Here is a 57,671-nt window from a genome sequence, read left to right as displayed (position 1 = left end):
CCGCGTCCCGTGCCCCGGCCCAGGTGGCCGGACGGCCGGTGGCGGCGCTGTCGGCGTGGCCGGGGTGGTCGTACTGCACGACGTTCACGCCGCGCGTCCGCAGCCTGCGGGCGAGGATCGACCACAGGTAGCGCGGCTCGCTCATCGACAGGGCGAGCCCGGTCAGGAGTACGACAGTGGGGGCCGTGTCGTCATGGTGGTGACGCACCACGCACACCGGGTCCGTGTCCGACGGGGTGCGGGACGTCAGGAAGTACTGGCTCAGGCGTGGCTGTCGCATGTCCACCTCTCCTTCTTCTCGTCCGCCCCCCGGGCCGTCTCCTGGGGCGTCTCCCGCTCGTGCTCCCGGGCGACCTCCCGTACGGACTTCTCGAACTCGGCCACGGACAGGCCGCCCAGCGTCAGGCCGAGCAGCGACTCGGCCGCTACCTCTGGGTGTTTGCGCGCGAACTCCGCGGCCGATCCGGCCAGTGCCCTGCGGTAGAACCCGTCGGGTCTGCCGTGTGCGAAGTGGTCGTTGCGGGCGGCGGCGCAGTGCCGGAACTCGGCGCCCGCCGCGACGAGCCGGTAGCCGAGCTCCAGGTGTTCCAGGCCCCACTCGGTGAAGTCCTCGTCGAATCCGCCTACTTGGTCGAACAGGACGCGGGCGAGGGAGACGTTGCCGGACAGGAAGCTGAGCCAGCGCACTGGTGAGGCGGTGTGCCCGGACGCGTCGTACACGCCGCAGACCTTCTTCACGAACGCGGGGGTACGTGAGCGCCGGCGCAGCGACCGCCCGTCGGTGGCGAGCAACTCCTTGACCTCGGCAAGGCGTTCGTCGAAGGCGCTGAGGTACAGCTCCTTGACGTCCCCGACCACCACGCGCCGGGCCGCGGAGCCGTCGGCGTAAGCGCGGGCGTGGGCCCGTACGTAGCCGGGCACCGGCGCGCGGTCTCCGTCGCAGAAGACCACCACCGCTCCTTGGGCGGCCGCGACCCCGGTGTTCCGCGCGGCGGCCCGGCCCCTTGCGGGCGTGTGCACCGCGCGCAGGGGCAGTGACGGCGGGGCGGTGTCCAGTACGCCGGGGGTGGTGTCGCGCGACCCGTCGTCCACGACGACGAGTTCCCAGGAGCCCGGCGGTGCGTCCTGGCGGGCGAACGCGTGCAGCGTCGCCTCCAGGCGTGCCGCCTGGTCGCGGGTGGGCACGACCACGCTGATGTCCGGCACGGCAGGCATCACGCCCTCCGATCGGGGGTCGGGGTTCAGGGGTGCGGGTTCGGGGGGGGGCGGGTTCAGCGGGTTCGGTTCAGGGGGTCGGGCTCAGATGACGACGAGGTCCTTGCCCAGCCAGTAGTTGCGGCCGGTCAAGTCCGCCTCGGCGAAGCGCCGTTCGACGTCCAGGTAGCCGTCGACGAGCTGCTTCGCCGTCATGAGCTTGGGTTCGAAGGTCACGGCCAGGGGGTCGTCGATGCCCTGGGGGCGCTTTTCGAGAAGCCGTCCCTCCCGGCCCAGGTGCTCGTACAGGGGTGTGCCGGGGATGGGGTAGAGGACGCTCAGGAACAGCCGGGAGACCTTGGTGCGCAGGGCGAACTCGTAGGTCTCCTCAAAGACGTCCGGGTCGTCCCAGTCGAAGCCGAAGATGACGTTGACCTGCGTCTCCACTCCGGCTTCGTGCAGTTGGAGCAGCAGGTCCTCGGCCTCGGGGATGGTGAAGAAGGTCTTCTCGGTGAACTCGCGGTTCTTCTCCCGCACGCTCTCCACGCCGAAGGAGACCACCCGCATCCCGCCATCGAGCGCCGACGTGACGACGTCGGGGTGGCGGGAGAGGTTGAAGTCGGTCTGGCAGCCCCATTCGATGCCTTCTCCCGCCATGCGTCCCAGGAGTTCCTTGGAGCGCTTGGGGAAGACGAGGAAGTCGTCGTCGCGGAAGACCACACGGGGGATGTGGAACCGGTCGCGGTAGGCGATGAGTTCGTCGTACACGTCGCCGACGGGGCGGTAGCGCCACTTGCTGTAGAGGAACTCGCTGCAGAAGGTGCACCTGCGCGGGCAGCCCCGCGCGGTGAACGACGGCAGGACGTACGGCTCCTCGATCTTGCTGAAGTCGACGAGGTCGAAGCGGGGCAGGGGGTGGCCGTTCATGGGGACCGGCAGTTCGGTCTGGTAGATCTCCTTGAGTTCGCCGCGGGCCAGGTCGTCCAGGAGGTGCTGCCACAGGACGTCGGCCTCGCCGACCACGACGGAGTCGCTGAAGCGGCTGATCACCGGCACCAGGCTGTGGTCGTCCTCGATGGTGGCGGGGCCGCCGACGACGACGCGGGGCCCCAATCGGCGGATCATGCGGGCGAGTTCCAGGGTTCGTTTGAGCTGGATGGTCTGGGTGGTGATGCCGACGACGTCGTAGGAAGCGAGGTCGTACTCGCGTTCCAGGTCCTCGCAGACTTCGTACGCGAGGTCGACCTCCCAGTCGGACGGGATCATGGCGGCCAGGTAGGGCAGCGTGAGGGAGATCAGCTGCGAGGGCCGCATCTCGCGTTTGTCCAGGCCCTCCGGGGTGTAGACGGCGGGTTCGACCAGCAATATGCGCACGTGGCTCCTCGGGTCCGTGGGGGCGATCGGGCTCCTGCGGGCAGGTGCACGTCCCGTCAGGGAGCGGGGGGTTGTTCGCGGCGTTCGTGGTGTTCACGGTGTTCGTGGTGTTCGCGCCCGTCTCGAAAGCGGGTGTAGCGCTCGGGTGTGCCGATGTCGGTGAAGGGGCGGTCGACCAGGTGGGCGGCGAGCGCCCGGCGCCGGATGAGCGCGCGGAACAGCACGCCGAGGTCCACCGGGTCCTCGTGCTGCGCCAGGTGGCGCAGGGCATCGCGGCGCAGCACGCACACGCCGGTGTCGGTCGTGAGAGTGCTGCCGTCGGGGTCGGTGGCGTTCTGGGCGTGTGCGTTCTTGTCGTATGCGCTCACCCGGCCGTCCTGAACACGGGTGTTGGGGTGTACGCCGGTGTCGGCGGAGGTGACGACCATGGCGGCCTCGTCCCGGCGGCCCGGCCAGCGGGCCGCGTCGGCGTACGGGATGTCGAGCAGGGTGTCGCCGAGGACCAGCAGGAACGTCTCGTTCAGGTACGGCGCGGCGGCCCGCAGCGCGCCGCCCGTGCCGCGCGGGACGGTGTCGATGTGGGAGGTCGCCTCGATGGGCTCGGGCAGCCGGTGGAGGTGTTCGAGGACTGGATCCGCGAGATGCCCCAGGCAGAAGTGGAAACGGCTCAGTCCGGCGTCGAGGAGCGGCGCGAGGAGCAGGTCCAGGAAGGGGCGACCGGCGACGGGGAGCAGGATCTTGGGCAGGTGGGTGCCCAGTTCGCCGAGGCGGCTGCCCAACCCGCCCGCGAGGACGACCACTTGGAGGCCGGAGGGGGTCGGGCGGGGCTGCTCACCAAGGCGCCGGTCGAGGTGCCGGCCGGGTGCGCCACTCATCGCGGCTCCCCTTGGGCCAGCGGCACCGAGGCCGCACCATGAGCCGGGGCGGGCAGCAGTCCCCGGCGGTGGGCGCGGAGCAGGGCGAGCGCGGTGGGAGCGTCCTGGAGTTCGCCGCCGGTGGCGAGTTCCAGCGCCTCCTCGACAGGGAGCGGGCCGGGGAGGATGACCTCGCCGTGGTCGAGGCGCGGCTGTCCGGGAGCGACGGAGGGCGCGAGGAACAGGTGGACCTCTTCGTTGGAGGAGCCGCTGGAGGGCCAGACGCTGCCCAGCGGATGCAGCACCTCGGCGCGGGCTCCGGTCTCCTCGGCCAGTTCACGCACGGCCGTCTCACGCGGGGTCTCACCCGGCTCGCACCGTCCGGCCGGCGCCTCCAGGCACCACCGGCGCACCGCGATCCGCCAGGACCGGATGAGCAGCAGCGTGCCGTCGGCGGTCACTGGAAGCACCAGGGCACAGCCCGGGTGGTCCACGTAGTACCAGTCGCGCCCGGGGCCGCCGGGCTCCGGCACGTGTGCCTCGCGGACGGTGAGCCAGGGGGTGTGGAAGGCGGTGAGCGAGGAACCGTGCCGCTGCGCGGAGGGCTCCGTCCCGGGTGGGTATTGGGCTGCCGTCACCGTGTACTCACCTCCGCCAGACACTCGCACAGGCTCTGCACGACGTGGGTCAGGCGCTTCTCGTCCAGGCCGGGATAGATCGGCAGGCACAGCTGTCCGGCGCAGGCCCGTTCGGTCCCGGGCAGCCGCACGCCCTGGTGGCGCTCGGCCAGTACCGGCTGATGGTGCAGCGGGGTCGCGTACACCTCGCCCGCCGCCTGTACGGAGCACTCCCGCAGGGCGGCCTTGAGGGCATCGCGGTCGGTGCCGGGCGGGAGCAGCAGCATCGCTTTGTAGCCGCTGTAGGGGTGCTCGGGCAGCAGGAAGTCACCGACCGGGAGGTCACGCAGGGCGTCGGCGTAGTCGGCGGCGACCGCGCGGCGCGCCGTCAACACATCTGGGAGCCGGGCGAGTTGGGCGCGCCCCAGGATGGCGGCGAGCTCCGGTAGCCGGGCGTTCCAGCCGGGGCGGGTGTGCCTGCTCACCCAGGCTTCGGGCTTGCCGAGGTTGCGTAACAGCCGTATCTCTTCGGCGAGTTGGGGGTCCGCGGTGATCACCATGCCGCCTTCGCCGGTGGTCATGACCTTGGTGGCGAAGAACGAGAAGGCCCCCGCGACGCCGAACGTGCCCGCGTGCCGCCCGTCGCGCTCGCTGCCGTGGGCGTGTGCGCAGTCTTCGACGAAGGCGATGCCGCGCTGCTCGCACCAGGCCGCGATGGCCGCGGTCTCGGGGCTGATCAGACCGCCGGTGTGGACGATCGTCACAGCGGCGGTGCGTTCGGTGCACACCGCGCGGACGTGTTCGAGGGTGGGCGCCATGGTCGTCGGGTCGGTGTCGGCGAGGCGGACGGTGGCGCCCGCCCGTTCGGCCGCGACGTACGTGGCGTAGTTGGTGCCGCCCGGCACGACGACTTCACGGCCGCCCACGTCCACGGCGCGGAAGATCAGCTCGAGGGCGGTGGTGCCGCTGGCGGCGGCGACGGCGTGCGGGGCCCGGGTGAAGGCCGCGAACTCCTCCTCGAACGCCTCGACGTTGACGCCCTGGGAGAACCTCCCGGCGCGCAGCAGCCGGTCGACCTCGTCGAGGACCTGGCGACGCTCGGCGTCGGACACCTCGATCTCGACGGCCGGAACGAATGGCATGCCAACCCTCTCTCATTCATCGGGTTCAGCTTCATCGGGTTCAGCGCACGATGAGCATGAATCATGAATACCGGCTCCCGAGGCCGCGGCAGCGATGACCGGGGCACATTCGGGGCGGTCATTCAACAACGTAGCAGTGTTTTCCGTTCACACAACACCCTATTTCGAAGTCCTTCACATCCGGCCCACTTGACGGCCGCTCGCACGCTGGCTTATCAATGCAAGGCGAACCAAGCCCAGTGAATACTGAGCCGAGCTCATTCACTTCGGAGGTGAAGTTCCATGGCACTCATCGACCTCGCCAAGCAGACGACTGGCCTCCTGGCCCGGACCTACGACTCCCTTTCCCGCCCTCTGCACCCTTCCGTCGCCGAGTTGATCGGCCGGAATCTGCCCTCGCTCGACGGCCCCTGGCTGGAACCGTTCAACGGTCAGCACGCCCGGCAGCGCATGTTCCGCTCCCTGGTCAGCGCGGTGCGGCCAGCATCCCTCTTCGAGTCGGGCAGCTACCGGGGAGCCTCGACACGCTTTCTGTGGCATGTCTCGGGAAAGCCCGTCTACACAGCGGAGAAGAATCCCAACTTCGCCCGCTACGTGGCCCGAGAATTTCGCCACGTACCCGAAGTCAAAGTCCTCAACCACGATTCACGGGACGCCTTGCGGATCTTGCACACGGGCGCACACATTCCCTCCTCGAAACCTTTCCTGTGCTATTTGGACGCGCACTGGGACGCCGATCTTCCCCTGCGCGACGAGGTGGCCTTCATTCTTCAGAAATGGCCGCTGTCCGTCATCGTCATCGACGACTTCAAAGTCCCGGACGACAGCGGCTACGGATTCGACGCGTACGGCCCAACCGAACTGTCCGTCGACTATCTCGGGCAGAGCGCTCTGGCCGAGAGCCACATTCTGTGGCCGAGCTGCCCCGCACGGGAGGAGACCGGATACCGGCGCGGCTGCGTCGTGCTCGCCTCGCCCCAACTCGCGGATGCCGTCGGGGAACTGCCCGAGCTGCGCCGGATCCCCGGCCTGACGGTCACGGGCTGACCTCGGCCCCGGCCCTGGCCTCGGCAGGCGCCGCCGCCCCCACCGGAGCCGGGGCCTGGGCGCGGGCCGCGCGCAGTCGCTCGTACACCGCCAGGTACCCGTCCACCATCGACTCGGCGCCGAACTCCCGCCGTGCCGCCTCCTGGGCCCGGCGCGCTTCCTTGGCCGCGGCCGCCGGATCGTCGAGCAGCCCGCAGACCGCACGGGCCAGCGCCTCGGGGTCGCGCGGAGGTACGGGAACCGTTCCCGGGCAGCACTCCAGGACCTCCGACAAGCCCGACACGGAGGCCGCCACCAAGGGGCGGCCCGCGGCGATCGCCTCGATGGCGGAGAGGCCGAGGCCCTCGGCGTGGCTCGGCTGCACCACCACGTCCGCGGCGCCGTAGAGGGCGCGCATCGAGCCGAACGGCCGGTCGGACGAGCGCAGGAGCACGTGCTCGCCCAGCCCGAGCGCCTCGACGTCGTCCTCCAACTGCCGTTTGTACGCGGCCGACGCGGAGTTGAGGGAGCCCACGAGGGCGGCTCTGGCCGTGGGGTGGCGTGCCACGATCCGGGCCATCGCCCGCACGAGTTCACGCTGCCCCTTGCGTTCCTTGTACCGGCCCACGAGCAGCACCAGGGGATCCTTCGGCGCGACCCCGAGCCAGCCGCGGGCGTGCCGGACTTCACCGCTCGCCCGCGCCGCCGTACAGGTCGGTCTCGATGCCATAGCGCGCGATGTGCACCCGGTCCGGGTCCGCGCCGTAGCCGATGGCCTGTTCCCGGTAGGCGCGGCTGCCGGTCACCCATCCGCGTCGTGCGGCAGCCCTCCGAAGACGAGCCGGGATCGGGAGCGCCGAACGGGTCGGTGTCGGGGGTGGTCTCGTTCATCCGTCACGACCAGGGGCAGCCGAGGGTGTCCCGCATCATCGCCCCCCAGTACGGCGCCCACTTGGCAAAACGTCTGCAGGATGTCGATCCGGCCGGGGTCGATGAGGCGTTCGGCATCCCCGAGCAGCCCGAAGACCCGCTCCTCCACGGCACCCGGTCGGGCTCGGACCAGCGCGCGGCGTCGGTGCGCACCCGGTGCACCCGCACGCCGAGCAGGTCTCGAACTCCTCGGTGCCCGGGTAGCGCTCGGTGAGCACGTCGACCTGGTGGCCGCGCCGTACCAGCCCGGCCGCCAGGGTGTAGATCTGTGTCTCCGACCCGCCGTGGACGGGCGGGAAGGTGGGGGTGAGAAACCAGAGGTGCACGGCGCTCCCTTTCGTCGGCGGGCCGTGTCGGTCGTTCTGCCAGTCCTGTCAGCCTGCCTGTCCTGTCGGCCCTGCCTGTCCTGTCGGCCCTGTCTGCCCTGTCCGTCCTGTCGGCCGGTCCGCCAGAGCTGGGCGAGGTATCGGTCACCGACGTACGTCAGTTCCTCCACGGCCGTGCGCTCGGCGACCGCCGCCAGGTCCTGGTAGGCGGCGAGCGGCCGGATCACGGTCGAGGTGGTGGGGCTGGAGACGTCACGGCGCTCGGCGGCGGGGTTGTGACCGTCCACGACGAGCAGGCGGCCGCCGTCCGGCGCCACCGATCCGGCCCATCTCACGCAGGCGGCCCCCAACTCCGCGTCGTCCGTGAGGTGTTGGAGGGTGAAGACGGCGAGGACGGTGTCGAAGGAGCCGTCCTCGAAGGGCAGTCGGTCGATGCCGGAGCACACCGCGCGGGCCGGTTTCCCCTCCAGCGCGTGGGTCGCCCCTGCGCACCATCTCCGGCGACCGGTCGACGCCCACCGTCCAGCGGGCCCGTCCGCTCAGCCAGGTGGTGAGCCCGCCCGACTCCGCAGCCGAGATCGGCCACCCGGTCCTCGTCCAGGCCGGGAAGGAGCCGCGCGATCAGCGCCTTCTGCTCCTGGTCGACCTGGGCGCACTGCTCAAGGGTCCATCCGGCCGGAGAGTACCGCGTAGAGGCCGGGGCGCCCGGCCCGCTCGTCCCAGCTGTCCGTCCCGGCACGGGCCGTGCCGCCGCTCACCGCGCACCGCCCACGACCGGCGGGGCCGCGCTCACCGCGGCCGCTCCCCCGACGGCACGGGCGCCCGTCCGGGCGCCGAGCTGTTCGGTGATCATGTGGTTGACGGCGAGGTGCAGATCCTCGACGACCCCGTAGTGGTCGGCGGGCACCATGATCACCTTGTCCGCGAGGGACCGCGCCGTACCGCCGTCGAAGCCGAGGAGCGCGACGGTCTCCACCCGGTGGGCGCGGGCGGTGGTCAACGCCTGCACGATATTGGGCGAGTTGCCGCTCGCGCTGATCACGACGAGGACGTCACCGGCTCTCGCCTGGGTGGCGAGCTGGGCGGCGAACACCGCTTCGTAGGAGACGTCGTTGGCCCAGGCTGTCAGCACCGACGTATCGAGCAGCGGGACGACCCGCACCCCCGCCGCCAGTCCTGGGGTCGCCGTCTTCGCCAGATCGCACGCCATGTGTGAGGCCGTGGCGGCGCTGCCGCCGTTCCCGGCCACGAAGACGGTGGCGCCGCGGGTCCAGGCCGCCGCGATCCGGTCGACGGCAGCGGTCACCTGGCCGGTCTCGATGCCGCGTACGGCGTCGACCAACATGCGGAGGTAGCTGTCGGGTTCCACTGAGTGCTCCGTTCTGCTGGGTCGCCCGGGCCGTCCGGCGGGTCGGGCGGTAGTCAGCTGGTACGGGAGTCGCGCAGATAGTCGGCGAGGTCCTGGACCTTGGCGTACGAGGAAAGCAGCAGCCGGTCCTCGTCGAGCCGCACGCCGAACTTCTCCTCGAAGGAGACGAGGGCCTCGATGAAGGCCAGCGAGTCCACTCCGAGGTCCTCGGTCAGCGACTGCTGCGCCGTGATCTCCTCCGCCGGGCGTGGCGGAATGCTCAGCACGGCCAGCTGGCGCACGACCCAGTCGTCCACTTCGTCCACGGGTGTCACCGCACTGCCTCCTCGACATCGGGCGCGCCCCGACCGGGCGCAGCTGGCTCCCCGGGAACGTTCCGGCTGCGGGCGAGCAGCGCGGACCGGTCGATCTTGCCGGTCCGGGTACGCGGGAGATCCGCCACCGTCGCGATGCGGCGCGGAAGCTTGTGGGCGCTCAGGCGCTCTCGGCAGAAGCCGGTCAGCTCCTGGAGGAGGGCGGCTTGTCCGGCGGGGGCCGCGATCTGTTCACCCGGGCCCGCGCCCGGTCCGTCGGCGGCCAGGCGTACCCAGGCCACCAGCGTCTCCCCCGCGCGGTCGTCCGCGCGCACCCCGCACACGGCCTCGGCCACCGCCGGGTGCGCCGTCAGGCATGCCTCCACCTCTTCGAGGGAGACGTTCATCCCGCTCACGATGGCGACGTTGCGCAGCCTGCCGCGCAGATAGAGGAAGCCGTCCTCGTCGAGGCGGCCGAGATCGCCGGTGAGCAGCCAGCCGTCGCGCAGCACCCGCGCGCTCTCCTCGGGACGGCCGTGGTACCCCGTCATCACGCCGGGCCCGCGTACCACGATCTCCCCGGTCGCGCCGGGCGGCAGCGGGCGGAAGTCCCGGTCGCGGATGGCCACTTCGACGCCGGGCAGCGGGCGTCCGACGGATCCCGGGTGGTCCTGGCGGTCGCGGCGCCGCATGGTGGTGACCCGAGGTCCGGCCTCGGTCTGTCCGTACGTCTCGACCAACTCCACATCGGGCAGGCGCTGTTCGATGCCGGCCAGGATCTCGGGCGGGGTGGGGGCGCCGCCGTAGACGATGTGCCGAAGCGAGGAGAGGTCGTACGCGCGGTGCCAGTCGCCGAGGGTGAGCAGCCGCAGCATGGAGGGCACGAGCAGCGTCGAGGTAACCCGGTGCTCCTGGACGAGGCGCCCGAACCGGCTGGGCAGGAAGTCGCCGTCGAGGAGCACGACATGCCCGCCGCTGTCCAACTGCCCGACGATCTGCACGGTGTTGCAGTAGCCGAAGTTCAGCGGCACGGCGGCAAGCGTGGTCTCCCCCTCGCCCGTCGTGGCGTCCGCCGTCGCATCCGTCGCATCCGTCGCGTCCGTCGCGCCGTCTAGCGAGGCGCGGTGCGCGCGGGCGCTGGCGAGCAGGGCGCTATGGGTCAGCACGACGCGCTTGGGCAGGCCGTACGAGCCGGAAGTGGCGAGCAGCACGGCGGGTTCCGCCGGGTTCGCGCCACGGCCGGGAGCCGGACCGGCACCCTCCGCCGCCCCGCAGACCGACCGCAGGGACGTCAGATCACCGTCGGCCCGGGCGCGTACGGGAACGTGCACGACCGTGGCCGACGCGCCGCCCCCGCGGTCGCTCGCGGCGGAGACACGATGCGGGCGCGCGCCCCGCAAATCCGGATCTTGCAGCAGCAACACCGGTGCGCAGGAGGCGAGTTCGGTGTCGGTCTCCGCCGCGCTCAGGTCATGGGCGAGGGGCACCACGGTGGCACCGAGGGAGAGAACGGCGAGATAGGTCACCATGTATTCGGCGCTGCGGGGTAGCTGAAGGGCCACCCGGTCACCGGGGTTCACCAGAGGCGCCAGGGCGCGGCTGATGTCGTCCGTCTCGTCCTGGAGTTGCTGGTACGTCAGGCCCAACAGGCCATCGGTGAGCGCGGGTGACAGGGGGCGCGCGAGGGCGGAACGCGCGAACGCCGAGGGAATCGTCAGAGGTGGGGTGTCAACGGCGAGTGAGGTCGACTCACCAGTGGCCACAGGTGGATCACCTTCCCTACACGATCAGGTCGTACACTACAGCGGACAACCACACCAAGAAGCTTACGCTGAAACGATCGCAGCCTGTCAACAGTGGCGAACACGAAGCGACTTGGAGCGCTAGACTGCGTCCGCTGCAGCGGACGGGGGACGTCGCCCCGCTTGCGGAGTGACGCGTTCAGCCACGGAGGCACACATGACGGGCAACCAGGGCAGGCGGCCATCGAACCGTCAGCTGGCGGGCAAGATCAGCGCACGGCTGACCCACCTCATCTGCACGCTCTACCCGGACGAACGCGCCAGACCCGGCTACGCGCGCCTGGCCAAGGAGATCAGGGAGACCACCGGCGGCGCGCTCTCGGGCACCTACCTGTGGGAGCTGGCCACCGGCAAGAAGCACAACGTCACGGTCGAGCAACTGGGCGTTCTGGCCGACTTCTTCGGCGTCCCCCCCGAGTACTTCTTCAACGAGGAGGTCGCTGGGCGGGTCAACGCCCAGCTCCAACTCGCCACCGCACTGCGGGACGCACGGGTCCGCTCCCTGGCGCTGCGCGCCGAAGGGCTCTCCGGCGAAACCCTCGACGCGCTGCTGACCATGGTCGACCAGGCACGCAAGCTGCACCGCCTCCCGGCCGTCGAGGAAGCGAGACCCGAGGACGGATCAGCGGACGCCGCGGCCGACCCCCGGTCGTGACGCGATGACGAGGACGAAGGCGACGACGAGGACCCAGAAGAGGAGGACGAGAACTCGGCATCACTGGCCAGCACGACCCGCCGCCCCCCAAAGGACGAGTGACCTTGCTGTTCCCTTACCGAGCGCTGCGACAGCGGTGCGAATCAGTCCTTGAGGAGCTCGCGCTGCCCCGATCCGCCTCGGCACACGAACTGTGCCGATACGTCGCGCGGCGGCGCGGCCGCCCCATCCATCTCTATCCGCTGCCCGCCCAAGGCCGCACCGACGGCACCTGCGGCGCGTGGATCGCCACCGACACCGACGACCACGTCTTCTTCGAACCGGGCACCACCCGCCCCCACCAAGACCACATCATCCTGCACGAGATCGGCCACATACTCCTCGGCCACCACCGCCCCCTGACCGACGACACCGAGCCGGTGCGCGATGTTCTCCCAGACCTCGACCCCCGCCTGATCCGGCGGCTGTTGCGCCGCGCCTCGCACAGCACGCGCCAGGAACAGGAGGCCGAGATGGTCGCGAGCCTGATCCTCAGCGGAGTGCTGCGCCCGACGTACCTCAACGCCCACGGCACGGCGAAGACGGTGGAAAGGGCGCTGGGGCTCCATGCTGCTTCCGGCGACTGACCTCGCGGCCCTTGGCACCGACGCGCAGGTCGCGGGCACGGTATGCATGTGGACGGCCGTGCTCCTTCGCCTGCCGCACGCTCTGGGCTCACGCCAGCAGCGCGAACTGTGGCTGGCCTGCTTGGCTGCGGCAGCCGCCACGACGCTCGACCTGGACGGCGTCGGCGACTTCGTCGACCGGAACTCCGGCAGCGCGCACAGCGTGGACCTGGTCCGCAACGTATGCGGCCTCATCTCGGCGTTCGCGCTGCTTGAACTGGTCCACTCGCTCGCGGCGGGCTCCCGGAGCCGGACGCTGCTCCGCTGGTTACGGGTCACCGCGTGCTGCGTCGTGGTGGGCGCCGTCGCCCTGGACACGCTGCACAGCCCCCACGGACGGCACCTCATCCTCGAAGGCCCCTCCCCCACACCCTCCCCGCCGTACTGGCTGCTGATCATCGGCACACACCTGATCGCCAACACCCTGTGCCTCGCGGTGTGCGTACGCCGCGGGCGGCGCAGCGGCAACCGCTCCTTGACGGCCGCCCTGCTCCTGCTCGGATCCGGCACCGCCATGGCGGGCGTGTTCTGGCTCGGCGCGCTGTCCCAACTCCTCGGCTCCGCCTGGTCGGTGCCCATACAACCCTTCGCCCTGGCGCTGCACGGTCTGCTCGTCGCGGCGGCCCTGACCGTCCCCACCACCCGCGCCGCCCGCCGCGCGCTCACCGACCTCGGACACCTGTGGCGGATCTGGCCGCTCTGGCGCGACCTGGTGGAGGTGTGTCCGCAGGTGCTGCTCGCACCCCGGCGCAGCCGCCTCATGGAGGCCCTGTGGCCACAGGGCCCGCGCCGCCTCCTGCTGTACCGCAAGCTCATGGAGATCCGTGACGCCATCCTCGTGCTCGACCAGTACGCCACCCCCGAACTGCACTCCCGCGCCCGGGCGTTCGCGGACACCGTGAGCGACGGCGTCCCGGCACACCCGTACGACGGTGACACGCGCGCGGCGGCGCCACCGGCCGAGGAACACTCGGCCGCCGTACTCGCCGCCGTCCTCAAAGGCGCCCGCGCGGCCCACCTGACCGGCGGGGAACCGCGACGCGACACCCCGCCCATCGCGCCGATCGGCGCCGACACCCTGGCCGACGAGACGACGTTCCTGCTCACGGTGGCCCGGATCTACCGATCGGCCCCCACCTCTGTCCACCCGCACACCCCCGTACCAGAGGAAGCACCACGATGACCACCGACACCCCTCCCCTCGCCGGCCGACGGGAGTGGATCGGACTCACCGTCCTGGCCCTGCCGACGCTGCTGATCTCCATGGACATGACCGTCCTGTATCTGGCGGTACCGCACCTGAGCGCCGACCTGGGGCCGAGCTCCACCGAACTCCTGTGGATCATGGACATCTACGGATTCCTGATCGCCGGAGCCCTGGTGCCCGCAGGCGCCCTCGGTGACCGCATCGGCCGCAGGCGCATCATGCTCTTCGGCGCCGCGCTCTTCGGCATCGCCTCGGCACTCGCCGCCTACGCCACCAGCCCGCTCATGCTCATCGTCTCCCGCGCGCTGCTCGGCCTGGCCGGGGCCACCCTGATGCCGTCCGCCCTCTCCCTGGTCCGCGTCATGTTCCAACGGGCCGGCCAACGCAGCTTCGCGGTGGCCGTCGTCATGACGAGCTTCTCCGTCGGCACCACCATCGGACCGCTGCTCGGCGGCGCGCTCCTGGAGCACTTCTGGTGGGGCTCGGTCTTCCTCGCGGGCGTGCCGGTGATGGTGCTGCTGCTCGCCATCGGCCCCGTCCTGCTGCCCGAGTACCGCGACCCGCAAGGCGGGCGCCTCGACTGGTTCAGCGCCGCACTCGCCCTGGCCGCCGTGCTCGGCGTCGTCTACGCGGTAAAACACGTCAGCGCCGCGGGCCCCGACCTGTCCTTCGCCTTGACCCTGGTGGCCGGACTGGCCCTCGGTGTGGTCTTCGTACGGCGCCAGAACCACCTGGACGACCCGCTGCTCGACCTGTCCCTGCTGCGCGACCGCGTCATCAACACCTCGTTGGGCACCTACCTGCTGGGCCTGTTCGCGATGGGCGGCACCCAGCTCTTCATCGCCCTCTACCTTCAAGAAGTCCTCGACCTCTCCCCCTTCATGGCCGGTGCCTGGATGGTCCCCGCCTCCGTGGGCACCATCGTCGGCTCCCTGCTCGCCCCGCTGCTCGCGCGGCGCTTTCGCCCCGCGACGGTCATCACGGGCAGCCTCCTGGTGGCGGCGCTCGGCTTCGCCACCCTCTCCCAAGTCGACGGGGACGACCTGGCGTTGCTCATCACCGGCTATGAACTCGTGGCCCTCGGCCTGAGCCCGATGATCACCCTCTGCACGGACCTGGTCATCAGCACCGCACCGCCCCAGCGCGCCGGAGCGGCCTCCGCCCTCTCGGAGAGCAGCGGCGAAATGGGCGTGGCCCTCGGCGTCGCCCTGCTCGGCACGGTCGGCACCGCCGTCTACCGCACCCAGCTCACCGACCAGCTGCCCGACGGCCTGCCCGAGGCGACCGCGGACGCCGCCCGCTCCGCCCTCGCCGGGGCGACGGAGGCTGCCGAGCCCCTGCCCGACGCCCTCGCCACCCCGCTCCTCGCGGCGGCCCACGAGGCGTTCGCCAGCGGCCTCGGCGTCACCGCCGCGGCGGCCGGCACGATCGTCCTCGCCGCCGCCGTCCTCGCCGCGGTACGCCTGCGCCATCTGCCCACGCACGCGCAGGCCGACGGGGGCCGCGCCGAACAGGGGGCCGGATCGGAGTCGGATCCGAAGGCCGGTGTGGAGAGCGACGCGGGGGCGCGCTCGGACAGAGCCTGACCAGCTCGGTCCGGTCGTCTCAAGGAGTAATCGCGTTGAGTGGATGGTCACCGCGCGTGGAGCGGGCTCGGAGAGCCTGGCGCCATGTCCAACAGCACATCCCTCACGCCTCCTTCCAGCACGTCCGAGCCGGTGCCCGATCTCACCGGTATGCGGCTGAGCCACCGCGCCCTCACCGGCGACATCACGCGGCTCGCCGAGCTCCTCGCCTCGCTCGCCCACACCGACGTACCGGAGCCCCGCGCCCGCGCCGTCGCGGCGTACATCCATCAGGACAACGCCGCCGTACGGCATCACCACCACAACGAGGACGACACCCTCTGGCCGCTCATCGCCCTCTCCGCGGGGCATACGATCGACCTCACGCCCCACGTCGACGAGCACAGCGCCCTCGATCCGCTCCAGGACACCTGCGACGAAGCCGCGGCCCGCTGGAGGACCCGGCCGACGGCGCGGGGCGGCTCGCGGCGCTGCTCGCCGAGGAGCGTAACCTGCTCATCGAGCACATCGCCGCCGAGGAGCGGAACCTCTTCCCTGTGATGACCCGTTGGGTGAGCGCCGAGGAGTACGCCGACACCGAAGCCCGGATCCGCCGGCCTTCAGCGCCACCTTCAACTGGGCTGCTTCAACCACGGCTCTTAGCTCATTGCCAACTAATCCGGCTTCTCTGCCCAGTTCGGCTGCCAGCATGGCGGTCTCAGGATTCATGTAGGGGCGCAGCGCGATCTGTCCGTCGCGGACCTCGATGACCCGACGGTACAAGCGATAGTCCAGATTGGGCAGGGGAGAAGTTGGGGGATGCAGAACGATCTCGGGTAGTTCTTGATGCATCGCGAGCCATAAAGGTGCAAGGCTGCGGTAGGCGCGGTAATTATTCCACCAGACGCACAGGGCCGAAAGGCGAGGGCCCCAGGAAGGCATGGTGAGACCACCGACTATGAGCGGCATGCCGATTCCTGCGCCTAACACGGTCAACACTTCCCACTCCAGTGGGCGGAGGTCGAATTGTACGCCCACGATGGCCGAAGCTCGGTTTGCAAAGTTGATCGAATAGATCAGTGCACTCGCAGCGGTGAGGCGCAAGCCGCAGCGCAGCCATGGCTCCCCCCGCGACTTTTGCGTATCTCCAGCACAGGCGAGCGACTCCTGCCGCGCACACGGCAAGCACCACGCGGCACTGGCGAGTGCGGCCCTCAGGGACGACTACCACGTCGCGCCCACCCGGGGGCCGAAATCTCCGCCGCACCGGCCGGACCGGCCTGAGGCACAGCCCCGCTCGGGGGCCCACCCGGGACCCGGCACCCGAGCGGCAGCCGCCGGTCCGAGCAGCACCAACTGAAGCTGGCAGCCGTGCGAAATGTCGTCCACGCCCCCACCCCACCCTCGAAGGAATACATCGAAAGGTGTACCCGGCCTTGTACCTGGGAATGAAATTTCCACTGCCACGTGAAGGCCTCACCTCCCTCCAGCCTTTCGCTTGTACAGTATTTCTGCGACTTCGATGCCGTGTGAGCGATGAGGTGACATGGGAGCAGGAATAGTAATGATTATCCTGGGCGTCGGCTCCATTGTCACGGACGCCCAGGAGGAAGACTATGCCTTTCTCGAATGGGCGGCAAAGTGCCAGCCCTTAGCGGGCTCCCTGCCGGCCGGTACGGGTTGCGTGTTGACAGCGATTCACTGGCGCAGGGAGTTCAAGAACAAATGACGAAAAAAATTGTCGCCTTTGGTGTCGCGATCATGGGAATGGCCTTCATGACCGCCTGCGGCCCGGCCGATGGAGAGTCCGGCTCATCGGACCATGCAACGACCGGCACCTCCAGCTCCAATGAACTGATCGGAGCCAGGAAGAAAATCTTCTTCAATGTCCTTGAGAACACCAAGAACAAACCCTCCGGGGTCAGCGACGAGGAACTCGTCAGCCAAGGCAACGCAATCTGCGCCGCCGACGGCAACGGTGGTGTGGGCGGCGCCATCGGCAGCGCCGTCAACATCACCCGGGAGACCAAGAAGAAGCTCGACATCTCATACAAGGACGCAGTCGCCGTGGTCGGCGCGGCCCGCGCGGCCTGCAAGGCGCAGCCCTGATCCCAGCCTCGCGTCTGCACAGGCTGCCCCACTGGTTCACGAACGCAGGAAGTGCCTCGGTCCGCAGGCACGAGGATCGTTGAGGTGCTGGTTCCCGTCACCGCCGGAGGCACTGTCCAGGTGAAGAAGCGCATCGGGCCCTGCCCCCGTGTCCACACCGAGGGCGGCGGTCGTGACAGAGTCCGGCAGACCGGTCCGGCGCCGCGGACAGAGACGGCCCGCACGACCGGTCCGTGGCCGGCCCACGCTTCATCGCCCGGATATGGCTGGAGTCGACGGCAGCCCTAGAAAGGACGAGCATGTCGGCCGTCCGCAACTCGGCGAGCAGCAGCTCGTGCAGCCGTTGCCGGACTCCGGCCTCGTTCCAATCCCGAAGCCGTCTCCAGCACGTCATCCCCGAGCCGAAGCCCAGTTCCTGGGGCAGAAACCGCCACGGGATACCTGTGTGGACGACAAACAGAATTCTGCAGAACACCTGCCAACCATCCAAGCGCCGTCGGCCAGGGTGACGGTACCGGCGCTGGACCACCAGCACCAGCGGCTCGATCCGTGTCCACAGTCCGTCGTCGACCTCCCACGGCTTGCTCACTCTCTTCGTCTCGACTGACTTACACCCCCATCCGGACGCGTCAACGGGAGCTGACGCAGGATCATTCCCGATGCATCCACGAGCTCATTTCGTTACGAGTCGTTAGGCGACGTCCCTGCGGGGCTGTTCCATGGTGAACTGCGTGTGACGCGGTGTGACATTCCCCAGCACCATCCCCGTGGTGCCGTTTTCGCCCAGGTCAGACCCTGTGACGTCACATGAAAGAGCGGTGATGTCCCAAGGGGTTGTGACATCACCGCAGGCGGCGGAGACCGATGGTAAGTAGACGTGGTACCTGTTTGGCCACCCTGAAGATGACGACCGTCGGGGTTACGCGAAGTGGGCGGGCGGCGCGTCACGTGGGCCGCGCGGCATGGGTTCGATGATGCCGGTGGGACAGCCGCGCGCGACCATGCTTCGCGCGGTGCAGCACTCGCCCGCGGTCTCCGGGCGCAGCCCGAGCCTCTGAGCGACTTCCAGGTGGTGCGGGCCCCGGGCGAGCAGCCGATGCGCGAAGAGGCGACGACCGAGCACGGTCCGGACGCGGTCCCGCTTCCGGTGCGGGCTTTACCGAGCCGCGACGCTGGCTGATCATGGCAGCCCTGTCCGGCTCAATCCCGGCACAGGGCGGGGGATTCTCGGGAAAGGGCGGCGGGCCCGGCCCCGCCGCACGCGACACTGAACGGGGGCCTCGTACGAGCATGGGCGGCGATCTGGAGGCATCTGCGTGCAGTTGAAGGGGGACCTCTACCTGGGCGGGGCGGAACTCTGCCTGTACTACCCCTACGTGCATGTCCGGTCGGATAGCTGGCTGAAGGCGTGTGCCCTGTAGCCGCGTACCGCGCGATCGACAACGCGCTCGGCGCGTACGACCAGGGCACCCCGCCGGGCCAGGACCTGGCATCCATGTACTGGATCACCACGGGCGAAGTTCCCCAGGCCGCGGCCTCCACCGCACTCAGCCTCGGTGAACCGCACCGGGCCCTCACCTACTTCTCCGCGGCCGCCGCACATCCCGACCCGTACGCCCCGGAGAAAGAGCCCCGCGGCACCTCGATCTATCTCGCTCGACAATCGTCGGCGTACCTTGCGCTCGGCGACCTGGACGGCGCCGTCGACACCGCGCAGCGGGCCGTCGCCCTGATGGGCGGCGTCAACACGGCCCGCGGCAGCGACACCCTGACCGGTCTGCGCGCCGAGTTCACCCAGTACCGCGCCATCCCAGTCGTGAAGGACTTCCTCAACGAAACCGCCTGATGCCCGACGCACCCGGAGCGCGGCGGCCGCGGTCGCGAAGAGGAACTCCGACTCTGAACCTCCGGCTGCGGCGGGTGCCGACGACGTCCGTGCCGGACGATCCGTTGGTTCGTTGAGTGGGCAGCACGTCGAAGACGGCTTCTGCATTCTGCATTGGTCCGGTGCCGGTGACCGGGGCGGTGCAGTGTCGCTGGACGGGGCATCGCGGTGGGCAAGATTCGCCGTCGACGCCCGAGGCGCCGATCTCAAGGGCGGCGACTCCGCGATAAGGACGTCCTCGCAATGACACCGCTCGCAGCCGGTCCGCGGTCAGCTTCTCAGGAGAGCTTTACGGACCGTGGCCGGGACACTACGCCGCCCTGGACACGGCTCCAGGTCCACCCCATAATCTGCGCATGCCCCACCCATTCTGGCGCCGCTCACGCATACAAGATCCCCTCATCGCCAAGAAAATGAAGGGATTCTTCCGTGAACTCGAACACGCAAAGCTGGGGCGCGCCAGCCTCCCGAGCGAGGCAGTGGCCCGACAATACGCAAAGTACATGTGGCCACACGTAGTCAACCTGGGCGGAGGCTACGAGAAGATCCCCAGGCGATCCCGCTACCACGTAAGCCTTTCGACAGACAACCGCGAGCTCGCGTTCATCGCAAAACGTGCATCCCTAGTCTCCGACACGCTCCTTTTAAGCCATCGCGGATCTTCACGGTACGTACCGATCGGACATTACACGGACCTGAGCATGCAGATTCCGACGTCTTACGAAGTCCCGGTGGAGTACTTCGGAATCCACTGCCCCGATCTGCCCGCCCTGGGGGAATGGATCAGAGATAGCAAGGAAATGCTCGAGGCAGGACTCTGGTGGTATCTCCCAATTTACTCATACGCCACAAGGATGGAGCCGCCAGAGGTTGACACGTTCACCAGAAGGCGTCGCCCCGCACCGTATGCGGCCATGGACGGCCTGTACCGGCCGGAGAGGGTCGAGGAACGCCGCGGTCAAGCCGCACGCTCCGGACACCACCTCGCGGGCAGCGTCGCCCAGCCCCCAGTCAACCCGATTGATTACATTGTCCGAGACAAAAGAATCATCGACGCCTCAGGAGCAACCCCCGAAAAGGGCGAACTGATCCGCCCTGTCGCTCGCATCGACCTCCCCTTCATCGATGGGGTGACCCTTCGCGATTTCAGCGAAATCACCGTAAACGAGTTCTCGTCATATGAAGGATTTCGCGGCTTCCTGAGGGATCAATTCGACGGCATGGGGCGAGAGCTGGAGTCGAATCAATCCGAAAAGGGCCTCGCGAAGATCGAGCGCGAAATCCAAGATCAGATACTTTCCGTTAACGCCCAGTTGAAAAGCCCGAAGCGCCAGCGGATACTCGCGGCCACACACGGATCAATCGGATTGACCGTTGCAACGTTGACGGCGGTGAATGGATCGCTAATGAACGCAGCTCTCGCGGGCCTCGTGACGAGCACTTCCTTGTGGCCAGTACTGAATCAGTTCGCGGACAGCAGCAAGCAGCCGATTCGCGATGGGCGTTGGTACTACGTTTGGACCCTTGATCAAAAATACCGGAACCAGTAACGACTCGTGGATCGCACCGACGTACCCAGATTGAGCTCCTGAGTGCCTCAGCCCGCCGCCCGTCCTCGAGACGCTGATCCTCCACAGTTTGAACAGCCCGAAACCGCCGTGGCGACATGACGTGGGCAGCTCGGACTCTGACAGCAGCAGTTCGCACGCCGGGGACCGATCCCACCTATGGCTGCCCCGCCCCCTCTCTGAACACTGTCGGAGAAGTACCACCAGGACGATCACGGTTCACCGCTCCGCTGTGCGAGTGCTGGAGCAGCAGCGCGACGGGCGCGCGGCGGACATCCAGTGCCGCGCCCGGGTGGCTCGGCCCAACACCTCCATCACGGCCAACGGGGGCGAGCTTGTTCATCCTCGCCCTCGTGCTGGTTGTCCGATCCAGCGTCGTGCGGCGGCGAGCAGGGCGGTGACGGTGGCGGGTTCGGTGCCGGTGAGGGTGGCGATGCGGTCGACGGTGAGGTGGAGCCCGTCGTGCATGAGAGCCGTGTCCTGTTCCCGGCTGGTGGTGGTGCCGGTGCGGGCGGTGACGTAGTGGGTGTGCAGGTTCCAGGCGTAGGCGGCGGGGTTAGGCCGGGCGACCGCGGCGGTCTCGCGTAGTACAGCAACGCCCTTTCACGTCTCCCCCCCTTCACGAAGCGCACCGGCGCACCGCCCCGGTCGAAACGGCCTCTCGGCCACCGACTGACCCACGGTCACTTCCGTGACCTGCAACAGCCCCCGCCCCCACACAGCCCCTGGCCGGACCGAAAGGTCCCGCGCGTTGGTGGGGGACCCGGGTGGGACGGTGCCGTCGCGCGCTCTGAGAGCCCTCGCCGTGCGAATCGCCAACGCCCGCTCGTTGTCCCTCGGCGCCACGCCACGTGGGGGACAGAGGAGATCTCCACTTCGCCTCGTGTCGTTTTTCGAGCATGACAGCCTGTGCGTGCAACCTCGGTGCGGCTCGTGGTACCGGTCTGCTGGCCGCCGACTTCCGGTATCGCAAGCAACTCCGTGCGCAGCCGAAGGGGCGCCGGTCCCAGCATGGTGATGTGCTGCAGCGGCTACTGCACATCGCGAACCAGCTAGTGAACGACGCTCCTGCTCCTCTTCGGCGTAGCGGCTGCGGCGGAATGCCAGATCAGCACGGAAGAGGCCCTGCGGAAATGGGTCGCATGGCTCATCGATCACCAGCTCCTCGCCTTGGACGGACACGCCAACGGGCCCAGCAGGCTGTGGGGTTGCGCTTCACCCCGGCCGGACCACTCCGACGACGCCTCTCAAGGGGCCGGCCAGAGCGGCAGGGGAAAGGTCAGGCCGGACTTGACGGTGTCGAAGACGACCAGGGTTTCGTAGCGCCGGATGTTGTCGTCCGCCTTGAACAAACGGTCGCCCAGGCGGCCGCACTCACGTGTGCTCGGCGCCGCCATCACGACCAGGTAGTCCCATGGGCCCGCGGTCCGGTAACACTGCTGGACCTGCGGTTCAGCATTCATCCGCGTCGCGAAGACGCGGTGGTGCTCGAACGATTCCTGATCGAGCGTCACCATGACCGCTGCCAGCACCACGGGCCCGAAACGATGTGGGTCAAGGACGGCGACCTGCCTGCTGATCAGACCGTGCTTGCGGTAGCGGGCGATGCGGCGCTGGACTGCGCTGGGCGAGAGTCCGACCTCTTCGCCGAGATCGTGCAGGGTGCGTTCGGCGTCGTGCTGGAGGAGGTCCAGCAGGTGGGTGTCGATGTCGTCCAGGTGGGGCGGAGGTATCTCGGGCACGCGAGATTATTGCGTGCCCGCGCGAAAATCCTCAATCGCCTTGATCGGTCGCTCCGTTAGCGTCGGCTTGGTCCGGACGTCCTCGGCTCAGGAAGGCGGCAGGCATGGATCTGGATGTGACACGGATCGAGAAGGCTCTGCGCGTGATCGACCCGGTGTTCCTCGACACCCCGCAGTACGTGGACGAGCAGCTGTGCCATGCGCTGGGCGGGCGCTGCGTGACGGTGAAGCTGGAGACGGCCAACCCGGTGCGCAGTTTCAAGGGCCGGGGCGCTGACATGATGCTGAGCACGCTTGCCGCGGGCACCGCGGTGGTGTGTGCCAGCTCCGGCAACTTCGGGCAGGCCCTCGCGTATGCGGGGCGCACCCGCGGGATGTCGGTGGAGGTGTTCGTGCCCGAGACCATCAACCCCGCCAAACGGGCTCGTATCGAGGCCTTCGGCGCGCGTGTGGTCGTCGCCGGGCCCGAGGGAGCCTCGGCGCGCGAGGCTGCGGCCGCTCACGCCGCGCGCCACCCTCAACTGGTCCATATCCAGGACGGCCTTCAGGCGGCGGTCGCCGAGGGCGCGGGAACGATCGGGGTCGAACTCACTCGCGGCGCGCGCTTCGACGCGATCGTGCTGCCGGTCGGCGACGGCGCACTGATCAATGGTGTCGCGCGCTGGACCAAGGAACACGCGCCCGGCACACGCATCGTGGGTGTCAACGCCTCGGGTGTTCCCTCGATGAGGGAGAGTCTGCGCGTTGGCCGCCCGGTCACCGTCAAGCATGGCGGCACCTTCGCCGACGGTATCGCGATACGTACCCCGTTGGAGGCCTCCGTGCGGCGTGCCCGTGAGCTGGTGGACGAGGTCGTCCTGGTGACGGACGAATCCATCGCCTCCGCCATGGAGTTGGCGGCGCGCACGCTTGGCATCGTGCTGGAGCCGGCCGGTGCGGCGGGCCTGGCGGCGATCGCCGAGGGCGCCGTCCCGGGTGATCGTGTGGCGACGGTGCTGACCGGCGCCAACCCGCGCCCCGAGCAAGCCAGCAGGCTCGCAGTCTCGCTGGCCGCATCACTCGCATCGCCCGCATCGGTGCCGTAGGAACCCATCCGGATCCCTAAGACGTCACGTCACCCACGCAGGGCCAGCCACTCCTGGACTGGGGGCCGGACTGTGGACGAGCAAGGCTCCTCGCCCGGTGATCTCCTCGCAGTAGCGGTCCACATCGTCGACTCGTAGGACGACGAGGGACCGGTACCCGGTCGCCTCCGCTGCGAGTTCGCCCAGCACCTCGGCCATCTGTGTGCGGTCCTGCAGGGCGAAGCCCGCGGTGCCGCCGTCGGGGGTGAACTTCGCGTACGGACCGTGCTCCGCGTCGAACAGCGGCGTGAGTCCAGTACGCCGCGGCAGAAGCGGTAGCACCTGATGAAGTCCGCGACGAGAAGCAGGACTTGGGCGAGTTCCATGACGTTCCCTTCAGTACCGCACGAGGTCTACGGCATCGGTTGCAGAAGGTTCAAACCCCTGCGGGATTCGGCGCGGGAGCCCTGCTCTCCGCGGCAGTGGCGACACCCACCGCGGCCGCCGCCCCCGAACACCCCGTGGGGCAGAAGTCCCAGCGGTGGGTCTGTCTGGAATCGCGGCAGGAGTGCGAACAGGCCTATCGCAAAGCGGGCAGTGTCGAAGGCGCCCGGAAACTGATCAACACCAAGAGGGCCTCCGGGTACGGGTACACCGTCGACCAAGGAGCCGACGGCTACTACTACGGCTGGAAGCTCTCGAAGAGCGCGTCCGGCAGGCAAGGGCCCGTCTACGACTGCGGCCGCAACGGCTGTGTCTACCGGGGCGACATCCGCCTCCAGCTCCACTTCCACCTGAGCGGACGCGGCACGAACCTCCTCGAGATGACAGTGCAGAACAAGTCCGTCGCGGACGGGATCGCGATCACGCCGGTCGCCGCCGCACGCAAGATCGAGGACTGGGTTCCGCAGCCGATCGGCGGCTTCGTATCGGAGGACCGCGCCACGGTACCCGTCGGCGCCACCAGGAACTTCACGTTCACCGAGGGGGGGGCAAAAGCAAGCAACTGGAGTTCAAGGCGAGGGGTAGCGGCAGCTACGACGTCGTCCTCAGCTCTGTCACCCCGGGCGCCCGCTCCACGATAGTGCGGCCCTTCGAGTCCCTCGACTTCCGGTGTGAAGGCGGCGGCGACGCCGGGCGCTGCTACTACCCCGGCTACGGCGAGGGCGACGACGGAGCACCCTAGAACCCGTCGGCGGATGTGAGCACACCCTGGATCCCCGCCTCGATGCGTGACCTCTCGTGGGGGTGTATCGCGGACGTATCGAAAAGCGCATACGTCTGCGCAACACCCCTACGTCTTCAGTGCCGGCATGAACCACCGCACATCCACGGTCGGTTCGTCGATCAAGAGAGGGACGTACTCATGGAATCGGATTCCTTACGGGGTATCGACCGGCGTCGACTGCTCGGGGGGGGCGGAGTTACGGCCGCAGGCATGGCTGCCGCAGGAACGCAGTTGGTGGGCGCCGGGCCCGGTCGGGAGGTCGGCGTCGGCGCCCCACGGTTGCGGAGGTTCATTCCGACACAGGTCCAGCTCGTTTCGAGTGACCGCGCGAGCTAGCTCTTGGCGACACCGGTGATGGGATGCGAGCTGCAAGTAACTGCGTGACGTGATCGCTCGTTTCATGTACCTATGCGGGGGATTCAAGAAGCTGGAGTCCACTCGCCATCACGTTGAAGGGGCCTGTCGAGAAATCCACGTCGACGCCATCGACCGGGTCCTTGTGAACTTATCTGACGACGCCTCTTATGCCTTCAGGGAGGTCAGGATCAGTGAATGTTGTCGTCACCTCGTCGGCGGGTTCGTACATGGGTGCCGCCACTGCCGCCCCTCTCACGTCGGTTGGACCTCGTACCGTACTCGGCGGTGCACGTGTTGCAGGGGCGGACCGGCTGGTCGCTTCACAAGGAGTAAGGGGAAGCTTGGCCGCGTGACGCGGCGGGGCGCGGTCTAGGTTCACCCGCTTCAGGCCCTACGAAGAGGCCGCCGAGCGGAACCGACTCGCGCCGTCCCTCACTGACGACGACTGCTTCGCCGCCGACTTCCTGGTCAAACTCGCTCTCACCGGCGTCGAGATCAACTTGAATACGGGGAAACTCCTCCGCGGGGCTCTCGCTCACGTCCATCGCGATCGCGACACCAGGCACACCCGGCGCAGGCTCCAGGACGATCCAGTCACCACCTTCATAACGCGGAGGCCGCCGCACACATCCCAGGGCCTGACGCCAGAAGTCGCCTGCCCTCTAATCTCCGCACCTCTCCCAACGATCCGGAGTTCCGTGGGAAAGGACCAGTCCGTACGACTCAGCGACCCCGCAGTCGTTTTGCTCAGTCCACTGGTAAGCGAGGACGGTCCAAATCGCGACCGCGATCACCGCAGCCACACCCGGCCGACTCCAACGCGATCGTCCCCCTGAGGCGCCTTCGTTGTTCTCGGGCGGGCCGTCGGACGGACCCTTGGGTGGCTCCCAACCCGGCCCTGTGTACCCCTTCGGCCGCCACCCTGACCCACTGTTCGTCATGCTCACCAGTATCCAAGGATCGACCTCAACTGCACCTGTTCCGACTGAAGTTGCCGACACTGACAGGGCTCCCATCTCCGTCACGGAGGACGTCCGACCTGAACTCGGCTCCGGTTCCAGTCACCCATCCCAGGCCCCAGCTACCACTCACAGCCACAAGAGGCGTGCCCTGGCGCTGCACGGGATCCGCGCGCGGGTCGCCTACCGGCGGCCCGGATCATGACCGCAGCCTCTCCCTCGCCCAGAGAGCCCCCATCACCATGTGCAAGAGCGGTCATGTAGACCGCCAGCGGACCGTCCTTCGCGAGAAACCCTGGCAGGGCGAATACCGCGACGATCAGGACCCCTCCGCAGCCGACAACTGCCGGATCTGCTGAGTCCGGACGACTCGCCCGTTGCCTGTGCGGGCAATGCGGCGAGGATGAGGCCAGCAGCTACTGGAGTCCGGCATCTGTTTCTCCACAGCCACGATCACCTCGGCCAACTTGACCCTCTGGCGCTCTTCCTCGACGCAGAAGGCCCAGTCTCCGAACGAAACGGTTCCCCGCGGGCTCGTCCCGTCGTAGCCCGCCCGCAGATGCGTACGGCCTGCGTGGACGCCGACTACCGCACCACCGCCATCGAGCGCGGCGCCCGGCTCGGCATCGGCGTCCACCCCGCCCAACGCCCTCCGGGCGTCCGCAGGCTCGCGATCACTCCGTGCCGCTGGACCATCGAACGCAGCATCGGCTGGCTCATGCACCACCGCGGACTCGCCCACGACTACGAAACCCACCCGCACCGGCCCGGCCTCCGATCGTACGAGCGGACCGGCTCAGGCGCGCCTCACGAGGCAGGACGGGTTCTCACCGCACCACGACGTTGTCCGCGGCCGAAGTCGAGGGTCCGGTGGTGGTGTTGCCGTAGTACGTCCAGCGCCACGAGCCCGTCTTGGACGCCTTCACGGTCGTCTTGAGATCACCCGAGCCGTTGGCGTGCACCTTCTTCACCGTGGTGTAGGAGGTGGCTCCGCTGGGCTTGAACTGCAGGTTCACCAGGCGGTTTCCGTAGGAGGCGTACTTTTTCCTCTCCCAGTTGGCCCGCGTCACCTTGCCGGTCACGGTGAGGGTCTTGCCCTTGGCCACCGGCTCGGGCGCGGCGTTCACACTCAGGCGGGAGTTGCGCTTGACGTAGACGGTCAGGCCCTTGTCGTCCGTGTCACCGCCGCCGCCCTTGAAGGACACCTCGGCCGCGACCTTCCAGGCTCCGGCCTCGCTGTTGCGCATGTCCCACACACTGGGGTCAAAGTACATCGTCTCGTTGAAGTCGCAGACGCCCGGGCTCACCTCGTGGCAGTCGCTCGTTTCGATGGCGTGCCACAGTCGCTCACCCGTATTGCCGCGGTAGAGGAACACCGCCGGCCACTTCCACTTGTGGGTGGTCGTCATCCGGAAGGAGGTGGGCGCCGCGACTTCCTTGGACACCCCGATCACGATCGGCTTGCCGCTGTTCACCTTGACGCGGGTGAAGGAGACCCCGCCCTCGGCCGCCCCGGCCGGAACCGCGGCCACGCCCGTGAAGACCGCCGCCGCGCCACCGGCTATGACAGCTCTCCAGACTTTCTTGCCCACCTGATCTCCGATTCTCTGTACCGTAAGACGCCGGAGAGCCCTCCTCCGGCGCTTATCAGACAGCCGGGGGCCATGCGGGGTTGTGCACCCGCGGATCACGATCAGACAACCCTCGCGGCCGCAGGCGACAGCGGGCTCCAACTCATCGAGCTACGCACCTGACCCGGGGCGAGCGCCCACCCGGCGAAGTTCGTCCGGCAGGTCACCTCATCCACCCAGGACGTCAGAGGCGGCGGCCCATCGTCGGCCAAATAGACCACACCGAGCCCAAGCCGCGGGCTACCGGACCAGCCGCTGACAAGCAATCGCCTTCCCTGCGGGATGCTGGGCGAGCCCCCGGCCAATGAAGACGACACTGAGGCCCACCTGCGGCACACATGGGGTCAAGCGCGCGCTGAAAGCGGCGGGATGGCCTCCGACGATCCGCCGAAGCTGTTCACCGATGCGTTTCTGCACGGGCTGCACGCCAAAGCTGTGCGATGACGTCGACGCCCTGGACAGCTACCTCCCACCGCAGACAGCCCCGATGGCGCGCAGGGGGCTGATGCCCCGGAAGTACCCCAGCCGGTCACCTCGTGACAGTGACGCACTCCGGCCGTTGAACGAGGTGATCCTGACCATCAGCAGCGCCCGGGGACCGTGACGGATCCCGGGGCTTGCCGTTGCTAGCGGCGCCGGATGATGACCGGGGCCAGGGCGGCCAGCAGGGTGCGATCGCGCTGCCCGCGCCGAGAAGACCGGCCAGGCGCGGATGGGTGCAGACGAGGTAGCTGGAGGCGCCGACGATCAGCAGAGACACCGTCATGGCCAAGGCGACGAGGAGCGGGTCACGCGGCTCGTGAGGCTGCGGGTTTTGGTGGTAGGGATTGATCGAGGTCATGGGCTGGTGATCCCTTCCGGGGCTGGGCACATGACGCTTCCGTGGCGAGCGAGGTGGAGCATGAAGTCCTCCACACTTTTGCGTGCCGGCGTGGAGCAGCGACAGCACCGCCAGACGGAGTTCGTCGCGGACAGCACCATGAAGGAGCGGACGGCTAGCCCCGCACCCCCTTCCGGCCAGCACCGATTGGCCAGATGAAGAACCGTGGCAGACGCATGGCACGGTCCTGGCGTCGCCAAGACGCCTCTGCTGGGAAACGGTCGGCGCATCGTCTGCCTGCCGATGCCTGTCCTGACTCGGCCTTTCGCTTCTTCCAGCAGTGCGGCCCGTCCTCCTCATCCGTGACAGCGACCAGAACGATCTGCACTACCAGTGGAAGTACGGTGACGCGGGATTCCTCTACCGGCATGGCGGCTACTGATGGAACGGAGAACGCTGGCACCGCCCCGCCCTGATATGCGACGCCGCCTTCGAAAACTACGACCCGCGCCCGGTCGAGCGCGCCGCCACTTTCACCGCGGCCAGTGTTCTGGACTCCGCCCCGAGCATGCCCCAATGCACCAATGCACCAATGCACCAATGCACCAATGCACCAATGCACCAATGCACCAATGCACCAGCATCATGACGATCGCCAGCTTCAGCGCGCAGGGCCCAGTATCAAACTGGACAGATCACCTGGCCCTGTGGGCGCAACGTCGCGCCTCGCAACCTGGCCAACTGCCGCCTGATGCCTGCGTCGTCAGCCCCCACGCGCCCGAGCTCAAGGTGGAGAAACTCGTGGGGAGGGCAGACCTGGCGAGGCTCGTGTCCCTCAGCACGGACGACCTGCCCGACCCGAAGTACGGGCATTCCATCATCCGCTGGGGTTTCACCGGACCGGGGTCAAGAGCTGGGCCCGTCCGGGCGACCTAGGGTGTCCTGGAGGGACGTTCGGACGTTGTGAGGGTGTGAACAGACTCGCAGTCCGATCTCTTGGTGCCCTCACACCCGTCCTGGCCTTCGGGTTGGCGTCACCGGCGGCTGCCGCCGCCTCGCCGCCCTCCCTCTCCGAGCTGTGCGACAACGCCGTTCCTGAGAGCGCGGCCACTCTCCGGTGCGGAGACTTGAGGCTCAACGGCGATGACGCTCCATGCATTGTTTCGGCATGGACGACGACTCTCGCAGGGCAGGCCTACCGCGGCACGTGTACGCACGATCCTTCCTAGTGCAACTTCTACAACTTCGCCAGGTTCTGGCTCGGGTGGAGCTGCTTACGCTTCTTCCGCAGGCGGCGCAGATGCGACGCAATCGGCCATAGCGAATACGAACATGCCGTCGCGCGAGCCAGTAGTAGGCCACCATACCCCTCGCGGAAACTCACTCCATGCCAGCAGGTTCAGCCTCCGAGGCGGTGGGCGAGGCGGAGCAGATCGGCCAGGTGTAGCACCCGGCCGTCGAAGCCTGGGAGGGGGACATGGAGTGGCTCGGTCCAGCGTGTGGGGATGGCGTCCAGCCCGTAGTAGGCCCCCGCGAGACCTCCCGTCACCGCAGCCACGGTGTCCGTGTCACCGCCAAGGTCCATCGCCGCGCGTATCGCCTCCTCGAAGCTGGTGGTGGTGCGCAGGGACCAGACGGCGGAGCCCAGGCAGGGCCAGACGGCGCCGTTGAACTCGGTTGCCTGATCGGGGTGCCAGTCAGGTGCGAGGACTGTGGCGTAGCGGCCGCGGTGGTCGGGGTGGACGAGGGGCAGGATGTCCGGGAGTGCGGTGAGGGGGTCGGTGTCCTCGAATGTGACGCGGATGAGTTCATGGAAGATCGCGGTGCCTTCCCAGGCCGCGCGGTCGCCGTGGGTAAGGGCGGCGATGCGGCGGGCCGCGTCCATGGTGGCTTCTTGGTCGGCGGCAGCGAAGTGGACTGCGGAGGTCGATGCCCGCATCAAGGAGCCGTTTCCCGCTGCTCGTTGGTTCACCTGGAAATGGATCGCGGCGGCGAGGTCCCAGGGCATGCCGTTGGTCAGGACGTCTTCGGTCTGCAAGCCGATGTCCTTCGGCTCTGATGCCGCCCACCGCTGAAAACGGGCGAAGATGTCCGGCAGGTCCAGTCCGCCCCTCTCCACAAGGGACTCCGCGACCAGGACGGCCATCTGCGTGTCGTCAGTGGCCTCGCCCGGGTCCCAGCCACCGCCTCCGCACAACTCGCCACCAGCGCCAGGCGCGGGAAATCGCGCGGAGAACACTCCCCCGGGGCCGAACTCGAAGGGGGCGCCCAGCGCGTCACCCACCGCCGAGCCGACGATCGCGCCGGCCGCCCGTTCCCTCCACCCCAGCCGCCCCATCCGTGCAGGTTATCTGGGGCGCCCCCGCCGCCCGCGCAAATCTTTTCCCTGGGCGTCTGTACAGGGCGCATAAGTCCGCCGGGCACAGTCGCCTCCGATAGCACCGCACGACCCCCGCCACGTCCATCCCCGCTAGCTAGAGGGAACCCCCCGCTCGCCCGAGCGGGCCTGCAGCCGTACGCGTGGTTCGCGCCCTTACAAGATCGAAGAGCCCACGGCCGAGGTCCAGGCAGCCGCCCCGGTCATGGTCATGGTCATGGTCATTGAGCACGTTTCGTGTTTCTGCCCCCACCAGCCGCAAGCCAGGTGAATCGGCGAGGTGGGGGGCGTCGTCGGCGCGGTTCGGAAATTCCGTGGACGGGTCCGTCGGTGTTCAAGTAGCGTCTGGCACGGACCACGCCGCGTGAGACGAGACGGAAGGAGGCGAGTGCCGTGCAGTTGTCAGTCATCCAGCGCTCCCTCCCCGCTACCCCGGTGTGGCACCTCTGATCCGACTGGGAGCGCTTCTGCCGTACGCATCCCGGAGGAACCCATGACCGATACGGTCATCCGCGCGCTCGACGAGAGCGACGCCCATCTGTTCGACGCACACCCCGACCCGCTGAATGCCCGTGCCGCGCACCAGCGGACCACGCACCGCCCCCACTGGAAGCGGGTGGCCCTGCGCGACGGCGTCGTTGTCGCCCGCGGTGCCTGGTGGGGCGGTCCCGATGATGAGGAACCCGTCAACCTCAACTGGTTCGACGTCGCCGAGGGCGAGGTCGAGGCGGGGGCCGAACTCCTGCGTTCCGCACCGTGGCAGGTCGAACTCGAGCTCAACCTGCCCGGCGACTGGCGCGAGCACCCCGCCCTGGTCGCGGCCGCCGAGACGCGCTTCGCCGCCGCCCGGGCCGCCGGCTACGAGCTCCTGGTGGAGCGCTTCCTGTACCGCTGGACCCCGCAACGCGGGCTGCCCGAGCGGCCCGGACGCCTCGTCTTCGGCCCCGAGGCCGACGACGCGGTCTTCTTCGACGCGCTGCGCCGCATCCACTCGGCCACGCTGGACGCCCACGCGCTGAAGGCCATCGAGGAGGGCGGCCTCGACCAGGCCGCGCGGCAAGAACTGGAGTTCTTCCACTGGTGCCCGTCCCCGCGGGAATGGTGGCAGCTCGCCCGCACCCCGGAGGGCGAACTGGTCGGCATCCACATCCCGGCGCACAACCCCTCCGGACCGACCGTCGGTTTCATCGGCGTCCTCCCGGAGCAGCGGGGCCACGGTTACGCCTACGACCTTCTCGCCGAGTGCACCCACTTCCTGGTGGAACAAGGCGCGGAGGCCGTCACCGGCGCCACGGACCGGGGCAACTTCCCCATGGCCGCGAACTTCACCAAGGCCGGTTTCCCCGTGGTGCGCGAACGGATCAACTTCCATCCCGTCGCCCGGACCGCGGCCAGTGCCCACTGACATCACCGGCTGACGTTGCCTGGTCACGTGATTTCGGCCGGGTGGGCGCATGAAGGCAGCAGGGCCTCCGGTGCAGCACGAGGGTTGTGACACCAACTCGGCTGCCCGGAGGCCCTGTTGTCGCGCTTCTACGCCGTGTCGCCGGTTGGCTTCAACTCGGTGAGTTCTTTCTGCGTTTGCCTCGCTCACTGGTGCGGGAACGCAGCCGACCGGCTGGGCCGGGTCCGGGCCTACAGACCCTTCGTACGGTCACTTCCGCTTGCACAGGGCGTCGTCGACGAGCTTGTCGGCGCGGTCGTCGCGGTCGTCCGTGTTGAGGTTGGTGGAGCGCATCATGACGACGCCTCGCTCCCCCTTGCCGATGAAGCCGTTGGCGTTGAGGTGGCCGAGGGTGGTCCCGCCGTGCCCCCAGTACCCGCCTCCGCAGCTGAGCGGCCGCCAGAAGATGCCGAGCCCCATCCTCTCCTGCGTATCGCGGCCCTCCCTCGGCGCGGGCACTGTCGTCTGCATCTCCTTCAGCTGCTTCGGCTTGAGCAGCTCGCCGCCGAGCAGCCCCCGCCAGAAGCGCGTGAGGTCCTTGGAGGTGGTGACGAGGTCACCTGCCGAGTCACCCCAGCTCATGTTGACCTCGGTGCTTTCGACCAGCGGGCCCCCGGGCTTGAACTGGTGGTAGCTGTTGGCGTGGGGCCGCGGCAGGCCGAAGTCGGCGCGTTCGCGCGCGGAGTAGGTGTGCTTGAGGCCGAGGGGCTTGATGATCCGGCTGCGGACCTCCTCGGTCCAGTTCCGGCCCGTCACCTTTTCGATGATCATCCCGGCGAGTATGTAATTGGTGTTGGAGTAGTTCCAGCCCTTGCCGGGCTCGAACGTGGGCTTGTCCCGCATGGCCAGCTGGACCAGTTCACGCGGCTCGAGGGTATCGAAGCGGTGCTTCTGGAATCCCTCCTCGTCGAAGATGCCCGGCAGGTGAGGGGCGTAGTCGGGCACACCGCTCGTGTGCTGGAGCAACTGCCGCACGGTGATGCGCTTCCCGTCATTGCCCTGCCCCTCCACCACCCCGGGCAGCCAGTCGTCGACCTTGTCGTCGAGCCGGAGGCGGCCTTCGGCCTCCAACTGCAGCATGACCGTGGCGACGAACGTCTTGGTGTTGCTGCCCATCCGGAAGTAGCCGTCGTGCGGAACCTTCCGGCCGGTGCCGCGTTCGGCGGTGCCACTGCGTACGGAGATGCGGCTCTTGCCGTCCACCAGGGCGGCCTGGGCGCCGACCACTCCATCCTTGTGGACGATATCGTCCAGATTCCGCTGCAGGGCCGCCCGCCCCGGGCCCGCCGACCGCGCGTCCTGCTGGGCCCAGGCCGTGGAGAGCGGCATCGCCAGGGCCGCCGTGACGGTGGCCACGGTCACGGCACCCAGAGCGACTCTGCGGCGCGCGGGGGCGGAGTTTCGTATGTACGTCATGGTGGCTGTCTCATCTCGCTCGTCGAACGCCCGACGGCCACAACTAGCCTGCGGATCAAGGAGGTTGTGGCATCGGGCGGGCGGGTCGCACCGTGCGACCTTCCAAGATCATTGCCTCATGGAAGGGTGCCGCGCGGCCATGATGGAGCCCCCCGGTCAGGGGTATGGACAACCCCACCACCCTGCGGGTGGGTTCAGGGGCGGAGCGGCGCTTCAGCGACGAGGCCCTCACCGTCGCCGTATTCGGAGCAACACGCCGCGCACTACGATGCGGACCATGGAGTGTTTTGACGCCTGGCGTACACGTCGCTGAGGAGCCCGACTCACCGCCGATCCTCTGGCAGGGAGCGGGCCGACCCATGCCCTTGTTCCGCCCGGGTATCAAGCCCTCAGCCTGAGAGGCACACTTCCGTGCTCATTCGTGCGTTCACCCAGTAGGATCTGGCAGCACTCTCCGAACTGACCATCGACACGTTCCGTCCGTTCTACGAGGACTCCTTCCGCCCCCTGGTGGGCGAGGCCGTCTTCGCCGTTCAGCACGGGAACTGGCGCGACGACTACCGCAGACAGGTCGCCGAACTCCATGCACCTGAACAGCACACGTATGTCGCCATCGCCGACGTCGAAGACAGCATCGCGGGATACGTGGCGTGGAGCGTCGATCCGGCCCGCAAGAAGGGGGAGGTGACGATCCTGGCCGTCTCGGCCCCGTACCGACGACACCACGTGGGCACGGCACTGTGCGAGCACGCCTTCCAACAGATGCGTGCCCTCGGCGCCGAGGTCGTCGAGATCGGCACCGGAGGAGACCAGTTCCACGCACCGGCTCGAGCCCTCTACGAGGCGCTCGGCTGCACTCCTCACCCCCTCGCGGTCTACTTCCGTCAGCTCTGAGACCTCCCGGGCGGACGTGGGTGGTCAGGCCAGGTCGAGGAAGCTCCACCGGGCGTCCGGCTCGGCACCGCTGAGCCACCTGCCGCAGTTCTGGAGCACGACCGGGCCCGACGTGATGTGCTGTGTGCCCGTCCCCAGGTCGCGCAGGAAACGGTCGATCGGGCCGCGTCGGATCGCCGCCGACCCGGCCCAGCGGTGGACAGTGCGGCCCACCTCGTACGCGGTCGAGGTCACATGGTTGAGGACGAGACGGATCAACGTGTCCTGCTCCGTGCTCGGCACCTCCCCCTGGTCCAGGGTCTGTTCGACGTCCCGCCAGACCTCGTTCACCCACGCCCGGGCCGCCCTGAGCCGGGCCTCCGCCGTCGCGTACTCGGCGTGGAACTGGGAGGTGTCGACCGCGGCGCCCCGCGAACCGGTCCGCGCCGCGGCCACCCGCTTCAGCTCGTCAAGGAGCCGCCGGCCGACGCCGAGGGCCCAGCCCGTGTGCCCGATCGCCGACATGTTGACCAGGCCGAGCCGGTAGACGGCGCCGCCGTTGACCGGTGCGTTCGTGGTCGCGACGTAGGTGTACTCGTGCGGTACGTACACATCGGTGCAGTGGTAGTCGATGCTGTGTGTCGCACGCAGCCCGAGCACCTCCCAGTTCCCGTCCAGCGTCACCTGTGACTTCGGCATCGCAAGGACCCGCAGCTCACCGGTGTCCCCGACCTGGACCGCGCTGTGGATGTGGGTGGCGTGCGCCATCCCGGAGGCGAACTGCCACTGCCCGCTGACCCGGTAGCCGCCCGCCACGGGGACGGCCCGGCCAGGGCGTGTGCCGTGCCCGGCAAGCAGCGCGTACTCTCCGTTCGGCACGTCGGGAAACAGCGCGGCCGCCGCGTCCTCCGCAACGTACGCCGCGGTGGTCCCCGTCACCATCTGCAGCGCGAACATGGTCCACCCGGCCGCGGCATCGTGATAACTCAACCGCACCGCCGTCTCGATCAACTGCCGCGGCGCGCACTCGTATCCGCCAAGGCCCAGCGGGATCCCGGCCCGCACAATCCCTGTGTCCAGCAGCGCCCACGCCGAATCCTCCGGCAGTCTTCCCAACTCATCGGCAGCATCGGCCCGTTCATCAATCAATCCACCGAGCGCGTCGATCCGCTCCAGCACCCCCGCCAACTCCGCACTGACATGCAGCCGTCCCTTTCCTTCCATGAAACCCCTCCACTGCACAACAACAGGGTCAGCCGCGCGGAACAAGCCACTGCTGGAGTTCAACGAGGTTCCCCGCTGGATCCCTGAGGTGCGCGACGCGCATGCGATCCGTCATGGGAGCCGGACCATGGACCAGGACGGCTCCTCGCCGGGTGATCTCGGCGCAGTAGCGGTCCACGTCGTCCACTCTCAAGACGACAAGAGAGCGGTAGCCGGTCGGCTCAGCGGCGAGTTCGCCCAGTACCTGGGTCATCTGCGTACGGTCCTGCAAGGCGATACCCGCGCTGCCGCCGTCGGGAGTGAATTTCGCGTACGGGCCCTCCTCCGCGTCGAACTGCGGCTTCAGCCCCAGCACATCTCGGTAGAAGCGATAACAACTGGGGAAGTCCGTGATGAGAAGACGGACTTGGGCAAGTTCCATGGACATCTCCCTTGCAGTCCTTGATGGTCACCGATCCTCGCAGTGGCGGCTGTCAACGTGCGCTGCGAGGCACGGCATCAAGCGGGGGGTTTCAGAAGGTGTGGGCGTGGCGCTGGGGGTCACCAGCGACTTCCGCAGCCATGTGCCGTCGCGACACACCATGCTGCGCGCAGGAGTACGGATGACCCACTCCCCCTCGTCGACACAGGGCTCGCCTTCGGCCGGGCCAGGAGGCCAGACCCACTCCCCGTGCCCCTCTCCGTTCGGCGAGCACTTCAGCAGCGAGCCGTGGCGGGTCACACCCCACTCGTCCCGGGGCCCGCACGTCGGGCCACCCCAGCTCCTCGTCGGATCCAACCGCGGGGTCATCGTGACGGTGGGCGTCGGTTTCGCGGGCTTCGTGGGCTCTTTGGGGCAAGCTGTCTCGACGGAGGGCGGCGGGGTTCCCTCGACAAAGATCGCAAGGCACTTCACTTTGAAGCGGCCGGCCTTGCCACCGGATGCGGATGCGGATGCTGCGGAATCGGCATTGCCCTCGCGTGAAACCGGCCCCGGTGTGTCGACGGCACTGCCGCAAGCCGTGACCGTCAGCAGCGCTGCCGTGCCAGCGACGGCAAGGAGCGGTAAGGCGCACCTACGTCGTCCACTCATGCGGTGAACGGTAGTGCGCCGCACTCGTGGGGAGGAAGAGGCCGATCCGGTCGACACCGGGCACACGGAACACCGGTACGCGTCTGCCTCACCGAAATCCCCCTCAGCAAGCAGGCGTGCCGATCTTGTCGCGTTCGAGTACGGCGGATAGGTGCCATAGCGCCTGCCCTGCGGCGTGCAACTGTGCGGGGTCCAGGGCCGCTTCGATGAGTCCGCTGGTGGTCGCGATTTCCTCCGCGTCGTTTCCGCGGGACGACGGGATCACCCCGGAATCCATCGCTTTCGCCGGTGACTCGGCGCCGGTGGCGGCCTGACCGTGACGGCCACGCTCGCCACCAGGAAGGCCGGGCTGCCCGTGCCCGGCGCCCTCGTTCTTCCTGGGGCGGGGCGGTGGGGGCGCACCTCGCTCCGCGCGCGTTGGCCACACGTAGGCTGACCCCGGTGACGGACTGACGGAAGAGGGAGGCGGCGCTGTATGGGCACCGATGTCCTGCGCTGGAGCGAGTACCCCAGCGTGCCCTGGAAGAACGGTGGCGGCGTGACCCGGGAGGTCGCGTCGGGTGTCGTGCCGTCGGCCTTGGCGTCAGCTGAGTCCGCGGACCGGTTCGACTGGCGGGTGAGTGTCGCGGACGTGGACACACAAGGGCCCTTCTCCGCCTTCCCCGGGATCGACCGCGTGATCACCCTGGTCGAGGGCGAAGGCATGGTCCTCACCGTGGACGGGCGACCTCAACCGGTCGCGCCCTTGGACCCCTTCGCCTTCTCCGGCGACGCGGCGACGGACTGCCGACTGGAGGCAGGCGCGGTCCGCGACATGAATGTGATGACCCGTCGGGGACACGCGACGGCCCGTGTCCGGATCCTCTCCGTCGCCGCCGCGCGGACGGACACGATGGCGTGTGCCGCGGGCGAGATCCTCCTCGTCATGGCCGTCACCGAAGGGGTCACTGTCGCAGACCCGGGAGGTCACCTGGCCACACTCGGTCCACTCGACTGCGTACGTCACGAAGGCGCCGGGCCGCTGGTCCTGAGCGGCGAGGGAACGGTCGCCGAGATCAGGATCAACCCGGCGCCGGCGCGCTGACTGCGCGGACGTCGACGCGGCGAAGGGCTGATACGCGGCTGATACACAACCGCGCGACAGCGGAAGCTTCGCCCTGACGGCCCGGAAGCCGCCTTCCCCAAAGCTGTGCACGTACCCGATGTCCGGTGTACGCGTACCTGGCTTCGGGAGGCGGTTGACGTGTTCGTACGTGCCCACTGTGCTGTCCGCACTGTGTTCGGAGGGCCTTCGCCGGGCCGTCGCCGCACGACGTGGGCCCTGACCGCGGCGCTGCTCGCCGGATGTGCCGGGGGCCTGCTCGCTTTCGCCGACGAAGGTGGCGAAGGTGACAGCGCGGGTGGCCGGGGAAGCGCTGTCGCACAGCACTCCTCGATGCCACGGGCCGTCGCCGACCGGCTGGAACTGCCGTGGCCCGAGGAGGGGCAGACGGCCATCGCGGTGGAGAACGTCGGTGCCCTCGGCGCCAAGGGCAGACGGGCACGGCAGTCCGTGCCGATCGCCAGCCTCACCAAGGTGATGACCGCGTACGTCATCTTGAAAGAGCATCCGCTGAAGGACGGCGCCGACGGGCCGGTGGTCAAGGTCGACGAGCAGGCCGCGGCCGAGGCGCATTCGCTCAGTGAGTCCACCGCGCCCGTACGCCAGGGGCAGATGCTCTCCCAGCGCAAGCTGCTCGAGCTGATGCTCCTGCCGTCCGGCAACAATGTCGCCCGGCTGCTGGCCCGTTGGGACTCGGGCAGCCAGAAGAAGTTCACGGCGAAGATGAACGCCGCGGCAACCCGGCTCGGAATGGCCGACACCACGTACACCGGTGCCAGCGGTTTCGAGTCCACCACCCGCTCCACCGCCGCCGACCAGCTCACACTCGCCCGCGAGGCGATGAAGGAACCGGCGCTGCGCGCGACGGTGGCCCTGCGCAGTACGAAGCTCCCCGGGCAGACCGAACCGGTGCGGAACACCAACAAGCTGCTCGAACGGCCCGGTGTGATCGGTTTGAAGACCGGATCGAGCACCCCGGCGGGCGGCAACCTGATGTGGGCGGCCGAGATACCGGACGGCAAGAAGCACCATGTCGTGTACGGCGTCGTCCTCTCCCAGCGCGTGGGCACCTCCCCGACCGAGGGAAACCAGGCGGCCCTGGCCAGCAGCGGTCGACTCCTCGACGCCCTTCAGGAGAGGTTGCCCGCCGCCCTCGCGGCGAACGGGGGCGGCAACGCCGGGGACGAGGGCGGTCGTCGATGAGTGAGAACACCGTCATCAGCAGGACCGACTCCCCTCCCACGGCGAAGCCGGTCGACATGTCGCGCACGGGTCCGTGGCGCACACGTATGTGGCGCGTCCTCACAGAGCGCGTCCGCACATGGCGCACAGGTATGTGGCGACGGGGTCGCTTCGTCGCCGCTGCCGCCGTGCTCTGCACCCTGCTCATGGCCCTCAACACCCAGGTCCCGAACGGCGTCGGCAACCTCGGCAGCCTGTTGCAGACCGTCCTGCCCTGGATGGGGCTGAGTGTGGTGGCGCTGTTGGCGGCCGCCGTGGCGCGTCGCTCCGCTCTCGCGGCCGTGGCTGTGCTGATACCCGCTGTCACGTGGTGCTCCCTGTTCGCGGGCACGTTCCTCGACAAGCGCTCCAGCGGCGGGGACTTGGTCGTGGTCGGCCACAACGTGCACGAGGGGAACCGCGACCCGCGCGGGACCGCGCGGGCGCTGGCCGCCTCGGGTGCCGACGTCGTGGCCCTGGAGGAACTGTCCCGCCCCGCCGTCTCGGCGTACGAGGACGAACTGGCGCCCATCTACCGGTACTCCGCGGTGCGCGAGGGCGTCGGGCTGTGGAGCAAGCACCCGCTCAAGGCCGTGCGACCGGTGGAGATCATGCCCTGGACGCGGGCCCTGCGCGCCACGGTCGACACGCCGAAGGGGCAGGTCGCCCTCTACGTCGCACACCTCGCCTCCGTGCGCGTCCTGCCGAGCTCCGGGTTCACCACGGAGCGCCGCAACGAGTCGGCGGGAAAGCTGGCCGATGCCTTGCGGGCCGAGCGGCTCGACCGGGTCGTCGTGGTCGGCGATTTCAACGGGGCGGCCGAGGACTCCGCGCTGGCCCCGCTGACCCGCCAGCTGCGTTCGGCGCAGCGGGAGGCGGGTGCCGGGTTCGGCTTCACGTGGCCCGCCGCGTTCCCTGTGGTCCGCCTCGATCAGATCATGGTCAAGGGGGTCACTCCGGTTTCGTCGTGGACCCTGCCCGCCACCGGCAGTGATCACCTTCCGGTCGCGGCCTCCCTGCGTCTGTGACGCCGCCGCCCATCCGGACACCGCCTCGCCGCTCCGCACGCCGCCCTTACGGAGCACGCGGCCTGCCGAGGGGCGGACCGCGACGTAGCTACGATTCGATCATCAGTCGGCAGGAACGTTTTGGGAAGGTAAGTCCTTGTCCGAATCCCCCGTCCCGAGCACGGTCAGCGTGCTCGTGGTCGAAGACGACGCGGTCATCCGACGCGCCGTCCAACTGGCTCTCGAGCGCTACGGGTACGTCGTCTCGGTCGCCGAGGACGGTCTCGGCGGTCTTGAGGCGTTCCGTGCCGGACAGCACGATCTGCTCATCCTGGACGTCATGCTGCCGGGCCTCGACGGCATCGGCCTGTGCCGACGCATCCGTGACGAGAGCCTCGTACCCATCTTGATGATGTCCGCCCGCGGCGACGCCCTCGACGTCGTGTCTGGTCTCGAGGCCGGGGCCGACGACTATGTCGTCAAGCCCGTCGACATCGGCGTCATGGTCGCCCGTATCCGGGTGCTGCTGCGCCGGGCCACGTTCCACCCGGGGGCCGCCGAGGCCGCGGCCGAACCGGGTCCCGGTCCCCGTCCCGGCTCCGACGCCGACAGCGGTTCCGAAGAGGGGCCGCTCGTCTTCGGTGACCTGGCCATCGACCTGCGCGGGCTGACCGTGAGCCGGGCCGGGGCGACCGTCCCCCTCACCCCCACCGAGCTGAGGCTGCTCCTGGCGTTCGCCGAGCATCCCGGCATCGTGCTCGACCGGCGTCGTCTGCTGCGCGAGGTCTGGGACTACGGCTGGGAGGGCGACACCCGCGTCGTCGACCTGTGCGTGGTGCGGCTGCGCAAGAAGATCGGCGCCGACCGCATCAGGACCGTCCGCGGCTTCGGCTACAAACTCGACCGGTCCTGAGACGGCGGCCATGGGATTCCTCAACCCCCGCGCCCTGCGCTGGAAGATCGCCGCCCTGACCGCGGCCGCCTGTTGCGCGGTCGCCACGGTCATCGGTCTGCTCGTCCACCAGGCCACGCAGGACCACGGGCAGCGGGCGGGACGTGACCGTGCTGTCACGCAACTGCACGCCGCCGAGCAGGAGTACGCCCGTACCGGCGAAAGGCCCGCGGCCGCCGACCTCATGACACGGGACGAGGTGCCAGGCCCCCTGGCCCAGGACCTCGCGGGGCTGGGCCGGAGCGGTGATTACGCCCTCTGGTACGACGAGAAGCCACCGAACTGGTACTGGATGTGGGCGGCCGTGCCCGTCGGCGACAAGGTGCTCGTCGTACGCACGGACATGAGCGCCGAGGTGCGCGGCCTCCAGCTCCTCGACCGCAGCATCGTGAAGGCCGTTCTCGCCGCCCTCGCCGTCGTCGTCCCCCTCGCCGCGCTCGCCACCGAGCCGATCAACCGGCGGCTGCGGCACGGGGCCCGCACCGCCCGCAGGATCGCCGACGGCGACCTCGACGCCCGCATCGGGCGCCGCGGCCGGGCCCGCGACGAGATCACCGAGATGTCCACGGCCATGGACGTCATGGCCACCACCCTCCAGCAGAGGCTGGAGTCGGAACGGCGCTTCACCGCCGACGTGGCCCATGAACTGCGCACCCCACTGATGGGCCTGGTCACCGCCGCGAGCCTGCTCCCCGACCACGACGAGGCCGCCGACCTGGTCCGCACGCAGGTGGGCACGCTGCGCGGCCTGACCGAGGACCTCCTGGAGATCTCCCGCCTCGACGCCGGGGTCGAGCACGCCAGGCTCGACGAGGTCCCCCTGGGCGAACTGGTGACCGACGTGGTCCGACGCCTCGGGGGCGTCGACGAAGTGAGCGCCCGGGACGCGGACATCGTGCGTACCGACCCGCGACGGGTGGAACGCGTCGTCACCAACCTCATCACCAACGCACAGCGGCACGGGGCCGCCCCCGTCCAGGTCAGCGTCACCGGGGCCCGGATCGCCGTACGCGACCACGGTTCCGGCTTCCCCGCCGACATCCTTGACCACGGGCCGCAGCGCTTCCGTACGGAAGCCGCCGAACGCGGACGCGGTCACGGGCTCGGACTGACCATCGCACTCGGCCAGGCCGCGGTCCTCGGCGCCCGGCTGACCTTCGCCAACGCGCCGGACGGAGGGGCGATCGCCACTCTTGAACTCGGCCACTCCCCCATCAGCGAGGCAACCGGTGAGCCCGCTGGTGAGCCAACCGGTGATTCCATTGGTGAGTTGAATCACGGCACGCGTATTAATGATTGAGTATCGGGCCCAGTGAATATGTATCACCCTTGCGGAGGGTGCATACATTCAGCATGCACGCGCCGCGACGAATAGTTTCCAGCCGAATTAGCCAATCGCGAGCGACTCGTCGTCAACCCGGGGCCACAGAGAAAGTCGCTGGCCCTCGCTTCGGGGCGCCCCTCTCACGTTGGCCGGAAGATTTCGGTTCCGCGACGAAGGATCCCCTGGGCGGGAAATCAAGGCGTTCGCGGTGCGGTAATGTCGTGGTCGCACTCCGTAGTTCCGGTGGGCCGCTCAGGGTGGGAGCCCCAGGCAGGCCCGGTAGACGGATGCCACATCGACCACCCAGGCGACCTCCCCCGTAGGGGATTTCGCCGCCTTCGTATGCCGCAAAGCAGGAATTGATGCCCGTTCAACCATTAACGGAACTCATACGTTTCGTCCGCAGCCAGTCCCCTTTCTACGCCGAACTCTATGCCGAAGTCCCGGATCGTGTAACCGAACTCACACAACTCCCGGTCGTTCCCCAGGCCGAGTTCTGGCGGGCCAACACGCCGCGCGACAATCGGCTTCTGACCGGTCCGCTGGACGAGGCCGTCGTCTTCAAGAGCGGCGGCACGACCGGCTCCCCGAAGTTCTCCTTCTACACCCGTGAGGAATGGCGGGAGTTCACCGGCGCTTTCGGCGCCGGGCTCCTCGAATCCGGGCTGCGCCCCGGGCACCGGGTCGCGGACCTGTTCTACGCCGGAGAGCTGTACGCCAGCTTCACCTTCATCCTCGACTCCCTGCACCGCTCCCCCGTCTCCAACGTGCGCCTGCCGATCGGCGGCGCCGCGCCCCTGGAGTCGACGGTGCGCACCCTGGAGGAGTTCGACGTGGAGGTGGTCGCCGGGACCCCGACCACGCTGTGCGCCCTGGCCGACCACCTCGTCGCCGCCGGGCGGCAGCTTCCGCTCGTAGAGCTGCTCCTGTTCGGCGGGGAGAGCCTCTACCGGGATCAAGAGCCGCTGCTCGCCCGCGCGTTCCCCAACGCCCGCCCCCGCTCGGTGGGTTACGCCAGCGTCGACGCGGGGCTGCTGGGCTGCGCCGTGCCGGGGTCCGACCCACGCGTGCACCGCGCCTTCACGCCGTACACCGTGGTGGAGATCCTCGACGAGGAGAGCGGCGAGCCGATCACCGAGGCCGGGGTGCCGGGCAAGGTCGTGGTCACTGACCTGCGGCGACGGCTGATGCCCGTACTGCGCTATCCGGCGGGCGACCGGGCCGAGTGGACCGGCGCCGGTCCCGGGCACTTCCGCATCCTGGGCCGTTCCCAGGAGGGCGTCCGTGTCGGGCCCGTCTCCCTCTACACCCAGGACGTGCAGGACCTCGTCCGAGCCGCCGACGTCGCGGGGCGGGTGACCGGCGTGCAGCTGGTGGTGCGCCACTGGGAGGGGCGGGACGCCCTGCGGCTGCGCCTGGCGAGCGACGGGGACCCGGCCGGGCTCCGCGACCTCGCCGACACGATGCGCAAGCAACTCCTGGCCGACCGGCCCTCGTTCGCCGACGCGGTCGGCGCCGGGCACATCCACCCGCTGTCGGTGGAGTGGGTGCGCCACGGCGAACTGGCCGTCAACGCACGCTCGGGCAAGCTCATCCGCGTCGTGGACGAACGGCTGGGGTCATGACGCCGCCCGACATCGCGACCGGGCCGAGAAACCGCGAGCAACTCCCGCTCGTGCTGCGCAACCCCGCCTTCGGCGCGGTCTGGACCGCTCAGGTCCTCACCCAGGCGGCGGCCCGGATGTTCCAGGTCGGCGTGGTGTGGTGGCTGGTCAGCCAGGCCGCGGACACGGACAGGGGCCTGGCCTCCGGGGCCTTCCTCGCGGTCTCCACGCTGCCCGCGGTGGCCCTCGTCCCGCTGGTCGCCCGAGTCGTCGCCCGCTGTCCGCACCGCAGTGTCCTGGCCGGTGCGGCGGCGGTGGCAGGGCTCGCCGCCGCGGCGACCGCCACCTGGACGTACGCGGCACAGCCGCCCACCGGCGTGATCTACGGCGCGGCCCTCCTCCTCGCGGGCTGCCAGGCCCTCTTCGACCCGTGCCTGACCACCTCGGTCCCCGAACTGGTCGAGGACGCCGACATCGAGGCGGCGACCGGTTTCGAACTCGCCACGCAGTCCCTGGCCGGTCTGGCCGGTGGGCTCCTCGGCCCGCTCCTCGTCGACGCCTGGGACCTGGCGGGCATCGTCGCCGGGTGCGCGGGCGCCTACCTCGTCGCAGCGGCGCTCGTCGCGGCCGCCCGCTTCCCGCGGACCGCCGCCGGTCCCGCCGCGCACGCCCCGGGGGATGTGCCGCGGCACCGTACGCTGCGACAGATCCTGGCCGACCTCCCCTTCATCCGGATGGTGTTGCTCTGCTTCGCCGCGGCGAACGTCTTCACCACGGCCGTGTACGTCGTGATGCCCCTCTACACCCGCTCGGTGCTGCACGGACAGGGATCGACCGTCGCCGCGCTGGAGGCGGCCTTGGGCGTCGGGACCCTGCTCGGGTCCTTCACCGGAGGGCGCCTGCCCGGCTCTCCCACCGCCGTCGGCGGGACCTGTCTGGCGCTGATGGCGCTCGCGCTGGGGATGCCCGGCCTGGCGCCGGGCCTGGCCGTGGCCCTGGTGTCGCTGCTCCTGGCGGGCTGGTGCGTCGGGGTGATCGGCGTACGCTTCGTCGCCCTGTTCCAGCGGTCGGTCCCGGCCGCCGACAAGCCCGGGTTCTTCGCGGTGATGCAGGCCGTCCTCGGCGCCACCTTCCCGCTGTCGTCCCTGGTCTTCGGGGTGCTCGGCGACCATCTGGAGGCGCGCTGGCTGTGTCTGGTCCAGGGGGTGGGTCTGGCGCCGGTCGCCGTGGCGCTGTTCCTCCTCGGCCGAGGTGGGCGCGTGGCCTCGGAGGACGGGGACGCGGGGGCGCCCCTGACGGGCCCTCAGCACATCGCGGATCAGGTGGGCCCGCCGTACGCCTCCGCCGAGGACACGCACGCCGACGCCGCCTCCCTGGGAGTTGCCCGATGACCGTCACCATCGCCCCCGCGGCGCTCCAGGACATCGCGGAACTGCGCCAGTTGTACTTCGACGTGTACGGCCACGGGTATCCGGTGCCGCTGGGCAGCGACCCCGCGGTGATGCGCCGGTTGATCACCGACCCGCACACCCACTGGCTCACCGCTCGACTGCACGGGAGCGGGGAGCTCGCGGGGTCGGCGGTCGTGCAGACCGACCCCGGCAGCCGCATCGGCAAGCTCGTCGGGCTCGCGGTCCATCCGGAGCGCCGCCGCGGCGGACTCGCGGGGCGGCTGACCGGCGCGGTGTGCGGCGCGGCCTTCGACGACGGTCGTCTGGACTCGGTGTACGCCACGGTACGGATGGTCACCGAGGGGCCCCAGCACGTCGTGGTCCGCAACGGGTTCAGGCCGCTCGGCCTGCTGCCCAACGCCGCCGAGGTGGCGGGCTGCGAGAGCCTCGGTCTCTTCGCACGCTTCGCCGACGGGGTGCTCCCCCGGCGCGAGACGGTCTCCCGGGCGCCTTCCGCGCTCGGCCCGCTCCTTGCCGCCGCCGAGCACAGCACCGGCGTCCCCTACGGCGCGGTGCTGCCCTCGGACACCCTGGGCTCGGCGCGTCCCGAGGGTCCGGCCGCGCCGCCGACCGCGGACCTCGAAGTGGTCAGCGCGCCCGGCTTCGTACGCCGTCGTTTTCTGGAGCTCTTTCCCGATCCGGCGAGCCGCTACTACCCGCTGCACGCGCCCAACGCCGTGCTGGTGCCGCCGGACGGCGCGTTCGAGGCGTACGTGGATCTCGATCCGGTCGCCGGGAGCTGTGCGCTGGTCGCGGTGCACCCCTATCCGGCGGCGGTCACCCATGCCCTGGAGCCCTTGATGGCTACGGTCTCCCGGGCGGGCGCCGACTACGTCGAGACGCTCCTTCCGTTGTCCGACACCGCGAGCCTGAGCGCCTTCCTGGCCGCGGGCTTCGTCCCCAGCGCCGTCTACCCGGCCATGCGCCGCATCGGCGAGCGCTGTCACGACTACGTCGTGCTCTCCCGCACGAGTCGTCAGATCGACTTCCGGTCCCTCGCCGTCGGCGGGCCGCTCCAGCCTTATGTGAGCGCCTACTTGACGGCTTGGACCGCCACCTACCTGCCCCGTCACGAGGTTGCCCTGTGAGCATCGACACCACGCCACCCCACACGTATCTCGCTCCTGTCCAGGTCCCTGATCCGCTGGCGCTCTCGCAGGTCCAGCGGCTGTGCGACGTGTCCGAGCCGTACGCCCAAGGGCCGGACACCGACGCGCTGTTCGCGGCCGCCATGGCCGAGACGAACGACTGGCACGCGGCCCGTTCGCCGTTCTTCCGCTCGCTGCTCGCCGACAGGCCGGAGGACCCGGCGCCGACGGTGGGCACGGACGTGCGCACCCCGCTCATCCATGCCAACTTCTTCAAGCGTCACGAGGTGCTCTCCGTCCCCCGCGACGACGTCTTCCTCCATCTGACCTCCTCCGGCACCACCGGCCAGAAGTCGCAGATGTTCTTCGACGAGTGGACCATCCGCGCCGCGCAGCGCATGGTGGCCCGAATCTTCGACCACTACGGCTGGATCACCCCCGACCAGCCCGTCAACTACCTCCTCTACAGCTACGAACCGGCCCCGAGCATGAAGCTCGGCACGTCCTTCACCGACAACTACCTGTGCGACTTCGCCCCGGCCAAGGGGGTGACCCACGCGCTGCGTCACACCGGCGAAGGCCACGAGTTCGACGTGCACGGCTGCATCAGGGCCCTGCGGCAGTACGCGGAGGAGGGCCTGCCGGTCCGCATCCTCGGCTTCCCCGCGTTCCTGCACTTCACCCTGGAGCGGATGCGCGCCCAGGGCCTGCCGCCGATCCACCTGCCCGCGGGGTCCCTGGTCGTCCTCGGCGGCGGCTGGAAGGGGCATGCCGACCGGCAGATCGGCAAGGCGGAGTTCTACGCACGGGTCACCGAGCTCCTCGGTGTCGCCCCTGACCGGATCCGGGACACCTTCGGCTCGGTGGAGCACTGCGTGCCCTACATCGAGTGTGCCGAGCACCGGTTGCACGTGCCCGTGTGGTCGCGGGCCGCGGTGCGCGACACCCGTACCCTGCGGCCGCTGGGGTACGGGGAGCGCGGCTTCCTGCACCTGGTCTCGCCGTACATCACCTCCGTGCCGGCGCAGAGCGTCGTGATGGGCGACCTCGCCTCGCTGCACCCCGCCGAGGAGTGCGGCTGCCCGCTGCCCACGCCGTGGTTCACCGTCCACGGGCGCGCCGGGGTGAGCCGCAACCGCAGCTGCGCGGTGGCCGCGGCCGAGCTTTTGAAGGGACGCGCATGAGCGCCGTGACGACCATCGAGACGACGAAGAGCAGGGAAGCGAACGCCGACGTGACCAGCCAACTCCACTACTGGCAGGGCGAGTTCATCGGCGATGCCGAGGCCGCTGACCGCTTGACTGATCTCCCCGGCCTGGTCGAGCAGGTACTCGCCGAACCGCTGCCGACCGAGACCGTACTGAGCGCCTGTGACACGCTCAGCGCCGCACTGGGAGAGGCCGGGAATTCCGTACGGGACCGACTCGCCGGTCAACTCGCGGCTTCCAACGGTGACTTGGCGGAGGCAGAAGCGACGCTCACCGAGCTGTCTGCCGCGCTCGCCAGGGCCGCCCTTGAACGCAAGCTGCGACGCGAGCTTGGCGGCATCACACCCGGGCGGCTGACCCGGCCCGACGCGCGGGAGACCGTCTTCGAGGCCTGGGCCCCCGTCGGCCTGCTGGCGCACATCGCCCCCGGCAACGCGGCGGCGGTCGCCCCGCTAAGCGTCGTCGAAGGTCTGCTGGCCGGGAACGTCAACGTCCTGAAGACCAGCAGCGGTGACACCCCGTTCGCGCTGCACCTGCTGGCCGAACTGGCGGCCGCCGATCCCACAGGGGCGCTCGCCCGCCGCATCGTGGCCCTGCGCTTCCCTTCCGCCCGCCGGGAATGGCTGGGACTCATGTGCGCGCCCGCGGACGCGATAGCCGTGTGGGGCGGCGAGGACGCGGTCGCCTCGGTCGCCGAACTCGCGCCGCCCGGCTGCCGGTTGATCGAGTGGGGGCACAAGATCTCCTTCGCCTATCTGACGCGCGAGGCGTGGCAGGACCCGGTGACGATGGCCGCCCTGGCCGCCGACGTGTGCCGGTTGGACCAGCAGGCGTGCTCCAGCCCGCAGGTGGTCTACCTGGACACCGAGGACGCCGATGAGGTCTTCGCATTCGCCGAGGGCTTCGCGCCCTTCCTCGCCGAGGCCACCGCGGCCGCGCTCGCTGCCGGGAACCGTCCTGGCCCGGCCCTGGACGCCGCCGAGCAGGCCGAGATCACCACCACCGAGCTGCTCGCCCGCCTCGAGCAACACCTCGGCCTGACCAAGGTCGTCGCCGCCGAGGACGGCACCTGGCGCGTCCTGGCCGACACCCGGCCCGCGCTCACCGCGTCGCCGCTGCACCGCAGCATCTGGGTCAAGCCGCTGCCCGCCAGGGACATCGCCGCCACGCTGCGGCCGATGCGCCGCTACCTCCAGACCGCCGCCGTCGGGGGCGGCCGCGCCGACATCGCCCGGCTCTCCCGCGCCCTGCTGACGGCGGGCACCCTGCGCGTCACCCCGGTCGGCGCGATGCTGGACAGCTACGACGGAGAGCCGCACGACGGCGTGTACGCGCTCCAGCGCTACAGCCGTCGGGTCAGCGTCCAGGCCGACGACACCTTCCGGACGACGGGCTGTCTGGACGACCTCGTCGAGGCCGCCCCCATCCCCGCCCCGCCGACCGGCCCCCTCCTCGACAAGGCGGACGTGCAGCGGCAGTTGACCTCTCTGGCGCCCGAACACGCCCAGTTGTACTTCCGCAGCGGCGGCACCACGGGCGCCCCTGCGCTCTCGGTGTTCACCAACAACGACTACGACACCCAGATGCGGGCCGCGGCGCACGGCCTGCTCGCCGCGGGCTTCGATCCGGCTCGCGACCGCGCCGCCAACCTCTTCTACTGCGGCAGCATGTACGGCGGGTTCATCAGCTTCTTCTCCATCCTTGAGCGGCTGAACGCGACCCAGATCCCCGTGGCCGCGGGCGCCGACCACGCCGCCGTCGCCGAGGCCCTGGTGACCCACCGGGCCGACACGGTCTTCGGCATGCCTTCCTACCTCTGGCAGCTCTTCCACTCCCAGAGCGAACTGCTCCGCTCCTACGGCGGGATCCGCAAGGTCTTCTACGGCGGCGAACACTTCACCCCCGAGCAGCGCCGGATCCTCACCGACACCTTCGGCGTGGAGGTGATCCGCTCCGCCTCCTACGGCAGTACGGACCTGGGACCGCTCGGCTACCAGTGCACCCACGCCGAGGGCTCGGTGCACCACGTCCTGACCGACCTGCACACCCTGGAGATCCTGGACCCGCAGGAGGACAGGCCGGTCTCCCCCGGACAGCCGGGCCGCCTGGTCTTCACCAGCCGCACCCGCTCCAGCCAGCGCCTGGAGCGCTACCAGATCGGCGACCTGGGCCGCACGGTGGACGGCGTCTGCCCGTGCGGCAGCCACGCCCCGCGCATCGAACTCCTGGGCCGCTACGGCGACGTGGTGCGCGTCGGCACGTACTTCTACCACTACCGCCGCTTCGTGGAGGCCGCGCAGGAACAGCTGGGCTACCGCGGCGAACTCCAGTTGGTCCTGAGCGCGGGAACCGCCCGCGAGCAGCTGACCGTACGCCTGGACGCGGAGTACGCCTCCGATCCCGAGCGGGCACGTGCCGCGTTCCTCTCCGCGATCCCGGAGCTCGGTGCGGCGGTCACCGATGAAGAGCTGCTGACCTGCGCGGTCGAGGTCGTCGATGGCCGGGACCTCGAACGCACCGCGGGCAGCGGCAAGTTGCGTACGGTGATCGATCTCAGGGCGGCAACTTCGGTGTGACCGTGTGGCGGGCCGGGGGCGGTGCGCGCCCCCGGCCCGGCCGGTACGTCGAACGACCTCACGACGTCAGCGCGTTTGATCTTGCCGTTCGCGGTCCGCTCGCCGCGCTCGGCCCGTAAGGGACGCGGCAGGCCCCGGAAGTGCTTGAGCTGCTCCGCGCGCGCGAGGTCGGCGTTGACTCGGTCGACCTCGGCTCGCAGGCGTTCGGCCCGCGCCTGCGCCGACAGGGCGTTCGCGGTGGTGCTGGGCTCAAGGAGGACGGTGAGGTACTTGCGCGTTTCGCCGACGACGATCGCGCGCGTCATGGATCAGCGCGCTCTCCTTCAACCGGGCTTCGATGGGCTGGGGGTTGATCGTCTTGTCGCCGCGGGTGATGATCACGTCCTTCTTCCTGCCGATGATCCGGATGTCGTCGTGGGTGGTGTACTCCACCAGGTCACCGGTGTGGAACCAGCCGTCCAGGCTTATCGGCGCGGTCGCGGCCAGGTCTTCGTCCGTGCGATCAGCTCGCCCGCGATCTTCTCGGAGAACCGCGGTGGCCAGAGCAGTGCCGTCGGCCGCGCCGAACGCAGGGCGTCCTGGCCGGTGCCACGTGGGCCATCGGCAGGAATCCCACAACGTCGTACTCGCGGTTCGGCAGGTCCGGGTAGTGGCCGATGACGGTCTTCTCGATGATCAACTCGGTTCCGCAGTTCAACAGCGGTCTCGACCCGGAATGCGTCGCGACGACGGTCCGCACCGCCACGATCAACGCGTTGCCGGTGCCGCCGGGCACGGTCTGACCTCTCCCTGCTACGCCCCCTTGTCGGCGGCCCCTTGCCGGCTCTGCAGGGTGCGGGCCAGGCGTGGCCCGAGCCGCTGCTTGAGCCAGCGCAGGGCCTGGAGGCGGCCGACGGCCTGGTCCAGGTGGAAGTAGAGCTGCGGCGGCACGTAGGGCAGCAGGGGCGAGTGGCGCTGGCCGAGCAGGGCGAACATCTGGTGGGGCTCAAGACCCATGTACCGGGGCAGGTTCTCGTACCACTGGGCGCTGTGTCGTGCGGCGCTCTGCACCGAGAGGAGGGCCTGCTTGCGGTCCCTCTCGTACGCGGCGAGTGCCGCGGGGAGCCGCGCGGGCGCGGTGGCGGAGCGCAACGCGCGGGCCAGGCCCATCGCGTCACGCAGGGCGAGGGTGGTGCCGGCGCCGATGGAGTAGTGCGTGGTGTGGGCGGCGTCGCCGATCAGGGTGAGATTGCCGTACGACCAGGCCGCGTTGGTGACCGTCGGGAAGGTCTGCCACTGGGCGTGGCTCTCGATGTCCGTACGGCCGAGGAGTTCGTGGCCGTCGAGCAGGTCCGCGAAGAGTTTCTCCAGCAGGCGCAGGGACGCGTCGTGGTCGAGGCGGTCGAATCCCAGTCCCGCCCAGGTCGTGGCGGAGCACTCCACGACGCAGGTGCTGCGTTCGGGGCTGAAGCCGTAGGCGTAGCACCAGATCCAGCCGTGCTCGGTCTCGGCGAAGGCGAAGGTGAACGCCGTGAGGACCCGGCTCGTGCCGAGCCAGATGAAGCGGTTGGCGCCCGTGGTCACGCGCGTGCCGAACCGTTCGGCGTGTTCCGTGCGGAGCCTGCTGTGGGCCCCGTCCCCGGCGACGACGAGGTCCGCGTCCGGCAGCTCGGCGCTGCTGCCGATCTCCTTGCCGAACTCGATGCGCACCCCCAGCGACCGGGCCCGGTCGGCCAGGACGGTCCGCAGCCGGTGGCGGCCGATGGCGTGCCCGGGGTCGCCGTCGTGCGCGGTGGTCCGGTCGCCGACGTAGGCGAATCCGCCCTGCCAGGACACGGACCGCTCCTCGATGAGCCGCGCGGATTCGGGGTCGTGGGCCCGCAGCTCCCTGAGGAGGTCGGGCCAGTACGTCACGCCCCAGCCGTAGGTGGTACCGGCCGAGTGCCGCTCGTGGACCGTGACCTCGTGGGCCGGGTCCTGGAGCTTGGCGAGGACGGCCAGATACAGAGAGGCAGGCCCTCCGCCGACACAATCGATCTTCACGCGCTCTCCTGCTTGTCTTCGCGAGGAGGCCCACCGTATGCGCAGGTGGAGCGCGCGGGGCGAAGGCGCACGTGGTGTCGCCGCTCGGGGTGCGCCGATCACCACGTACGGGGTACGGAGCCGGGCGCGCCGTCGCACGCGGGGGGCGCTGGTGGGGGGTTAACCGTTGTCGAACGCGGCCGACGCGAGCTCCGCCTCCGTCTCCTCCCAAGGGATGTAGAGGCCGAGTTCGCCTTCCAGGAAGCGCAGGAAGGAGACGTCGTCGATCGCGTCACCGCTGTGCACGAAGCGAAGCACAGGATCGGCTTCGGCGCCGTTCGTCAGGGGTGGCAGACCCAGTTCGAAGGACGTCACCACCTCGCCGTGCAGGGCATAGTCGACGCGGCTGAAGCCCTTGCCGTTGCGATGCACGCAGAAGGCGCGGCCCCGCTCGGACAGCTCCGCGATGTAGCCCCCTGTATGGCAGTGGAACTCCTCCAACGCGTAAGCCCAGCCCGTCACCGAGCCCGCACGGACGATGGTGTCCGGCGGATCGGGCAGAAAGCCCCCGTTCGTCAGCCGGGCAACCGCCTCTTCGTCCTCCCAGTCCAGGAAGTCGAGGTCACTGATGTGGTCCTCCTGGTCCCTGAGCAACAGTTCGTACGCCGCGGCGTTGGTCAGCGGGACGATGTGACGTTCATCGGCGCCGACGCCGCGCAGCAGCTCGTACGGAGAGAATCCCTCGCTGAGCGTGAGCGTGAAACCGGGCCTGTGGTCACCGGCTATCCAGCTCAGCCCGTTCTCCGTGCGCCTCTGCTTCGTCACGCCTTCCCCCATCCTGTTGGGCGAGGCGGGGCGAGCCGTTGTCGGTTCGCCCCGCCTCGTCAGACCGTTCGCTACGGAAGGCTATGCACCTTCGGGCCGACGGAGTTCGACCACGTGCTGCCCGCTGTCGCGTCCCAGTTCGTGGACCACGTCATCGCGCCGCGCAGGGACGGGTACGTCTTCGACGGCTTGAAGGAGCCGCAGCCGGTGCCGCGGGTCAGGCAGTCGAGGGCGTTGTTCACGACCGAGGGGGCCACGTAGCCGCTGCCCGCGGCGCGAGTCGACGCCGGGACGCCGATGCCGACCTGGGAGGGGTCGAGGCCGCCCTCCAGCTGGATGCAGGCGAGCGAGGTGAGGAAGTCCACGCTGCCCTGGCTGTAGACCTTGCCGTCGCAGCCCAGCATCGAACCGCTGTTGTAGTACTGCATGTTGACGACCGTGAGGATGTCCTTGACGTTCAGCGCCGTCTGGAAGTAGCCACCGGAGGTGGACTGCATGTCGATGGTCTGCGGTGCCATCGTGAGTACCAGCTTCGAGCCCGCCTTCGCGGCGAGCTGGCGCAGCGCCTTGGTCATGTAGGTGGGGTTGAGGCCGTTCTCCAGGTCGATGTCGACGCCGTCGAAGCCGTACTCCTGCATCAGCGCGTAGGCACTGTTCGCGAAGGCCGTCGCGGAGGCGTCGCTGTTGACCGAGATGGTGCCCTTCTCGCCGCCGACCGAGAGGATCACGGACTTGCCCGCCGCGTGCTTCGCGGCGATGTCCGCCTTGAAGTCGGCGGTGGAGGGGTAGCCGACGGCCGGGTCCAGGTTGAAGGTGATCTGCCCCGGTGTGGTGGTGGCGTCGGCGAAGGAGACGGCGATGATGTCGTACTGCGACGACACGTCCCGCAGCTTCTGCACGGTCGCGCCGTTGTTGAAGTTCTGCCAGTAACCGGTCAGCGCGTGCTTGGGCACGGTGCCGCCGTCCCCGCCACCGCCCTTCCCGGTCCGCGCGGACACCGCCGTCGACTTGGCGGACTCACCCGCCGCGTTGGACGCGCTCACCTGGAAGCTGTACGTGGTCTCCGGCGTGAGGCCGGTGATCGTCGTGGCGGCGCCGCTGGAGGAGGCGACCTTCGTGCCGTCGCGGTAGACGGTGTACCCGGTGGCCGTGGACACCGGGGTCCAGGACAGGTCCACCGACGTGGACGTCGTCGTGCCCGCCGCGAGTCCGGTCGGCACGGCCGGGATCTCCACCGGGTCGGTGCCGCCGCCCCCGTCGGGACCGAGGACGCTCACGTCGTCCACGTAGTACGCGCTCTGCCCGTACCAGCCGTGCGTGTACACGGTGACCGACGTGGTGTTCGCGCCGGTGGTGAAGCTGGTGGAGAGCTGCTGCCAGGCGGAGGTGCCCGGCGTCCAGGTCGACACGTCGGTGGTTCCGGTGCCCCGGGCACCGAGGTAGGCGTAGCTGCCCTGCACCCAACTGCTCAGCTTGTACGTCGAGTTGGGCTTGACCTTGACGATCTGGGAACACTCGGCGGTGTCCTGGCCCGCCGGGGTGGCCTTGAGTGCCTTCGTGCCGCCGTGCACGGGGGACGTGACGGCGGCGCCGCTGTTCGCGGTGCAGGTCCAGTTGCTCAGGTCCGACTCGAACCCGGCGTTCTTGGCGACGTTGACGTCCGCTTGGGCGGCCGCCGCTTCGACGTCCGCCGACTGCGCGGGAGCGGCGAGCCCGGTGACGGCGAGCGCGGCCGCCGCACCGACGGCCAGCGCCGCGCCGAATCTCCGGCGAACGCCGGGTCTGCCCTGACGTACACGGTCCACGGGGAGCCTCCAGGAAGAGGTGAAGGGCGGATGTGAACGACGGTGGCCACCGCTGCTGTGCGCATAGTTGGTCCAGACCAATCGAGTTGTCAAGACCTCTGGAGGGACGAACCCGTCCGATCCCTTGACCTGCGTGGCCCCGGCCACTACTTTTCGGTAGTCGCCGACCCATGACCAGCGAAAGGAGGCGACCAGCGGATGTACACCAGCTCTGATCTCGGTCGCCTCGCCCAGTGCACGGCCTGGGTTCCTGGTCGGATCGCGCACGGCTGCTGAATACGTACGGGTGCTGAGCACGCCGTTCCGATGTGCCTGGCCGCACACGTTTGTGCCGTAGTGGCACATTCCGGGGCTTCCCGCCCCTTTTTCTCTTCTCTCCTCTTCCGGTCTCTTCTCTTCCGGTACGCCGCTGTCGCGTGCCGTTTCGCGCCCGCTTCTTCGGCCGCGTCGGCCCCTGCCCCTTCGGTCCGGCGCGTCCGCACACAGAAAGCTCCCTGACATTGGCAAACATGACGCACCGACCGAACGCGCGCCGCAGCGGAATCCCGTCATGACGGCGGCACGGATCACGGTCAACGGGACCGAAACACCGATCGCACCGGCCGCGCCGCACGCCACGGTGCTGGACTTCCTGCGCGGGCGCGGCCTCACCGGCACGAAGGAGGGCTGCGCCGAGGGTGAGTGCGGCGCCTGCTCGGTCCTGGTGGCCCGCCCCGGGGTGGACAAGCCCACCGACTGGGTGGCGGTCAACTCCTGCCTGGTTCCGGTCGCGGCGCTCGACGGGCAGGAGGTCGTCACGTCCGAGGGCCTCGCCACCGTCGACCGGCCCGGCTCGCCGCCTTCCCTGCATCCGGTGCAGGAGGAGATGGCCGTACGCGGCGGCTCCCAATGCGGTTACTGCACACCGGGATTCGTCTGCAGCATGGCCGCCGAGTACTACCGGCCCGGCCGCTGCGCGCACACGGATCCGGCCGACTCCACGGGGTCGACCGATGCTGAGCACGGTCCGAACGGTTTCGATCTGCACGCGTTGAGCGGCAACCTCTGCCGCTGCACCGGCTATCGCCCGATCCGCGACGCCGCGTTCGCCGTCGGCATGCCCACCGACGAGGATCCTCTGGCACAGCGTCGCGAGCAGTCCCCGCCCGCGCCGGTCGCCACCGAGTACACCCGGGACGACAGCACGTTCCTGCGCAAGAACACTCTCGCCGAAACGCTGGAGTTGCTGCGCGAGCGGCCCAACGCCGTCGTGGTCGCCGGGTCCACGGACTGGGGCGTGGAGGTCAACATCCGCTCGCGACGCGCGCGTTGCGTGCTCGCCGTCGACCGGCTGCCCGAACTGCGGGGGCTGCGTGTGGAGTCCGACTCCATCGAGATCGGGGCGGCGCTGACGCTCACCGAGATCGAGCGCCGCCTCGACGGCAGCGTCCCGCTCCTCGCGGAGCTCTTCCCGCAGTTCGCCTCCCGGCTCATCCGCAACGGCGCGACCCTCGGCGGCAATCTGGGCACCGGCTCGCCCATCGGTGACACTCCCCCGGTGCTCCTGGCCCTGGAGGCGTCGGTCGTGCTCGCCGACGCCGACGGTGAGCGCGAGGTCCCGCTCGCGGAGTACTTCACCGGATACCGGCAGAGCGTGCGCCGTCCCGGCGAACTGATCCGCGCGGTGCGCTTCCCCCTGCCGTTGTCGCGGGTCACGGCCTTCCACAAGATCGCCAAGCGCCGCTTCGACGACATCTCCAGCGTGGCGGTCGCGCTCGCGCTCGACATCGAGGACGGGATCGTACGCAAGGCGCGGATCGGCCTGGGCGGCGTGGCCGCGACCCCGATCCGCGCCCTCGCCACCGAGGCCGTCCTGGAAGGCGAGCCGTGGTCGGCGCAGACTGTGGAGAACGCGGCCCGGGTGCTGCGGGGCGAGGGCACGCCGATGGACGATCATCGCGCGAGCGCCCTGTACCGATCCGCGATGCTCGGCCAGAGCCTGCGGAAACTGCACGTACGGACCACCGAGGCGGTGTCGTCATGAGTCAGCTGTCCCAGCGCCCCGAGAAGCCGGTCGTCGGTGTCTCGATGCCGCACGAGAGTGCCACCCTGCACGTCACCGGCGCCGCGCTCTACACCGACGACCTGGTCGCCCGCACCAAGGACGTGCTGCACGCCTACCCGGTCCAGGTGATGCGGGCCCACGGCCGGATCACCGCGCTGCGCACCGAGCCCGCGCTCGCCGTACCCGGTGTGGTCCGCGTGCTGACCGGTGCCGACGTGCCCGGCGTCAACGACGCGGGGATGAAGCACGACGAGCCGCTGTTCCCCGACGAGGTCATGTTCCACGGCCACGCGGTCGCCTGGGTGCTCGGCGAGACCCTGGAGGCCGCCCGGCTCGGTGCGGCGGCCGTGGAGGTGGAGCTCGACGAGCTGCCCTCACTGATCACGTTGCAGGACGCGATGGCGGCCGACAGCTTCCACGGGGCGAGGCCCGTGATGCTGAGCGGTGATGTCGACGCCGGACTCGCCGACTCCGCGCACGTGTTCACCGGCGAGATCCACTTCTCCGACCAGGAACACTTCTACCTGGAGACGCACGCGGCGCTCGCCCACATCGACGAGAGCGGCCAGGTGTTCGTGCAGAGCAGCACCCAACACCCCTCGGAGACCCAGGAGATCGTCGCCCACGTCCTTGGTCTGCACAGTCACGAGGTGACCGTGCAGTGCCTGCGGATGG

General features: G+C 69.3%; 50 protein-coding genes and 4 pseudogenes (2 of these 54 running past the window's edge). 26 read left to right on the top strand and 28 right to left on the bottom strand.

Features of this window, described 5'->3' with window-relative positions; all coding sequences use genetic code 11:
* The 6 genes from KY5_RS41215 to KY5_RS41190 all read right to left on the bottom strand — a co-directional run.
* A protein-coding gene (locus KY5_RS41215; RefSeq protein ID WP_098240196.1) for an alpha/beta hydrolase crosses the window boundary here: on the bottom strand, window positions 1–280 show its 5' end (the start). Its footprint begins 1,535 nt before the window's first position; only the first 280 of its 1,815 coding nucleotides appear in the window; the start codon lies at window positions 278–280; the stop codon falls past the left edge of the window.
* Window positions 262–1,215 (bottom strand): glycosyltransferase, encoded by a 954-nt coding sequence (locus KY5_RS41210; protein ID WP_098240197.1) that lies wholly within the window; start codon window positions 1,213–1,215, stop codon window positions 262–264. Before KY5_RS41210 ends, KY5_RS41215 begins: the two co-directional genes overlap by 19 nt.
* Window positions 1,216–1,299: 84 nt before the next feature.
* On the bottom strand, window positions 1,300–2,568 hold the full coding sequence (locus tag KY5_RS41205) for a B12-binding domain-containing radical SAM protein (RefSeq protein ID WP_159072437.1): 1,269 nt from the start codon (window positions 2,566–2,568) through the stop codon (window positions 1,300–1,302).
* A gap of 56 nt (window positions 2,569–2,624) precedes the next feature.
* Entirely contained in the window at window positions 2,625–3,443 is an 819-nt protein-coding gene (locus KY5_RS41200; protein WP_098240199.1) for an NTP transferase domain-containing protein, read from the bottom strand.
* Window positions 3,440–4,060, bottom strand: coding sequence for an NUDIX hydrolase (locus tag KY5_RS41195; protein WP_159072438.1), 621 nt, complete (start codon window positions 4,058–4,060; stop codon window positions 3,440–3,442). The genes KY5_RS41200 and KY5_RS41195 overlap by 4 nt, the downstream gene beginning before the upstream one ends.
* Window positions 4,057–5,181, bottom strand: a complete 1,125-nt coding sequence (locus tag KY5_RS41190; RefSeq protein ID WP_098240201.1) for a DegT/DnrJ/EryC1/StrS family aminotransferase — start codon at window positions 5,179–5,181, stop codon at window positions 4,057–4,059. Before KY5_RS41190 ends, KY5_RS41195 begins: the two co-directional genes overlap by 4 nt.
* Before the next feature lie 282 nt (window positions 5,182–5,463).
* Here KY5_RS41190 and KY5_RS41185 point away from each other — a divergent pair, with 282 nt between their 5' ends.
* Entirely contained in the window at window positions 5,464–6,228 is a 765-nt protein-coding gene (locus KY5_RS41185; protein ID WP_098240202.1) for a hypothetical protein, read from the top strand.
* Here KY5_RS41185 and KY5_RS41180 read toward each other — a convergent pair.
* From KY5_RS41180 to KY5_RS41160, 6 genes and pseudogenes are all read right to left on the bottom strand, one after another.
* On the bottom strand, window positions 6,218–6,937 hold the full coding sequence (locus tag KY5_RS41180) for a glycosyltransferase family 4 protein (RefSeq protein ID WP_098240203.1): 720 nt from the start codon (window positions 6,935–6,937) through the stop codon (window positions 6,218–6,220). The two genes, KY5_RS41185 and KY5_RS41180, sit on opposite strands and share 11 nt — an antisense overlap.
* A 196-nt stretch (window positions 6,938–7,133) precedes the next feature.
* Window positions 7,134–7,463, bottom strand: a complete 330-nt coding sequence (locus KY5_RS43360; RefSeq protein ID WP_418952727.1) for a glycosyltransferase — start codon at window positions 7,461–7,463, stop codon at window positions 7,134–7,136.
* Window positions 7,464–7,801: 338 nt separating this feature from the next.
* A pseudogene (locus KY5_RS43355) lies at window positions 7,802–7,933 on the bottom strand (class I SAM-dependent methyltransferase); the annotation flags it as partial.
* A gap of 284 nt (window positions 7,934–8,217) precedes the next feature.
* The gene (locus tag KY5_RS41170) at window positions 8,218–8,832 is read right to left on the bottom strand and encodes a D-sedoheptulose-7-phosphate isomerase (RefSeq protein ID WP_098240205.1); all 615 of its coding nucleotides are present in this window, start codon (window positions 8,830–8,832) and stop codon (window positions 8,218–8,220) included.
* A 53-nt stretch (window positions 8,833–8,885) separates the two neighbouring features.
* Complete coding sequence (locus KY5_RS42065; RefSeq protein WP_159072439.1) at window positions 8,886–9,146, bottom strand: acyl carrier protein; 261 nt, start codon at window positions 9,144–9,146, stop codon at window positions 8,886–8,888.
* The gene (locus KY5_RS41160) at window positions 9,143–10,888 is read right to left on the bottom strand and encodes a class I adenylate-forming enzyme family protein (RefSeq protein ID WP_098240207.1); all 1,746 of its coding nucleotides are present in this window, start codon (window positions 10,886–10,888) and stop codon (window positions 9,143–9,145) included. Before KY5_RS41160 ends, KY5_RS42065 begins: the two co-directional genes overlap by 4 nt.
* A gap of 196 nt (window positions 10,889–11,084) precedes the next feature.
* Here KY5_RS41160 and KY5_RS41155 point away from each other — a divergent pair, with 196 nt between their 5' ends.
* From KY5_RS41155 to KY5_RS41135, 5 genes are all read left to right on the top strand, one after another.
* Entirely contained in the window at window positions 11,085–11,582 is a 498-nt protein-coding gene (locus KY5_RS41155; RefSeq protein WP_098240208.1) for a hypothetical protein, read from the top strand.
* Window positions 11,583–11,686: 104 nt separating this feature from the next.
* On the top strand, window positions 11,687–12,208 hold the full coding sequence (locus KY5_RS42060; protein ID WP_159072440.1) for a hypothetical protein: 522 nt from the start codon (window positions 11,687–11,689) through the stop codon (window positions 12,206–12,208).
* Complete coding sequence (locus tag KY5_RS41145) at window positions 12,189–13,430, top strand: MAB_1171c family putative transporter (RefSeq protein WP_098240210.1); 1,242 nt, start codon at window positions 12,189–12,191, stop codon at window positions 13,428–13,430. Before KY5_RS42060 ends, KY5_RS41145 begins: the two co-directional genes overlap by 20 nt.
* A complete protein-coding gene (locus KY5_RS41140) occupies window positions 13,427–15,040 on the top strand; it encodes an MFS transporter (RefSeq protein WP_098240211.1) in 1,614 nt (537 codons plus the stop codon). The genes KY5_RS41145 and KY5_RS41140 overlap by 4 nt, the downstream gene beginning before the upstream one ends.
* An 84-nt stretch (window positions 15,041–15,124) precedes the next feature.
* Window positions 15,125–15,580, top strand: a complete 456-nt coding sequence (locus tag KY5_RS41135) for a hemerythrin domain-containing protein (RefSeq protein WP_098246970.1) — start codon at window positions 15,125–15,127, stop codon at window positions 15,578–15,580.
* On the opposite strand, the gene KY5_RS43350 is transcribed toward KY5_RS41135, so the two are convergent.
* On the bottom strand, window positions 15,536–16,204 hold the full coding sequence (locus tag KY5_RS43350) for an MAB_1171c family putative transporter (protein WP_418952858.1): 669 nt from the start codon (window positions 16,202–16,204) through the stop codon (window positions 15,536–15,538). The genes KY5_RS41135 and KY5_RS43350 overlap by 45 nt on opposite strands.
* A 540-nt stretch (window positions 16,205–16,744) precedes the next feature.
* Between KY5_RS43350 and KY5_RS41130 the strand changes: the two genes are divergently transcribed.
* The gene (locus KY5_RS41130; RefSeq protein WP_159072736.1) at window positions 16,745–17,128 is read left to right on the top strand and encodes a hypothetical protein; all 384 of its coding nucleotides are present in this window, start codon (window positions 16,745–16,747) and stop codon (window positions 17,126–17,128) included.
* 211 nt (window positions 17,129–17,339) lie between these two features.
* Here the strand turns inward: KY5_RS41130 and KY5_RS42900 are convergent.
* A pseudogene (locus tag KY5_RS42900) lies at window positions 17,340–17,717 on the bottom strand (transposase); the annotation flags it as partial.
* Between the two features lie 819 nt (window positions 17,718–18,536).
* Here KY5_RS42900 and KY5_RS41115 point away from each other — a divergent pair.
* Both KY5_RS41115 and KY5_RS41110 read left to right on the top strand, forming a co-directional pair.
* Window positions 18,537–18,974 (top strand): hypothetical protein, encoded by a 438-nt coding sequence (locus tag KY5_RS41115; RefSeq protein ID WP_098246966.1) that lies wholly within the window; start codon window positions 18,537–18,539, stop codon window positions 18,972–18,974.
* Window positions 18,975–19,369: 395 nt separating this feature from the next.
* Window positions 19,370–20,563 carry a hypothetical protein gene (locus KY5_RS41110; protein ID WP_159072735.1) on the top strand — a complete coding sequence of 398 codons (1,194 nt, stop codon included), beginning with the start codon at window positions 19,370–19,372 and terminating at the stop codon, window positions 20,561–20,563.
* Between the two features lie 357 nt (window positions 20,564–20,920).
* Here the strand turns inward: KY5_RS41110 and KY5_RS43020 are convergent, their stop codons facing one another.
* Together KY5_RS43020 and KY5_RS41105 are read right to left on the bottom strand one after the other, a co-directional pair.
* On the bottom strand, window positions 20,921–21,049 hold the full coding sequence (locus tag KY5_RS43020; protein ID WP_267894318.1) for a hypothetical protein: 129 nt from the start codon (window positions 21,047–21,049) through the stop codon (window positions 20,921–20,923).
* 779 nt (window positions 21,050–21,828) lie between these two features.
* On the bottom strand, window positions 21,829–22,323 hold the full coding sequence (locus tag KY5_RS41105) for an Lrp/AsnC family transcriptional regulator (RefSeq protein ID WP_098246964.1): 495 nt from the start codon (window positions 22,321–22,323) through the stop codon (window positions 21,829–21,831).
* Window positions 22,324–22,427: 104 nt separating this feature from the next.
* On the opposite strand from KY5_RS41105, the gene KY5_RS41100 reads away from it, so the two are divergent.
* Window positions 22,428–23,408 carry a threonine ammonia-lyase gene (locus tag KY5_RS41100; RefSeq protein WP_098246963.1) on the top strand — a complete coding sequence of 327 codons (981 nt, stop codon included), beginning with the start codon at window positions 22,428–22,430 and terminating at the stop codon, window positions 23,406–23,408.
* Between the two features lie 60 nt (window positions 23,409–23,468).
* Here the strand turns inward: KY5_RS41100 and KY5_RS41095 are convergent.
* A pseudogene (locus KY5_RS41095) lies at window positions 23,469–23,773 on the bottom strand (VOC family protein); the annotation flags it as partial.
* A 96-nt stretch (window positions 23,774–23,869) separates the two neighbouring features.
* Between KY5_RS41095 and KY5_RS41090 the strand changes: the two are divergent.
* A complete protein-coding gene (locus tag KY5_RS41090; RefSeq protein WP_098246962.1) occupies window positions 23,870–24,472 on the top strand; it encodes a hypothetical protein in 603 nt (200 codons plus the stop codon).
* A 2,044-nt stretch (window positions 24,473–26,516) separates the two neighbouring features.
* Here the strand turns inward: KY5_RS41090 and KY5_RS43015 are convergent.
* The 3 genes from KY5_RS43015 to KY5_RS41070 form a co-directional block, all read right to left on the bottom strand.
* On the bottom strand, window positions 26,517–26,651 hold the full coding sequence (locus KY5_RS43015) for a hypothetical protein (protein WP_267894317.1): 135 nt from the start codon (window positions 26,649–26,651) through the stop codon (window positions 26,517–26,519).
* Window positions 26,652–26,758: 107 nt separating this feature from the next.
* Entirely contained in the window at window positions 26,759–27,523 is a 765-nt protein-coding gene (locus KY5_RS41080) for a hypothetical protein (protein ID WP_159072734.1), read from the bottom strand.
* A gap of 2,258 nt (window positions 27,524–29,781) precedes the next feature.
* Window positions 29,782–30,720 carry an ADP-ribosylglycohydrolase family protein gene (locus KY5_RS41070; protein ID WP_199843487.1) on the bottom strand — a complete coding sequence of 313 codons (939 nt, stop codon included), beginning with the start codon at window positions 30,718–30,720 and terminating at the stop codon, window positions 29,782–29,784.
* Window positions 30,721–31,252: 532 nt separating this feature from the next.
* On the opposite strand from KY5_RS41070, the gene KY5_RS41065 reads away from it, so the two are divergent.
* Window positions 31,253–32,164, top strand: a complete 912-nt coding sequence (locus tag KY5_RS41065; protein WP_098246959.1) for a GNAT family N-acetyltransferase — start codon at window positions 31,253–31,255, stop codon at window positions 32,162–32,164.
* 249 nt (window positions 32,165–32,413) lie between these two features.
* Here KY5_RS41065 and KY5_RS41060 read toward each other — a convergent pair whose 3' ends face one another.
* Window positions 32,414–33,619, bottom strand: coding sequence for a serine hydrolase domain-containing protein (locus KY5_RS41060; protein ID WP_098246958.1), 1,206 nt, complete (start codon window positions 33,617–33,619; stop codon window positions 32,414–32,416).
* Window positions 33,620–34,129: 510 nt separating this feature from the next.
* On the opposite strand from KY5_RS41060, the gene KY5_RS41055 reads away from it, so the two are divergent.
* The gene (locus tag KY5_RS41055; protein WP_199843485.1) at window positions 34,130–34,513 is read left to right on the top strand and encodes a GNAT family N-acetyltransferase; all 384 of its coding nucleotides are present in this window, start codon (window positions 34,130–34,132) and stop codon (window positions 34,511–34,513) included.
* 24 nt (window positions 34,514–34,537) lie between these two features.
* Here KY5_RS41055 and KY5_RS41050 read toward each other — a convergent pair whose 3' ends face one another.
* Both KY5_RS41050 and KY5_RS41045 read right to left on the bottom strand, forming a co-directional pair.
* Window positions 34,538–35,716 (bottom strand): acyl-CoA dehydrogenase family protein, encoded by a 1,179-nt coding sequence (locus KY5_RS41050; RefSeq protein ID WP_098246956.1) that lies wholly within the window; start codon window positions 35,714–35,716, stop codon window positions 34,538–34,540.
* Window positions 35,717–35,744: 28 nt separating this feature from the next.
* Complete coding sequence (locus KY5_RS41045; RefSeq protein WP_098247838.1) at window positions 35,745–36,137, bottom strand: VOC family protein; 393 nt, start codon at window positions 36,135–36,137, stop codon at window positions 35,745–35,747.
* 1,126 nt (window positions 36,138–37,263) lie between these two features.
* On the opposite strand from KY5_RS41045, the gene KY5_RS41035 reads away from it, so the two are divergent.
* The 10 genes from KY5_RS41035 to KY5_RS40990 all read left to right on the top strand — a co-directional run bounded on the left by KY5_RS41035 (window position 37,264) and on the right by KY5_RS40990 (window position 50,321).
* Window positions 37,264–37,872 carry a HutD family protein gene (locus KY5_RS41035; protein ID WP_098246955.1) on the top strand — a complete coding sequence of 203 codons (609 nt, stop codon included), beginning with the start codon at window positions 37,264–37,266 and terminating at the stop codon, window positions 37,870–37,872.
* A 351-nt stretch (window positions 37,873–38,223) separates the two neighbouring features.
* Window positions 38,224–39,093, top strand: a complete 870-nt coding sequence (locus KY5_RS41030; protein WP_098246954.1) for a D-alanyl-D-alanine carboxypeptidase family protein — start codon at window positions 38,224–38,226, stop codon at window positions 39,091–39,093.
* Window positions 39,094–39,179: 86 nt separating this feature from the next.
* The gene (locus tag KY5_RS41025) at window positions 39,180–40,139 is read left to right on the top strand and encodes an endonuclease/exonuclease/phosphatase family protein (protein ID WP_234363282.1); all 960 of its coding nucleotides are present in this window, start codon (window positions 39,180–39,182) and stop codon (window positions 40,137–40,139) included.
* A gap of 136 nt (window positions 40,140–40,275) precedes the next feature.
* Entirely contained in the window at window positions 40,276–41,031 is a 756-nt protein-coding gene (cseB, locus tag KY5_RS41020; RefSeq protein ID WP_098246953.1) for a two-component system response regulator CseB, read from the top strand.
* 10 nt (window positions 41,032–41,041) lie between these two features.
* Window positions 41,042–42,370 carry a sensor histidine kinase gene (locus KY5_RS41015; RefSeq protein WP_098246952.1) on the top strand — a complete coding sequence of 443 codons (1,329 nt, stop codon included), beginning with the start codon at window positions 41,042–41,044 and terminating at the stop codon, window positions 42,368–42,370.
* A gap of 386 nt (window positions 42,371–42,756) precedes the next feature.
* Window positions 42,757–44,019, top strand: a complete 1,263-nt coding sequence (locus tag KY5_RS41010; RefSeq protein ID WP_098246951.1) for a phenylacetate--CoA ligase family protein — start codon at window positions 42,757–42,759, stop codon at window positions 44,017–44,019.
* The gene (locus tag KY5_RS41005; RefSeq protein WP_098246950.1) at window positions 44,016–45,389 is read left to right on the top strand and encodes an MFS transporter; all 1,374 of its coding nucleotides are present in this window, start codon (window positions 44,016–44,018) and stop codon (window positions 45,387–45,389) included. The genes KY5_RS41010 and KY5_RS41005 overlap by 4 nt, the downstream gene beginning before the upstream one ends.
* Entirely contained in the window at window positions 45,386–46,537 is a 1,152-nt protein-coding gene (locus tag KY5_RS41000) for a GNAT family N-acetyltransferase (RefSeq protein WP_098246949.1), read from the top strand. The genes KY5_RS41005 and KY5_RS41000 overlap by 4 nt, the downstream gene beginning before the upstream one ends.
* Window positions 46,534–47,721: an acyl-protein synthase gene (locus KY5_RS40995; RefSeq protein WP_234363126.1), complete on the top strand. Its 1,188-nt coding sequence runs from the start codon at window positions 46,534–46,536 to the stop codon at window positions 47,719–47,721. Before KY5_RS41000 ends, KY5_RS40995 begins: the two co-directional genes overlap by 4 nt.
* Entirely contained in the window at window positions 47,718–50,321 is a 2,604-nt protein-coding gene (locus tag KY5_RS40990; protein ID WP_098246948.1) for an acyl-CoA reductase, read from the top strand. The genes KY5_RS40995 and KY5_RS40990 overlap by 4 nt, the downstream gene beginning before the upstream one ends.
* 110 nt (window positions 50,322–50,431) lie before the next feature.
* Here the strand turns inward: KY5_RS40990 and KY5_RS43345 are convergent.
* Window positions 50,432–50,626 (bottom strand): annotated as a pseudogene (locus tag KY5_RS43345) (hypothetical protein); the annotation flags it as partial.
* Entirely contained in the window at window positions 50,571–50,753 is a 183-nt protein-coding gene (locus tag KY5_RS43165; RefSeq protein WP_098246947.1) for a hypothetical protein, read from the bottom strand. The pseudogene KY5_RS43345 and the gene KY5_RS43165, both read right to left, overlap by 56 nt.
* A gap of 224 nt (window positions 50,754–50,977) precedes the next feature.
* Here KY5_RS43165 and KY5_RS43010 point away from each other — a divergent pair, with 224 nt between their 5' ends.
* Window positions 50,978–51,103: a hypothetical protein gene (locus tag KY5_RS43010; protein WP_267894316.1), complete on the top strand. Its 126-nt coding sequence runs from the start codon at window positions 50,978–50,980 to the stop codon at window positions 51,101–51,103.
* Window positions 51,104–51,113: 10 nt separating this feature from the next.
* Here KY5_RS43010 and KY5_RS40980 read toward each other — a convergent pair whose 3' ends face one another.
* From KY5_RS40980 to KY5_RS40970, 3 genes are all read right to left on the bottom strand, one after another.
* Window positions 51,114–52,343, bottom strand: coding sequence for an FAD-dependent monooxygenase (locus KY5_RS40980; RefSeq protein WP_098246946.1), 1,230 nt, complete (start codon window positions 52,341–52,343; stop codon window positions 51,114–51,116).
* Between the two features lie 159 nt (window positions 52,344–52,502).
* Window positions 52,503–53,147, bottom strand: a complete 645-nt coding sequence (locus KY5_RS40975) for a DUF6461 domain-containing protein (protein WP_098246945.1) — start codon at window positions 53,145–53,147, stop codon at window positions 52,503–52,505.
* A 71-nt stretch (window positions 53,148–53,218) separates the two neighbouring features.
* A complete protein-coding gene (locus KY5_RS40970) occupies window positions 53,219–54,952 on the bottom strand; it encodes a chitinase (protein WP_324965831.1) in 1,734 nt (577 codons plus the stop codon).
* Window positions 54,953–55,502: 550 nt separating this feature from the next.
* On the opposite strand from KY5_RS40970, the gene KY5_RS40965 reads away from it, so the two are divergent.
* Complete coding sequence (locus KY5_RS40965) at window positions 55,503–56,975, top strand: xanthine dehydrogenase small subunit (protein WP_098246944.1); 1,473 nt, start codon at window positions 55,503–55,505, stop codon at window positions 56,973–56,975.
* A protein-coding gene (gene xdhB, locus KY5_RS40960) for a xanthine dehydrogenase molybdopterin binding subunit (RefSeq protein ID WP_234363125.1) crosses the window boundary here: on the top strand, window positions 56,972–57,671 show its beginning. It continues 1,751 nt past the right edge of the window; the window shows 700 of its 2,451 coding nt (coding positions 1–700); its start codon is at window positions 56,972–56,974; the stop codon falls past the right edge of the window. Before KY5_RS40965 ends, xdhB begins: the two co-directional genes overlap by 4 nt.

It is taken from the genome of Streptomyces formicae, assembly GCF_002556545.1.
GTDB lineage: Bacteria > Actinomycetota > Actinomycetes > Streptomycetales > Streptomycetaceae > Streptomyces > Streptomyces formicae_A.
The sequence above is the reverse complement of the archived record's forward strand: the minus strand, read 5'-3'. Positions and strand labels throughout refer to the sequence as shown.

Bases quoted from the DNA above. Each gene is read 5' to 3' on its own strand.
- KY5_RS40990 (WP_098246948.1), top strand. From the start codon at position 47,718: ATGAGCGCCGTGACGACCATCGAGACGACGAAGAGCAGGGAAGCGAAC.
- KY5_RS41135 (WP_098246970.1), top strand. From the start codon at position 15,125: ATGTCCAACAGCACATCCCTCACGCCTCCTTCCAGCACGTCCGAGCCG.
- KY5_RS41045 (WP_098247838.1), bottom strand. From the start codon at position 36,137: ATGGAACTTGCCCAAGTCCGTCTTCTCATCACGGACTTCCCCAGTTGT.
- KY5_RS41010 (WP_098246951.1), top strand. From the start codon at position 42,757: ATGCCCGTTCAACCATTAACGGAACTCATACGTTTCGTCCGCAGCCAG.
- KY5_RS43015 (WP_267894317.1), bottom strand. From the start codon at position 26,651: ATGAGCCAGCCGATGCTGCGTTCGATGGTCCAGCGGCACGGAGTGATC.
- KY5_RS41005 (WP_098246950.1), top strand. From the start codon at position 44,016: ATGACGCCGCCCGACATCGCGACCGGGCCGAGAAACCGCGAGCAACTC.
- KY5_RS41185 (WP_098240202.1), top strand. From the start codon at position 5,464: ATGGCACTCATCGACCTCGCCAAGCAGACGACTGGCCTCCTGGCCCGG.
- KY5_RS41140 (WP_098240211.1), top strand. From the start codon at position 13,427: ATGACCACCGACACCCCTCCCCTCGCCGGCCGACGGGAGTGGATCGGA.
- KY5_RS41000 (WP_098246949.1), top strand. From the start codon at position 45,386: ATGACCGTCACCATCGCCCCCGCGGCGCTCCAGGACATCGCGGAACTG.
- KY5_RS41015 (WP_098246952.1), top strand. From the start codon at position 41,042: ATGGGATTCCTCAACCCCCGCGCCCTGCGCTGGAAGATCGCCGCCCTG.
- KY5_RS41035 (WP_098246955.1), top strand. From the start codon at position 37,264: ATGGGCACCGATGTCCTGCGCTGGAGCGAGTACCCCAGCGTGCCCTGG.
- KY5_RS41060 (WP_098246958.1), bottom strand. From the start codon at position 33,619: ATGACGTACATACGAAACTCCGCCCCCGCGCGCCGCAGAGTCGCTCTG.
- KY5_RS43020 (WP_267894318.1), bottom strand. From the start codon at position 21,049: ATGCACGACGGGCTCCACCTCACCGTCGACCGCATCGCCACCCTCACC.
- KY5_RS41030 (WP_098246954.1), top strand. From the start codon at position 38,224: ATGCCACGGGCCGTCGCCGACCGGCTGGAACTGCCGTGGCCCGAGGAG.
- KY5_RS41065 (WP_098246959.1), top strand. From the start codon at position 31,253: ATGACCGATACGGTCATCCGCGCGCTCGACGAGAGCGACGCCCATCTG.
- KY5_RS41145 (WP_098240210.1), top strand. From the start codon at position 12,189: ATGCTGCTTCCGGCGACTGACCTCGCGGCCCTTGGCACCGACGCGCAG.
- KY5_RS41210 (WP_098240197.1), bottom strand. From the start codon at position 1,215: ATGCCTGCCGTGCCGGACATCAGCGTGGTCGTGCCCACCCGCGACCAG.
- KY5_RS41200 (WP_098240199.1), bottom strand. From the start codon at position 3,443: ATGAGTGGCGCACCCGGCCGGCACCTCGACCGGCGCCTTGGTGAGCAG.
- KY5_RS41110 (WP_159072735.1), top strand. From the start codon at position 19,370: ATGCCCCACCCATTCTGGCGCCGCTCACGCATACAAGATCCCCTCATC.
- KY5_RS41180 (WP_098240203.1), bottom strand. From the start codon at position 6,937: ATGGCATCGAGACCGACCTGTACGGCGGCGCGGGCGAGCGGTGAAGTC.
- KY5_RS41025 (WP_234363282.1), top strand. From the start codon at position 39,180: ATGTGGCGCGTCCTCACAGAGCGCGTCCGCACATGGCGCACAGGTATG.
- KY5_RS43010 (WP_267894316.1), top strand. From the start codon at position 50,978: ATGACGGTCTTCTCGATGATCAACTCGGTTCCGCAGTTCAACAGCGGT.
- KY5_RS41190 (WP_098240201.1), bottom strand. From the start codon at position 5,181: ATGCCATTCGTTCCGGCCGTCGAGATCGAGGTGTCCGACGCCGAGCGT.
- KY5_RS41155 (WP_098240208.1), top strand. From the start codon at position 11,085: ATGACGGGCAACCAGGGCAGGCGGCCATCGAACCGTCAGCTGGCGGGC.
- KY5_RS41050 (WP_098246956.1), bottom strand. From the start codon at position 35,716: ATGGAAGGAAAGGGACGGCTGCATGTCAGTGCGGAGTTGGCGGGGGTG.
- KY5_RS41130 (WP_159072736.1), top strand. From the start codon at position 16,745: ATGACGAAAAAAATTGTCGCCTTTGGTGTCGCGATCATGGGAATGGCC.
- KY5_RS41100 (WP_098246963.1), top strand. From the start codon at position 22,428: ATGGATCTGGATGTGACACGGATCGAGAAGGCTCTGCGCGTGATCGAC.
- KY5_RS40965 (WP_098246944.1), top strand. From the start codon at position 55,503: ATGACGGCGGCACGGATCACGGTCAACGGGACCGAAACACCGATCGCA.
- KY5_RS41070 (WP_199843487.1), bottom strand. From the start codon at position 30,720: ATGGGGCGGCTGGGGTGGAGGGAACGGGCGGCCGGCGCGATCGTCGGC.